The organism is Stenotrophomonas sp. K-6 (genome assembly GCF_056861555.1).
This window is the reverse complement of the sequence record NZ_JBSPUC010000005.1, coordinates 400670-445841: the sequence shown is the minus strand read 5'-3', so window position 1 is coordinate 445841 and position 45172 is coordinate 400670. Positions and strand designations below refer to the sequence as shown.

Annotated in this window: 36 protein-coding genes and 4 tRNA genes (1 of these 40 only partly in view); 17 read left to right on the top strand and 23 right to left on the bottom strand. The window is 66.5% G+C overall.

Annotated elements, in window-relative coordinates; all coding sequences use genetic code 11:
- Nucleotide 1 precedes the first annotated feature (1 nt).
- The 5 genes from tuf to AC13F7_RS16940 all read right to left on the bottom strand — a co-directional run bounded on the left by tuf (nucleotide 2) and on the right by AC13F7_RS16940 (nucleotide 2702).
- Nucleotides 2-1192, bottom strand: coding sequence for an elongation factor Tu (tuf, locus tag AC13F7_RS16960; RefSeq protein ID WP_481474659.1), 1191 nt, complete (start codon nucleotides 1190-1192; stop codon nucleotides 2-4).
- A gap of 41 nt (nucleotides 1193-1233) precedes the next feature.
- Nucleotides 1234-1309: transfer RNA gene (locus AC13F7_RS16955), tRNA-Thr, on the bottom strand.
- Nucleotides 1310-1356: 47 nt separating this feature from the next.
- Nucleotides 1357-1430 (bottom strand) — tRNA-Gly (locus AC13F7_RS16950).
- A gap of 28 nt (nucleotides 1431-1458) precedes the next feature.
- Nucleotides 1459-1544, bottom strand: a tRNA-Tyr gene (locus AC13F7_RS16945).
- 138 nt (nucleotides 1545-1682) lie between these two features.
- Nucleotides 1683-2702 (bottom strand): isoaspartyl peptidase/L-asparaginase family protein, encoded by a 1020-nt coding sequence (locus tag AC13F7_RS16940; protein WP_483002310.1) that lies wholly within the window; start codon nucleotides 2700-2702, stop codon nucleotides 1683-1685.
- Nucleotides 2703-2960: 258 nt separating this feature from the next.
- Here AC13F7_RS16940 and AC13F7_RS16935 point away from each other — a divergent pair, with 258 nt between their 5' ends.
- From AC13F7_RS16935 to AC13F7_RS16910, 6 genes are all read left to right on the top strand, one after another.
- Nucleotides 2961-5708 carry a TonB-dependent receptor plug domain-containing protein gene (locus AC13F7_RS16935; protein WP_483002308.1) on the top strand — a complete coding sequence of 916 codons (2748 nt, stop codon included), beginning with the start codon at nucleotides 2961-2963 and terminating at the stop codon, nucleotides 5706-5708.
- Nucleotides 5709-5861: 153 nt separating this feature from the next.
- Complete coding sequence (locus AC13F7_RS16930; protein WP_483002306.1) at nucleotides 5862-8717, top strand: response regulator; 2856 nt, start codon at nucleotides 5862-5864, stop codon at nucleotides 8715-8717.
- A complete protein-coding gene (locus AC13F7_RS16925; RefSeq protein WP_483002304.1) occupies nucleotides 8714-9952 on the top strand; it encodes an EAL domain-containing response regulator in 1239 nt (412 codons plus the stop codon). The genes AC13F7_RS16930 and AC13F7_RS16925 overlap by 4 nt, the downstream gene beginning before the upstream one ends.
- Before the next feature lie 133 nt (nucleotides 9953-10085).
- Entirely contained in the window at nucleotides 10086-13298 is a 3213-nt protein-coding gene (locus AC13F7_RS16920; protein ID WP_483002302.1) for a hybrid sensor histidine kinase/response regulator, read from the top strand.
- Between the two features lie 27 nt (nucleotides 13299-13325).
- A complete protein-coding gene (locus tag AC13F7_RS16915) occupies nucleotides 13326-13967 on the top strand; it encodes a response regulator (protein ID WP_481470417.1) in 642 nt (213 codons plus the stop codon).
- Nucleotides 13968-14372: 405 nt separating this feature from the next.
- Complete coding sequence (locus tag AC13F7_RS16910; RefSeq protein ID WP_483002300.1) at nucleotides 14373-17786, top strand: autotransporter outer membrane beta-barrel domain-containing protein; 3414 nt, start codon at nucleotides 14373-14375, stop codon at nucleotides 17784-17786.
- A gap of 112 nt (nucleotides 17787-17898) precedes the next feature.
- Here AC13F7_RS16910 and AC13F7_RS16905 read toward each other — a convergent pair whose 3' ends face one another.
- The 9 genes from AC13F7_RS16905 to AC13F7_RS16865 form a co-directional block, all read right to left on the bottom strand.
- On the bottom strand, nucleotides 17899-18192 hold the full coding sequence (locus AC13F7_RS16905; protein WP_483002298.1) for a hypothetical protein: 294 nt from the start codon (nucleotides 18190-18192) through the stop codon (nucleotides 17899-17901).
- A 626-nt stretch (nucleotides 18193-18818) separates the two neighbouring features.
- Nucleotides 18819-19910: a redox-regulated ATPase YchF gene (gene ychF / locus AC13F7_RS16900; RefSeq protein ID WP_462082897.1), complete on the bottom strand. Its 1092-nt coding sequence runs from the start codon at nucleotides 19908-19910 to the stop codon at nucleotides 18819-18821.
- 52 nt (nucleotides 19911-19962) lie between these two features.
- On the bottom strand, nucleotides 19963-20541 hold the full coding sequence (gene pth / locus AC13F7_RS16895) for an aminoacyl-tRNA hydrolase (RefSeq protein ID WP_481470413.1): 579 nt from the start codon (nucleotides 20539-20541) through the stop codon (nucleotides 19963-19965).
- Nucleotides 20542-20621: 80 nt separating this feature from the next.
- On the bottom strand, nucleotides 20622-21236 hold the full coding sequence (locus AC13F7_RS16890) for a 50S ribosomal protein L25/general stress protein Ctc (protein WP_346472026.1): 615 nt from the start codon (nucleotides 21234-21236) through the stop codon (nucleotides 20622-20624).
- Between the two features lie 104 nt (nucleotides 21237-21340).
- Nucleotides 21341-22300, bottom strand: a complete 960-nt coding sequence (locus AC13F7_RS16885; protein WP_026070235.1) for a ribose-phosphate diphosphokinase — start codon at nucleotides 22298-22300, stop codon at nucleotides 21341-21343.
- A gap of 136 nt (nucleotides 22301-22436) precedes the next feature.
- Nucleotides 22437-22513 (bottom strand) — tRNA-Gln (locus AC13F7_RS16880).
- Between the two features lie 9 nt (nucleotides 22514-22522).
- Complete coding sequence (gene ispE, locus AC13F7_RS16875; protein ID WP_483002295.1) at nucleotides 22523-23392, bottom strand: 4-(cytidine 5'-diphospho)-2-C-methyl-D-erythritol kinase; 870 nt, start codon at nucleotides 23390-23392, stop codon at nucleotides 22523-22525.
- The gene (gene lolB, locus AC13F7_RS16870; protein WP_483002293.1) at nucleotides 23389-24048 is read right to left on the bottom strand and encodes a lipoprotein insertase outer membrane protein LolB; all 660 of its coding nucleotides are present in this window, start codon (nucleotides 24046-24048) and stop codon (nucleotides 23389-23391) included. The genes ispE and lolB overlap by 4 nt, the downstream gene beginning before the upstream one ends.
- The gene (locus AC13F7_RS16865; protein ID WP_481470410.1) at nucleotides 24045-25733 is read right to left on the bottom strand and encodes a tetratricopeptide repeat protein; all 1689 of its coding nucleotides are present in this window, start codon (nucleotides 25731-25733) and stop codon (nucleotides 24045-24047) included. Before AC13F7_RS16865 ends, lolB begins: the two co-directional genes overlap by 4 nt.
- A gap of 65 nt (nucleotides 25734-25798) precedes the next feature.
- On the opposite strand from AC13F7_RS16865, the gene hemA reads away from it, so the two are divergent.
- From hemA to ppk2, 4 genes are read left to right on the top strand one after another with little or no spacing between them, the layout of a single operon-like run.
- Nucleotides 25799-27097, top strand: a complete 1299-nt coding sequence (gene hemA / locus AC13F7_RS16860) for a glutamyl-tRNA reductase (RefSeq protein ID WP_483002291.1) — start codon at nucleotides 25799-25801, stop codon at nucleotides 27095-27097.
- Nucleotides 27075-28160 carry a peptide chain release factor 1 gene (gene prfA / locus AC13F7_RS16855; RefSeq protein ID WP_483002289.1) on the top strand — a complete coding sequence of 362 codons (1086 nt, stop codon included), beginning with the start codon at nucleotides 27075-27077 and terminating at the stop codon, nucleotides 28158-28160. Before hemA ends, prfA begins: the two co-directional genes overlap by 23 nt.
- 25 nt (nucleotides 28161-28185) lie before the next feature.
- A complete protein-coding gene (locus tag AC13F7_RS16850) occupies nucleotides 28186-29895 on the top strand; it encodes an O-linked N-acetylglucosamine transferase, SPINDLY family protein (RefSeq protein WP_483002287.1) in 1710 nt (569 codons plus the stop codon).
- Between the two features lie 51 nt (nucleotides 29896-29946).
- Nucleotides 29947-30726 (top strand): polyphosphate kinase 2, encoded by a 780-nt coding sequence (ppk2, locus tag AC13F7_RS16845; RefSeq protein ID WP_483002285.1) that lies wholly within the window; start codon nucleotides 29947-29949, stop codon nucleotides 30724-30726.
- 61 nt (nucleotides 30727-30787) lie between these two features.
- Here ppk2 and AC13F7_RS16840 read toward each other — a convergent pair whose 3' ends face one another.
- Both AC13F7_RS16840 and AC13F7_RS16835 read right to left on the bottom strand, forming a co-directional pair.
- Entirely contained in the window at nucleotides 30788-31351 is a 564-nt protein-coding gene (locus AC13F7_RS16840) for a TlpA family protein disulfide reductase (RefSeq protein WP_483002283.1), read from the bottom strand.
- Nucleotides 31348-32622, bottom strand: a complete 1275-nt coding sequence (locus AC13F7_RS16835; protein WP_123728429.1) for a YihY family inner membrane protein — start codon at nucleotides 32620-32622, stop codon at nucleotides 31348-31350. The genes AC13F7_RS16840 and AC13F7_RS16835 overlap by 4 nt, the downstream gene beginning before the upstream one ends.
- Before the next feature lie 121 nt (nucleotides 32623-32743).
- On the opposite strand from AC13F7_RS16835, the gene wrbA reads away from it, so the two are divergent.
- From wrbA to AC13F7_RS16820, 3 genes are all read left to right on the top strand, one after another.
- Nucleotides 32744-33334 (top strand): NAD(P)H:quinone oxidoreductase, encoded by a 591-nt coding sequence (wrbA, locus tag AC13F7_RS16830; RefSeq protein ID WP_481470403.1) that lies wholly within the window; start codon nucleotides 32744-32746, stop codon nucleotides 33332-33334.
- The gene (locus AC13F7_RS16825; RefSeq protein WP_483002280.1) at nucleotides 33331-33678 is read left to right on the top strand and encodes a DUF2069 domain-containing protein; all 348 of its coding nucleotides are present in this window, start codon (nucleotides 33331-33333) and stop codon (nucleotides 33676-33678) included. Before wrbA ends, AC13F7_RS16825 begins: the two co-directional genes overlap by 4 nt.
- A gap of 103 nt (nucleotides 33679-33781) precedes the next feature.
- Complete coding sequence (locus AC13F7_RS16820; RefSeq protein ID WP_026070231.1) at nucleotides 33782-34267, top strand: asparaginase domain-containing protein; 486 nt, start codon at nucleotides 33782-33784, stop codon at nucleotides 34265-34267.
- A 66-nt stretch (nucleotides 34268-34333) separates the two neighbouring features.
- Here the strand turns inward: AC13F7_RS16820 and AC13F7_RS16815 are convergent, their stop codons facing one another.
- From AC13F7_RS16815 to sufT, 3 genes are all read right to left on the bottom strand, one after another.
- The gene (locus AC13F7_RS16815) at nucleotides 34334-36079 is read right to left on the bottom strand and encodes a S8 family peptidase (protein WP_483002278.1); all 1746 of its coding nucleotides are present in this window, start codon (nucleotides 36077-36079) and stop codon (nucleotides 34334-34336) included.
- Between the two features lie 422 nt (nucleotides 36080-36501).
- On the bottom strand, nucleotides 36502-37599 hold the full coding sequence (locus tag AC13F7_RS16810; protein WP_483002276.1) for a branched-chain amino acid aminotransferase: 1098 nt from the start codon (nucleotides 37597-37599) through the stop codon (nucleotides 36502-36504).
- A 57-nt stretch (nucleotides 37600-37656) separates the two neighbouring features.
- On the bottom strand, nucleotides 37657-38208 hold the full coding sequence (gene sufT, locus AC13F7_RS16805) for a putative Fe-S cluster assembly protein SufT (protein WP_123728426.1): 552 nt from the start codon (nucleotides 38206-38208) through the stop codon (nucleotides 37657-37659).
- 118 nt (nucleotides 38209-38326) lie between these two features.
- On the opposite strand from sufT, the gene AC13F7_RS16800 reads away from it, so the two are divergent.
- Complete coding sequence (locus tag AC13F7_RS16800; RefSeq protein ID WP_483002274.1) at nucleotides 38327-38746, top strand: hypothetical protein; 420 nt, start codon at nucleotides 38327-38329, stop codon at nucleotides 38744-38746.
- A 149-nt stretch (nucleotides 38747-38895) separates the two neighbouring features.
- Here AC13F7_RS16800 and AC13F7_RS16795 read toward each other — a convergent pair whose 3' ends face one another.
- The gene (locus AC13F7_RS16795; protein ID WP_481470398.1) at nucleotides 38896-40350 is read right to left on the bottom strand and encodes an NAD(P)(+) transhydrogenase (Re/Si-specific) subunit beta; all 1455 of its coding nucleotides are present in this window, start codon (nucleotides 40348-40350) and stop codon (nucleotides 38896-38898) included.
- Nucleotides 40347-40655 carry an NAD(P) transhydrogenase subunit alpha part 2 gene (locus AC13F7_RS16790; RefSeq protein ID WP_121044596.1) on the bottom strand — a complete coding sequence of 103 codons (309 nt, stop codon included), beginning with the start codon at nucleotides 40653-40655 and terminating at the stop codon, nucleotides 40347-40349. The genes AC13F7_RS16795 and AC13F7_RS16790 overlap by 4 nt, the downstream gene beginning before the upstream one ends.
- A 130-nt stretch (nucleotides 40656-40785) precedes the next feature.
- On the opposite strand from AC13F7_RS16790, the gene AC13F7_RS16785 reads away from it, so the two are divergent.
- The 3 genes from AC13F7_RS16785 to AC13F7_RS16775 are packed head-to-tail and all read left to right on the top strand — an operon-like array spanning nucleotide 40786 to nucleotide 42121.
- Nucleotides 40786-41361, top strand: a complete 576-nt coding sequence (locus AC13F7_RS16785) for an RNA polymerase sigma factor (RefSeq protein ID WP_483002272.1) — start codon at nucleotides 40786-40788, stop codon at nucleotides 41359-41361.
- Nucleotides 41358-41693: a hypothetical protein gene (locus AC13F7_RS16780; protein ID WP_483002270.1), complete on the top strand. Its 336-nt coding sequence runs from the start codon at nucleotides 41358-41360 to the stop codon at nucleotides 41691-41693. The genes AC13F7_RS16785 and AC13F7_RS16780 overlap by 4 nt, the downstream gene beginning before the upstream one ends.
- Nucleotides 41693-42121, top strand: a complete 429-nt coding sequence (locus AC13F7_RS16775; protein ID WP_483002268.1) for a DUF3106 domain-containing protein — start codon at nucleotides 41693-41695, stop codon at nucleotides 42119-42121. Before AC13F7_RS16780 ends, AC13F7_RS16775 begins: the two co-directional genes overlap by 1 nt.
- 50 nt (nucleotides 42122-42171) lie before the next feature.
- Here AC13F7_RS16775 and AC13F7_RS16770 read toward each other — a convergent pair whose 3' ends face one another.
- Together AC13F7_RS16770 and AC13F7_RS16765 are read right to left on the bottom strand one after the other, a co-directional pair.
- The gene (locus AC13F7_RS16770; protein ID WP_483002266.1) at nucleotides 42172-43254 is read right to left on the bottom strand and encodes an NAD(P) transhydrogenase subunit alpha; all 1083 of its coding nucleotides are present in this window, start codon (nucleotides 43252-43254) and stop codon (nucleotides 42172-42174) included.
- 71 nt (nucleotides 43255-43325) lie between these two features.
- On the bottom strand, nucleotides 43326-45172 hold the 3' portion of the coding sequence (locus AC13F7_RS16765) for a DUF1631 domain-containing protein (protein ID WP_483002264.1). Its footprint extends 475 nt past the window's final position; only the last 1847 of its 2322 coding nucleotides appear in the window; its start codon lies beyond the right edge, outside the window — the gene reads right to left on this strand; it ends in the stop codon at nucleotides 43326-43328.

Genomic DNA, 45172 nt, shown 5'->3' with positions numbered 1-45172 from the left:
ATTACGCGATGATCTTGGAGACCACGCCGGCGCCGACGGTACGGCCGCCTTCGCGGATCGCGAAGCGCAGGCCTTCATCCATGGCGACCGGGTTGATCAGGGTGACAACCATCTTCACGTTGTCGCCCGGCATCACCATTTCCACACCTTCCGGCAGTTCGCAAGCGCCGGTGATGTCGGTGGTACGGAAGTAGAACTGCGGACGGTAGCCCTTGAAGAACGGGGTGTGACGGCCACCTTCGTCCTTGGACAGCACGTACACTTCGGCGTCGAAGGTGGTGTGCGGCTTGATCGAACCCGGCTTGGCCAGGACCTGGCCACGCTCGACGTCGTCACGCTTGGTGCCGCGCAGCAGCAGACCGGCGTTGTCGCCTGCCTGACCCTGGTCGAGCAGCTTGCGGAACATTTCCACGCCGGTGACGGTGGTCTTCTGGACCGGACGGATACCGACGATTTCGATTTCTTCGCCGACCTTGATCACGCCGCGCTCGATACGACCGGTCACGACGGTGCCGCGGCCCGAGATCGAGAACACGTCTTCGACCGGCATCAGGAAGGGCTTGTCGATGTCACGTTCCGGGGTCGGGATCCAGCTGTCGAGAGCCTCGACCAGCTTGATCACGGCCGGCACGCCGATGTCGCTCTGGTCGCCTTCCAGCGCCAGACGGGCCGAGCCCGCGATGATCGGGGTGTCGTCGCCCGGGAAGTCGTACTTGCTCAGCAGCTCGCGGACTTCCATCTCGACCAGTTCCAGCAGCTCGGCGTCATCGACCATGTCTGCCTTGTTCAGGAAGACGACGATGTACGGCACGCCGACCTGACGCGACAGCAGGATGTGCTCGCGGGTCTGCGGCATCGGGCCGTCAGCAGCCGAACAGACCAGGATCGCGCCGTCCATCTGGGCAGCACCGGTGATCATGTTCTTGACGTAGTCAGCATGGCCCGGGCAATCGACGTGGGCGTAATGACGTTCGGTGGATTCGTATTCGACGTGCGCGGTCGAGATCGTGATGCCACGCGCCTTTTCTTCCGGCGCGGCGTCGATCGCGGAGTAGTCCTTGAACTCGCCACCAAAGCGCTCGGCACCGATCTTGGTCAGTGCGGCGGTCAGCGTGGTCTTGCCGTGGTCAACGTGACCGATGGTGCCGACATTGACGTGCGGCTTGGTGCGCTCGAACTTACCCTTGGCCATGGCTGCTTATCTCGAAATCGTCTGAATTGGTAGCACTTAGATGGTGCTCACGAAAGGAATCGAACCTTCGACCTCCTCCTTACCAAGGAGGTGCTCTACCGACTGAGCTACGTGAGCGAGTTTTGTATTATGGCACGAATTTGAATACATTCAAACTCATTCAATGGAGCGGGAGACGGGGATCGAACCCGCACCATCAGCTTGGAAGGCTGAGGTTCTACCATTGAACTACTCCCGCATCGGAAGCTCTTGCCACAACATGAAACTGGTGGAGGGAGGTGGATTCGAACCACCGAAGGCGTAAGCCAGCAGATTTACAGTCTGCCCCCGTTGGCCGCTTGGGTATCCCTCCTTACCACCCTGTCCCGTGGCGCCGAAGCGTTTTCGGTGTGGGGTGGAAGAGCCGTGAATTTTGGGGATAAACGGGGGTTCTGTCAACAACCTTTTTGAATTTTTTCACACGAATCTTCAATTGCCTTGCCGGGACAGGCTATTGGCCTGGCAACGGCAGGGTTTCGCTGGCGAAGATCGCCACGTGTGGCACGCCATCGGCCCCGATCCAGCCGCGATACATGCCCTGCGTGTTGAACGGCGTCGCTGCGCGGCCGTCAGCGGAGAGCACGATCGCCCCGCCATCGCCGCCGAGTGCGGGAATGCGTTCGTTGATCACGGCACGCCCGGCTTCCACCGGCCCCTGCTTGAGGTACTGGATGCGTGCGCAGATATCGTGCGCGGCCGCCGTGCGGATGTAGTACTCACCCCAGCCCGTGCCCGACACGGCGCATCCCGCATCGGCATAGGTGCCCGCACCGATGATCGGTGAATCGCCGACGCGGCCGTAGCGTTTGTTGGTCATGCCACCCGTGGACGTGCCTGCCGCGAGTTTGCCGTCCTTGTCCAGTGCAACCGCGCCGACCGTACCGAAGTGGCGCGCCGTGTCCAGATCCGCGTGCGCCTGCCCACTGGCCTCTTCCTTCAGCGCTTTCTGCAGCTGCTGCCAGCGCTTGTCGGTGCGGAAGTAGGACGGGTCCACCAGGGTGATGCCCTGGCTGCTGGCAAAGGCCTCGGCGCCCTGCCCGACCATCATCACGTGCGGGGAATGCTGCATCACCGCTTCGGCAAGCAGGATCGGATTGCGCACGCGCTGCACGCCGGCCACCGCGCCGGCCTTCAGCGTGGCGCCATCCATCAACGACGCATCCAGTTCATTGCGCCCGTCATGAGTGAACACCGCCCCCTTGCCTGCATTGAAGGTGGGATCGTCCTCGAGCACGGTGATCGCCGCGGTGACTGCCTCCAGTGCCGGCTTGCCGGCGGTCAGCGCGGCATGCCCTTTCAACAACGCCTGCCGCAGGGCGGCACGCGCGGCGTTTTCCTCGGCTGGCGACAGGTTCCTGCGCTCCACCCCGGCACCGCCATGGATCACCAGCACCGGTTCGGCTGCCGCAGCGCTGGCAGCCAAGGGGATCGACAGACACAGCGAGAGCAACAGCGCGCTGGAACGGGACATGGGAAAGGCACTCCGAGGGGCGGCCGCCCATCATGGCGACGGCAGCGCACCATGGGTAGGGCGGGTGGAAGACCGGAAACCGTTGTGGTCGTTGACGAGGCTGAACAAAACGGGCCTGAAAGCGCTTCCACCCTTTGCCAGAGAAATTGGCAGTGGTCAACCCTGTGAAAAAGGCGTTAAATGCGCGCCATCCATTCGCGAAATGTGAATGGGGGACAGGTCTCCCTCGAGGCCGACACTTTCTTCTCGAGAATTCTCATGCGTAAACAGGCGATGGCGTGGTCGATCCAGCTGGCGTTGATGAGTGTGGCCGCAACTGCGGGTGCCCAGACGCCCGCCCCCGGGGTGCAGCAACTGGATACGGTGCAGGTCACTGGCTCGCGCATTCCGCGCGCGCAGGTGGAGGGCCCGGCCCCGGTCACCGTCATCACCGCCGAGCAGATCCAGGCCAGCGGCTTCACCAGCGTGCCGGACGTGCTGCGCTCGATGACCCAGAACGGCGGTGAGACCCAGAGCCAGCAGTCTTCCAGCGGCGCCGATTTCTCTCCCGGTGCACAGCAGGTCGACCTGCGCGGCCTTGGCCCCAACCACACCCTGGTGCTGGTCAACGGCCGCCGCATCGCCGATTTCCCGATGCCTTTCCAGGGACGCAGCAACTTCACCGACGTCTCCAACATCCCGATCGGGATGATCGAGCGCATCGAAGTACTGACCGGCAGCGCCTCGGCGATCTATGGTTCTGACGCGATCGCCGGCGTGGTCAACTTCATCCTGAAGAAGCAGGTGGACGGCACCACGGTCGACATGCGCATGGGCACCACCAGCGAAGGCGGCGGTGAGTCCTTCGACATGAGCATCGCCAGTGGTTTCGATGCGGGCCGCTTCAGCGCGGTCTACAGCCTGGAGCTGCAGTCGCAGACGCCGCTGTGGGCGTATGAGCGGAGCCAGCAGGATTCGACCCTCGACGCGCCGACCGAGAGCACCCGCGCCGCGCGGCGCGCCTACCTGCGCACCGACTACAACGACGACTATCTGGACCCGGGCGAGGCCACCTGTGATGCGCTGGCCGCCCAGAACAACGGCAGCACCCAGTACGCCGAACGAGCGCGCTACGGCTTCTACTGCGGCAGCGACCGCTCGATCGGCTACGGCACGATCCTGAGCAAACGCCGCGGCGCCAACGGCTACGCCTCGCTGCGCTATGCCTTCGACAACGGCGCGGAATGGTTTGCCGACGTGCAGATGGGCTACCACGACCTGGCGCTGATGCGCGATGTGACTCAGTGGGGCCGCATGGCCCCCGACGGCAATGAAGACGGCTACTTCTACAACCAGGCCACCGACCAGGTGGAGTTCTGGCAGCGCCAGTTCTCCCCCGAGGAGATGGGTGGGCTGAACAACGGCATGGTGCGCAGCACGCAGAAGACATTCAGCGTTACCACCGGCTTCAAGGGCGCGCTCGGTGCGGACTGGGAATACGAGGCCTCGCTGAGCCACTCGCAGTACCAGTCCAGCATCCGCTGGCCGCAGATCATCGCCGCCAAGGCCAACGCCCTGTTCCTGGGCGAGCAGCTGGGCGAGTACACCGATGACGATGACAACGTGTTCCCGGTGTTCAACGCCGATCCGGCGCGCCTGTACCGGCCGCTGAGCCGCAGCGGGTACGATTCGATCGCCGCGCGCACCACCTATACCCCGAAGTCGCGCACCGAGACCGCCGCACTGACCCTGACCAACGGCGAGCTGTTCGAGCTGCCGGGCGGCAAGGCCGGCTTTGCCGCGACGGCCGAGTTCGGCAATCAGTCCTATGCACTGAATCCGGACCCGCTGGCCACGCAGTACTACTACTACAGCTGGAAGGACTCGGACGGGCACGGCAGTCGCAACCGCTGGGCGACCGCGGCCGAGCTGCGCCTGCCGCTGCATGACACGTTCAACGTCAGCCTGGCCGGCCGCTTCGACCAGTACCGCTACTCGGGCAACACCATCGGCAAGGCGACCTGGAGCGGCGGCCTGGAGTGGCGCCCGATCGATACGCTGCTGGTGCGCGGCTCCTACGGCACCGCGTTCCGCGCGCCGGACCTGCACTACGTGTATGCCGGCCCGGGCAATGATGAAACCAGCGCCAATGATTACTACACCTGCGCAGTGGACGGCGGCGATGACTGCTCGGATTACGAGGAGAACCTGATCCGCACCCGCGAGGGCAACCGCCGGCTGGACCCGGAGACCAGCACCTCGTGGAGTGCTGGTTTTGTGTGGTCGCCGGCAGCGGGTCTGGACCTGTCGGTGGACTGGTTCGACATCGACATGCGCGACCAGGTGCAGGACATGGACGTGAGCACCATCCTGCGCGACGAAGCGGCCTGCCGCCTGGGCGACGCGGACGCGGCGTCGCCGACCTGCGTGGATGCCATCAGCCGGGTCACCCGCACCAGCGACGGCCGCCTGTATGGCGTGCACGTGAGCCCGATCAACATCGCGCGCGAAACGACCCGCGGCATCGATGTGGGGCTGCGCTACCGCCTGAGCACCGGGATCGGCGACTTCATCCTCAGTGGCAACCACACCTGGGTGAAGACGCATGATTTCCAGCAGTTTGAAGGCGATGTGATCGAGGACCAGTTCGCGATCAACAGCGGTTTCGACATTCCGCGCACCAAGACCAGCGCGAGCGTGACCTGGGAGAACGCGGGGTGGTCGGCCACGCTGTACGGCTCCCGCCTGGGCAAGCTGCCGACCTACGACAGTTACGACCAGAGCTTCGATCCGGACAGCGGCGACAGCCCGTGGATCGGCGCGACCTACCGCTACAACGTCTCGCTGCAGTACCGCTTCGATGATCATTCGCGCCTGTCGCTGTCGGTGGTCAACATCGCCAACAAGCTGCCGCCGAAGGATGCGACGTATACGCCGTATCCGTACTACGACGTGTCCTGGTTCGACACCGTGGGCCGGACGATCAATCTGCAGTACACCCATAAGTTTGGCGGTACGGCACTTTAATCCGCCGCCACCATCGCATCGCTGAGGGGCCCGCCATTGCGCGGGCCCGTTGGTTTTCACCCCGCTGAACAGACGTCATTCGCTCGCGCCTGGGCGCCCGGTTTTAGGGATCGGCTGATGGGCCTGCCCGCCTGCGCTTCCTAGCATGCGCCCATGCACCGTCTTCTGCCCCGACGCTCCTCTTTCGACGCCCCGGTGGTGGCGGCCAACGTATTGCTGCGTTGGCTGTCGCTTTGCGTGCTGTTCTGCCTGATCGGTACTGCGGGGTTCTACCTGCTGGCGCAGCTGAGCGATGACGTCTCGGTGCACCGCCGCGACATGAATGCCGCCGCCTACCGCGCGCAGCTGTACTTCGATCATCGCGAGGCGCTGTTGAACTATCTGGTGGATTCGGTGGTGGCGTCCTCGCCGTCGATGCCAGCATCCGCGCTGCCCCGTCCCGCCAACCGGGACGACAGCGAGGTCCAGCGCCTGCCGCTGGGAACGGGTTGTGATGGCCGCCAGCTCACTCTGCTGCTGTCCTCACGCGCCGAGCGGACGCTGGCCGAGTTCGGCGCACAGCTCATCCACGTCAGCGCCGATCCGGATGCGCCCCGTCAGTGGCTGCACGGCCAGCGCACCCCGGCAACGCCCCCGCCGGTCGAGCTGACGGCCTCCCTTCTTCGCGCACATGCCCGCCGTGCGATGCCTGGCACAAACGTTTACTGGCTGAGTTCAGACCAGCCAGGGGGCACCCTCTACCTGTTTCGGGCCGCCGACGAAGCATCCGATCCCACGAACTGGCTGGTGCTGGCGCTAGCGCCAGACGCTGTGGCAAGCATGGTCAATGGACACGGCATCGGCGATTTCCTCCTGCTCGACGGGCATAGCAAGCCAGTGCTCTCCAGCCGAGCCGACACCGGTCCACCCGCAACCTGGCTGTACGGCCAGCGCGACGATGCATTCGCCTTCGTCTGGGCGCGCGGGCTGCCGCAGGGGCTGGCACTGATCAAGAGCATCGGCCAGGACGGCTGGCGGCTTGTCTACCATGTTCCCTCCAGCCTGCTGCTGCGCGACATGGCAGGACACGCCGCAGTGTCGCTGCTGCTGTGCCTTGCCGCTGTCGGCGCGCTGCGGCTGCTCATCCGACGCATCGACCGCCAGCTGATCCAGCCGGCCCATCAGCAGCACCTGCAGCTGAAGGAGAGCTTCGACTTCGGCAGCACCGTGATCGAAATGGCGCCCGTTGGCATGTGCGTGCTGCGCTGCCACGACGCCCAGGTGATGCTGGAGAACCAGTTGGCCCGCGATTGGCTCGGGAGCGATACCCGCTCCGGCGATTGGACCGGCGCTTGGCGCAACGCAAGCGGTCGCGCCCTCTGTCGTACGCACCGGCGCGGAGTCGACTTCACGACCCGGGATGGACGGCAGTTGCAGGTACTGTTCGCGGCCACCCGTTACCACGGTGATGACGTACTGCTGTGCGTGTTCAACGACATCACGCGGCATCGCCAGATCCAGGCTGCACTGTCCGCCGCCAAACAAGCCGCCGATGAAGCCAGCCAGGCCAAGAGCGCTTTCGTCGCCACCATGAGCCATGAGATCCGCACACCGCTGTACGGGGTCCTCGGCACGCTGGAACTGCTTGGCAACACGCCGTTGGATTCACGCCAGGCGCAGTACCTCAAGACCATCCAGCAGTCATCATCCGTACTGTTGCAGCTGATCAGCGACATCCTGGATGTATCCAAGATCGAATCGGGCCAGCTGACCCTGGCCACCGCGGCGTTCTCGCCACTGGAACTGGCCGAAGACACGCTGCGTGCCTATGCCGCCGCCGCGGCGCGCAAGCAACTGCAGATCGTGGTCTGCACCGATCCGCGGCTGCCGGCCCAGGTGACCGGGGACGCCGACCGGATCCGCCAGGTACTGGGAAACCTGCTCAGCAATGCGATCAAGTTCACCGACAGCGGACGCATCGTATTGCGGGTCAGGCTGCTCGCCTGCGAAGGCGGCACCGCCACCGTGAGCTGGCAGGTCACCGACACCGGGATCGGTATCGCGGCCGCCGATCATCCCCGGCTGTTCGAGCCGTTCCGCCAGGCCGGCGGCCAGGGTCGCAACGATGGCACCGGACTGGGGTTGTCGATCAGCGACCACCTGGTGCGCCTGATGAACGGGGAAATGCGTCTGGTGAGCGAGCCCGGACTGGGAAGCAGCTTCACCGTGATCCTGCCGCTGGGCGTGCAGGAGGGCACCTCGATCAACGCCGCTGCCGTGGATGACGGCCCCGCACTGCTGCCGCACCCCCCGGTGTACGTGCGCTGTGCCATCACCGAACTCACCGATAGCGCCTGTCAATGGCTGCAGCGCTGGGGCGCCACGGCACGACGCTACAGCGACGACGCACCGGGTCCGATCGAACCGGGCGCGATCCTGCTTGACAGTGATCCGCGCGATGCCATTCCGGTCGAGTGGCCGGGCCCGCGCGTGGTCGCAACCGCCGACGGCGGCGACCCGGCCTGCGAGGATCCCATGCACCCGGACCAGCTGACGGTCACTCTGCTCAGCATCCGCGCCATCGCTGATGCCGTGTTCCGCCTGCAACACGGAAACCAGGTAACGGTCGCCACGTCGACACCGATCGTGTCTGCTCCGCTCGGACTGAGGGTGCTGGTTGCCGAAGACAATCCGATCAACCGACTGATCCTCAAGGAGCAGCTGGAGACCCTGGGATGCCACGTGGCGACCGCCTCCGACGGTCATGAGGCACTGGCCTGCTGCCGCGCCCAGCCCTTCGATGTGGTGTTGACCGACATCAACATGCCCGGCCTCGGCGGCCACGCGTTGACACGACACCTGCGCCAGCTGGGCTACGCGATGCCCGTGATCGGCGCAACCGCCAATGCCACCCCTGACGAGCGCGAGCGGTGCCTTGCCGAGGGCATGGATGACTACCTGGTGAAGCCGATCGATATCGCCACCCTCCGCCACGCGCTGGGCGGACTGACCGCAGGAGCCACGGCATGAGCCACAAACGTGTACTGATTCTCGAAGACCAGGCCTTCCAGCGCGGGTTCCTCGCCAACATGTTCAATGCTGCACCCGGCGTCACCGTGGATACCTCGGGCGATGCCGCCGACGCGGTGGAGCTGTGCCACTGGCAGCGCTACGACCTGGTGGTGACGGACCTGATGATGCCGGGCGTGGATGGCATCCAGTTCATCCAGGCGCTGGCCGCACAGGAGCACAGGCCGATGCTGGCGCTGGTCAGCTCGGTGTCGCAGCGGATGATGGCCTCGGCGCGGCTGATGGCCGAGTCGCTGGGCATCACCGTGCTCGGCATCCTGCCCAAGCCGGTCTCGCCGGCCGACGTGCGTGAGCTGCTGAGACAGCTGGACGACGCCCGCAGTGGGGAAGGCCGCGCGCACGGGCCGGCCGAGGTACCGATCAACGCAACCCGCGAACGCCTGCGCCGGGCGATCGATGACGGGGAGATCACCGCGTGGTTCCAGCCGAAGAAATCACTGGATTCCGGCCTGGTGGTGGCCGCCGAGGCGCTGGTGCGCTGGCGCCATCCCGAACACGGCACGCTGCAGGCTGGCCGCTTCCTGCCCCTGATCGAGCAGCACGGGCTCGAATCGGCGGTGCTGCGCCATATCCTCAAGGCCAGCATCCAGGCCCAGGCACGCTGGCGCGAGCAGGGATTCCGCATCCCGGTATCGATCAACCTGCCGCCTCACCTTCTGGAGCGCGGCAACCTGCCGGACGAACTGCTGGATCTGACGCTGCAACAGGGCGGCACACCGGCCGACCTGTGTTTCGAGCTGATGGAAAGCAGTACCACGCACCACGTCAGCGACTACTACGCCGGCGCGTGCCGCCTGCGCATGAAGGGCTTCGGGCTGGCCCAGGATGATTTTGGCCAGGGCTTGAGCACGGTACACAACCTGGTCAGCACGCCGTTCACCGAGGTCAAGATCGACGGTGCCCTGGTCCGTGGCTGCGCACGGGACCCCGCGTTGCACAGCGCGCTGGCGACGGTGATCGCGCTGGGCAGCAGATTGGGACTGAACATCGTCGCTGAAGGCGTGGAGACCGACGCCGAACTGGCCACGCTGCGCAAGCTGGGGTGCAACCAGGTCCAGGGCTTCCTGATTTCACGGGCGATCCCGGCCGAGACGTTCGGCGCGTTGCTGGACCAGGAAAAGGCGGCGCACCGGCATACTGAGCTGGGCCAGCCGGGTGCAATGGCCCCGCGCTGAGGCGGTGTCCGCCCGCATTCACCACGTCGTCAAACCCAGCTCCGCATGCTTGGCGCGGGGTGCATGATCGAACGGGCAGACGGCAGTGCGCTGCGGCCGGCGCCCTGATGCCACCATCTCAGAGGGGACTTCCATGCCCGAGGCTGCACCCATCCGCCGACTCGCCCGCCGCTCGCTGCGCGTGCATGCGCTGCTGATCGGCGTCATCGTTCTGGCCACGGTGCAGGCAGGGCTGGTGCTGTCGACCACGCTGCAGCTGCTGAACGAAGAACAGGGCAAGGTGGACTTCCACTTCCGCCGGCTGAGCGGTGCGCTGCAGGAACAGGAACGTTTCATGCGGCGATGGCGGGCCCATGACCACGAGCGCGCGCCGACACCGGGCGGGCCACCGGGTGCTGTGCGCAGCGAACCGCTGTCCGGCGTGCGCGAGCCAGGCGATGCGACGCTCGCCTTCATCCCGTTCTCCGTCCTGCACGACGGCACGCCCCCACCGACCTCCGCCGCGTCACTCGGCGTGCGGTTCTCCGGTTTCTACGGGGCGTTCTGGGCGGAATCACTGTACCCCTCACCACGCTGCCTGCTGGTCAGTGGCGAGGGAACCACCGGGCTGCTGGTGCCGCTGACGGTCGACGACATCGATCCGGTGCGCCCCTCGTCGGCATCGTCGCAGGCGCTTGTGCACTACATCCACGCGGTAGCCGCCAGTGTGTCCTTGCAACGGGGTGATGTGCGCTGGTTCCAGCGCGACCCGGGCGACGGCAACAATCGCCTCCTGTCGATCGCGCAGGCGCCGCAGGACGTCAGCGCATGGGGCGATGTGGACGCGGCGGCGATGCCAGCGATCGCTTGCCTTCTGGACCTTTCCCGCCTCGATGCCCACCGCCAGATTCTCGGCGAGGCGATCTACGATGAGCTGTCCATCATCGACCCGAACGGCCGACCCGTGCACGGCCCTGCCGTGAACGGCGATGGCCGCGGCGCGGAGCGCGCCTTCACGCCAACGGGCGTGGTCTACCGGATGCGAACCAGTGACGGCTGGCAGGCGGTCTATCAGGTGCGTTGGGCGCGCCTGCTGAGCCATCCGCGCGGCCCCCTGATCGGCAGTGTGGTCGCCGCGCTGTTGCTGGCCCTCGGTGGCGTGCTGGTGCTGCGCAGCTATCGGCGATCGGTACTGGAACCTCTACGCGAGAACCACGAACGTCTGTTGGAAAGCGAAGCGTTCAGCCGCACCGTGCTGGATGCCGCACCGATCGGCTTGTGCCTGCTTCGACGTCGCGACGGACAGATGATTCTCGAAAACGCCCTGGTACGCAGTTGGCTGGGGGAAGACCAGGCTGCACCCGGCTGGCACGGGGGGTGGCGCGACGACGCACTGGCCGACGTGGATGCGCAGCGCCCGGCCGCACAACCGTACACCACGCCCGACGGACGCCACCTCTTGATCACCGCTACGGCCGCTCGCTACCGGGGCGAGCCGGTGATGCTGTGCCTGTTCATCGATCTCACCGCTCAGCATGAGGCCGAACAGGTCCTGCAGCAGGCCCGGGTGGCGGCCGACCAGGCCAATCGCGCCAAAAGCCTGTTCCTGGCCACCATGAGCCATGAGATACGCACGCCGCTGTATGGGGTACTGGGAACGCTGGAGCTGCTCGGTCTGACGCCACTGGACAGCCGCCAGCAGGACTACGTGGGGACCATCCAGCGATCGTCATCGACCCTGATGCAGTTGATCAGCGACATCCTGGATGTCTCCAAGGCGGAGGCCGGCCAGCTGGTGCTGGAGCCGGTGGCGTTCTGCCCTGCCAGCCTGACCGAGGACGTCGTGCGCTCCTATGCGGGATCGGCCACGCGCAAGCGGCTGCAGCTGTATGCCTGCATCGACAGCAATGTCGCCGCCCTGGTCATCGGCGATGCCGCACGGATCCGGCAGGTGCTCAACAACCTGATCAGCAACGCGATCAAGTTCACCGATGTGGGTCGCATCGTGGTGCGTCTGCGTGGACTCAGCGAGCCGGGTGAGCTGCCGCAGCTGGGATGGCAGGTGGCCGATACGGGGATCGGCATCCAGCAGGAACACCAGCTCCGCCTCTTTGAACCGTTCTACCAGGCCAACCCGGCCACCGATGCGATGCGGGGAACCGGCCTGGGACTGGCGATCAGCGCCCATCTGCTGGAGCTGATGGACAGCGAACTGCGGGTGGTCAGCGATAGCGGGCTGGGCAGCAGCTTCAGCTTCGACCTGGCACTGGCCGAGAGCCCCGAGCTGCCGGAAATCCGCCCGACGTTTGCGCAGCATCCTGCGGTTTACGTGCGCTCGTCAGCGCGCGAACTGGCCGAGAACCTGTGTGAACGCCTGCGCCAGCGTGGCGCTGCGGCGCAGGTCTATCACCGTGAATCGGCACAGAATTTCAACCCGGATATCGCCATGCTCGATGCTGTGCTGGACGAGCCCGTTCCGGACTGGCCCGGACCGCACGTCGTGGCCAGGACAGATGGCGGCGACCACCCCGAGCTGATCGACGGACGATGGGACGTGGCGTTGCACAACCTGGATGCGATCGTGGATGCGCTGCTGATGGCTGGCGGTGACGACGCACCGCTGCGCGTACCGGCCGCCGCACCGCAGTTCCGCCGTCTGGGACTGCACGTGCTGGTCGCCGAGGACAATCCCATCAACCAGATGATCCTGCGCGAGCAGCTGGAACAGCTTGGTTGCCACGCCGTGGTCGCAAGCGATGGCGACGAAGCCCTGGGTTACTGGACGCAGCGCCGGTTCGACGCCGTGCTGACCGATGTGAACATGCCGCATATCGACGGGTACACCCTCACCCGCCAGCTGCGTGCCAAGGGCGTGCGTGTCCCCATCATCGGTGCGACCGCCAACGCGGCGCCCGAGGAGCGTGAGCGCTGCCGCAGCGCGGGCATGGACAGCTGCCTGGTGAAGCCAATTTCACTCCAGGCGCTGTACCGCCAGTTGAGTGGCGTGGCTGAGCCGGGCCCCTCGATCACCCCCGAGGCTTCACCGGGCCGCGATGCAGCGGTCGATATCATCCTCGTCCCCGACCATCTGCGCGCACTGTTCCTGACCACCATGCGCAGCGACCTGGGTCATCTGTCCAACGCAGTACATGATCGTGATCCCGTCGCGGCCGGACAGATGCTGCATCGCATCCGGGGCGCCTTGGTGATGGTGTCGGCACAGCCGTTGGTCGACGCTGCCGAGGCGATCGAAGATAGACTCGCCGCAGGTGCCGCGGTGGACGCGTGCGGTGCGTTCCTGGCGCGCCTGGAACACGCATTGGTGCGACTGGAAGGCTCGCCGCCGGGAACCCTGGATGTCCCTTGATTGCTACTACCGGTGCCGAGAACACGCATGCAGACCAAGATCGTCATTGCCGATGACCACCCGATCGTTCTGGCGGGTATCCGCGATGTGATCGAACGGGACCCTCGCCTGCAGGTGGTGGGGCAAGCGCAGAACCCCACCGCGCTGGTCGAGCTGATGCAGACACTCGGTCCGGACATCGTGATTTCTGATTACAACATGCCAGGCGATGACACGCTGGGCGATGGCATCAGGTTGATCTCGTATCTCGACCGCAACTTTCCAGCCACGCGCATCCTGATCCTGACCATGGTCTCCAATCCGTCGATCATCGCCGAGATGTACCGGGCCGGCGCTAGTGGCGTGGTGCGCAAGAGCGGCGATCTGAAGGAACTCAACGTTGCCCTCGCCTCATTGTTGGCGCAGCGCATCTACCGCTCGCCGGACCTGCCGCGCGAGGACGCTCTGCCCGCGACGGGCGATGCATCGTCCGCGTCATTGCTGTCGCCGCGCGAGTTCGAAGTCATCCGGTTGTTTGCCAATGGCCAGAGTGTGGGCGACATCGCCAAGCGACTGAATCGCAGCAGCAAAACCGTCAGCACCCAGAAGGTCAGCGCGATGCGCAAGCTGGGCGCCAAGACCGACCAGGAGCTGATCACCTTCTGCCTGGCCTCGGACCTGTTCAACTGAGCCGCGCAGGCCGGTAACGGCCGGGAGCACCGCCCGCGCGGACATGCGGCAACTGACTGGCGGCCCAATCCCAGTGCCTGCCTGAAGCAGTTTAAGGATCGCCTGATGTAAGCGGCGGTACCCACTGCCTAGCCTGTGCATACCGGTGGCGCAACGGTCTTGCCTGATCACGGCACCGCCCTGCGGCTTCGCCGGTACGGCTTCAAGGACGCCCCTGAGACACGCACTGGCGTGTCGTGGCGATGGCATTGCCATCTTGCCCTCCCTCCCCCGCGCCTTGTCGCCATGCAGCGTTGCCGGCCATCTCCGGTGATGCCCCGAAGGTGATCGCCAACGTGGCGATCGTCATGGCTGCAGACGCACCGGGTACACGCCGGGCGGCTGCCTTGCAACGAGATAGGCAGGATGAACAGAATCTACCGATTGGTACGGGATCCCGTGAGTGGACGCTGCGTGGTTGCGTCCGAATTTGCCCAGCGGCGCGGCACGCACTCAGGCGTGACCGCCACGCGTGGCGGTGGCCTGCCGACACGGCTGGCGCTGTGCGTCGCGCTGCTGGCGGCGCTGCCCGCCGCTGCGGTGGAGTACACCACCCCGATCACGGTCAATGCCGGCGACGCGTTCGATCTGGCCGCTGGTGACAGCGTAGTCCACGCCGGCAGCAGCTATGCGGTCTTGGTGCAGGGCCAAGGTGCCGCGCTGACCAGTACCGACCTGGACATGCGCGTGACCGCCAATGGCAGCGGCATCGGCGCCATGTCCGGCGGCAATGCAGTGATCAACGGCGGGCACCTGCAGTTGGGCGATGGCAGCGCCAGCGTTGGCTATGCGCTCAACGCCAGCGGTGTTGGCAGCGTGATCCGGGCCGACAATCTGGTCATCGATGCCTACCGCAACGGCTCGGGCTACGGCACGGTCAATGCCACCGGCGGCGGGAAAGTCTGGCTGACCGGCGGCCACGTAAGCAGTGCTGGTCATGCGCTTTACGCCACCGGGAGTGGCAGTGAACTGCATGTTGTCGGCACGGGTATCGACAGCGGCGCCAACAGTGCCGTGCAGGCGGCATCCGGCGCGCTGTTGTCGATGGAATCACTGCAACTGACCTTCGCGCCAGGCAACAACGGCTTCAGCGGGCGCCTCTCCTCCAGTGATACTGGCAGCGTGCTGTCGCTGACCAATGTCGATGTCACCAACGGCTCCTTCGATATCAGCAACGGCGGCCTGCTGCGCATGAGCGGGGGCAGCGCCACCACGACAGGGAGCAGTATCCGTCTAATGGGCAACAAGACCAGTCGGCTGTACGCAACAGCCGAAGTGACGGGCGGCCGTTTTGAGACGACCGGTGGTTACGGCGTCAACATCAACGACTGGGGCCGGCTGACCGCCGACGGGGCGCATTTCATTGTGCGTGACGGGCAATCCGGACTGTGGTTGTCCAGCTCGGCGTCGCTGGCAGATCTGACCGATACCGTGATCAGCACGTACGGTACCAATGGCTATGGCCATGGCATCGATGTCTGGGGCGGCACTGCAACGATCAACGGCGGCAGCATCGACACCCATGGCGACGGTGTGTACGGACTCCGCGCATCGGGCAGTAACCCACCAACGCCGTACTCCCGTATCCGCGCCAATGGACTGGATATCACCACCTACGGCAATGGCGGTGGCGGTGTGTTCCTGGGCGGCAGTACCGCAGACGTTCAACTGGATGGCGGCCACATCAACGTGCTGGGCGATGCGTCGTTCGGCATCGTGCAGATGAATACCGCGGTACTCACCGCAGACAACGTCGCGGTCCATGCGCAGGGAGCCAGTTCCGGTGTCTACCGCTCCTACATCACGGTGTTCGGTCCGTACTGGAACCGGGTGGCATTCAACAACAGCCAGCTGCAGAGTGAGGACGGACCGGCATTGTGGCTGCAGGGCAGCAATCAGGATCTGACCCTCACCAACACGGATGTGATCGCGCGCCAGGCCGGTGCGGTGGAAAGCGGCCGCCTGCTGCGTGTCAGCGATACCGTGTTCACCGATGGCAGCTCGGTGGCCACCTCCGACGTCGTGTTCACCGCCGACAACAGCCGCCTGACCGGCGATGTGGTCGTGGACAGCGCCACCGCCAACGTACAGATGGCCCTGGGCAACAGCAGCGTGCTGACCGGCGCACTGCGCAGCGACAGCGGCTTCCACGTGGCCTCGCTGTCACTGGATGACAGCAGCCGCTGGAACCTGCGCGGCGATTCCAGCGTGGGCACGCTGCAGCATGCCGGTACCATCGCGTTCGTTGCGCCCACGCAGGACGACTTCAAGACCCTCACCATCACCGGCGACTACGTCGGCAACGGCGGCACCTGGGTGATGAACCGCCAGCTTGGCGATGACGGCTCCCGTGGCGATGCGCTGGTGATCCAGGGCAACAGCAGCGGCACGGCCAACGTAAGGGTCGAGAACGCAGGCGGTGCAGGTGCACTGACCAGCGATGGCATCCGGCTGATCAGCGTGGCCGGCCAGTCGGAGGCGCAGTTCACCCTGCAGGGCCGCGCGGTTGCCGGTGCGTACGACTACTTCCTGTACAAAGGCGGCGTGGCTGATCCGGATGACGGCAATTGGTACCTGCGCTCAGTGTATGTGCCGCCGGTTGATCCGGTTGATCCGGTTGATCCGGTTGATCCGGTTGATCCGGTCGATCCGGTTGATCCGGTTGATCCGGTCGATCCGGTTGATCCGGTCGATCCGATTGATCCGGTCGATCCGGTTGATCCGGTCGATCCGGTTGATCCGGCGAATCCCCTTGCACCAGAGGATCCCGTGGATCCCGTGGATCCAGCACGCCCTGATCCGGTTGACCCCGCGACGCCACCTGCACTGAGGGTGGAACGTCCGGAGCCCGCCGTCTATCTCGCCAACCAATCCACCGCGCTGCGCATGTTCCAGCACAGTCTGCATGATCGTGCGGGCGATCCCATGCGGGTCCCATCCGACGACTCCCCCGGCGCGCTGGCCTGGGCAAACGTGCGCAGCAGCACCATGGATCGCCACGCTGCGGGGGAGCAGGTGCGCGTGGACAGCCGCGTGGACAGCGTGATGATGGGCATTGGACATGTTCTTGCCGAAACCGCGGGTGGCCAGCTGCAGGTCGGGTTGATGGGTGGACATGGCCGCGCCACCAATGACGCCACCTCGCGGGTGACCGGCTACACCGCGCGCGGCGTAGTGTCCGGTACCAGCCTGGGCCTCTACGGCACTTGGGTGCAGGAGGCCGGCATGCTTCCCGGCGCGTATGTGGACAGCTGGTTGCAGTACGCCCGTTTCCGCAACCGCGTGCAGGGTCAGGGCCTGGCCGAGCAACAGTACCGCTCACGCAACTGGAGTGGCTCTGTGGAAAGCGGCTATACCCTGCCATTGCACAGCAATGGGCAGCGGGGTGTATATCTGGAACCGCAGCTGCAGGTGATCCACAACCACTACAACGCCGATGAGGTCGTCGAGGCCACTGGCACGGTCGTGGAGAGCCGCCGCGTGGGTGGCACCAGCACCCGGCTCGGCGCGCGCCTGTATACCCGCGCGCTGACCCAGAAGCAGGGTCAAGTGCATCCCTTCGTCGCGGTGAACTGGTGGTCGGGTGGCAATGCGTCGGCGATCGCGGTGGATGGCGAAGCGATCCGTCGTGATCTGCCTGACGACCTGTACGAGGCCAAGGCCGGCGTGCAGGTCAACCTGTCCGGAGGGTGGCGTGGTTGGGGCCAGATCAGCCACCAGACCGGCAGCCAGGGCTATCGCGATACCAGCGCACAGCTGGGTGTTTCCTTGAACTGGTAACGGCTTGTCCGCTTCCGGTCATGTGACCGGAAGCGGGCAGCGCAGCGTTTTTGGGCCGCTGGGAAGTTCTGTCCCGACAATGCGCCCCGGCCGCGCTTCCAGACGCAGGATGCTACGCGGCATCCGGCATGGCGCGCGATGGAAGCAGCAGTCGGTTCGTCAACCAATAGGCCGTCACCAACCCGGCCAGCACCAACACGCAGGCGACGGTGAACGGGAGCTTTCCGCTCACGCTCAATGTCCAGTACAGCACCTGCAAGGCGCTGTCCGCCCGCTCAACCGCGGGATAAGGATCCGGACTGAGCAACAGGACGATGATGTCCAGCCCCAACACCCAGGTGCTGTAAAGCAACGGCACAGCGGCGGTGGCCAGCCCCAGGCGGATGCACCAGGCAAGCAGGCGCATGCGCGCCGGGACAGCCGGGATGGCAGGTCGGGGCCACAGTATCGGGTGTGCGCAGCGGGTGTGGAAGGCGACGTGGCGCTTGTGCAATGCAGTCGACGTGTTCTGGTGAGGCGGTTTTCCCGTGGCACAAGGTCATGGGGACAGAGGGGTGAAGTGAACACCCACTTTTTCCACACGCCATGTGGAACGACACATGCAGATCATGTGGATAAGCGGCGGCGAGCCTTTTGACAGAAGGCTTTGCAGCGCATGGTGAATTTTTATCCAGATCCCCATCGCGGTTTTCCACACACGCCGTGGAAAGCGATGGGGGTTTGCTGTGGACAACCCCGGGTAAGCGATGCGCTGCAACGGTTTTCAGTGGTGGTCAGAAATTGTCCACATCGCTTGCGGGCGGGTCAGAGGGGTTGTCGCCCAGCGGCCGGCATTACCGCGTGCCGGTTTTCCACACGGTGCGTGGAGAGGCGTGGGGGTTTGTTGTGGACAAGTGAGGCGGAGGCATACCAGGCAAGCATTTCAATGACTGATCATTTTTTATCCAGCCTGTTCATGGCGTGGAATGTGCTCCCCCGAACGCAAACGCCCCGCTCAAGGCGGGGCGTCGCGGGCATCAACGTGGGAGGGAATCAGACGTTGAAGCGGAAGTGCAGGATGTCGCCTTCCTGGACGCGATATTCCTTGCCTTCCAGGCGAAGACGTCCCGCTTCCTTGGCACCGGCTTCGCCCTTGTACTTGATGAAGTCGTCATACGCGATGGTTTCGGCGCGGATGAAGCCCTTCTCAAAGTCGGTGTGGATGACGGCCGCGGCCTGGGGGGCGGTGGCACCCTTGCGAACGGTCCATGCACGGACTTCCTTCACGCCGGCAGTGAAGTAGGTCTGCAGACCGAGCAGGCTGTAGGCCGCATTGATCACGCGGTTCAGACCCGGCTCGGTCAGGCCGAGATCGGCCAGGAAGGTATCGCGGTCTTCGTCGTCGAGCTGGGACAGCTCTTCTTCGATCGCGGCCGATACCGGCACCACCTGCGCGCCTTCCTCGGCGGCACGGGCGCGCACGGCATCCAGGTGCGGGTTGTTCTCGAAGCCGTCTTCCAGCACGTTGGCGATGTACATCACCGGCTTGAGGGTCAGCAGGAACAGGTCACGGACCAGCGCCTTCTCTTCCTCGTCCAGGCCGGCCGTACGACCGGCCTTGCCGTCGGCCAGTGCGGCCTGCAGCTTGGCCAGCACCGGCTTGCGGGCCGCCGCTTCCTTGTCGCCCCCCTTGGCAGCGCGCTCGGCGCGGTTCAGCGCCTTCTCGACGCTGTCCAGATCGGCCAGGGCCAGTTCGGTATCGATGGTGTCGATATCCGACAGCGGGTCGACCTTGTTGTTGACGTGGATGACGTCGGCATTCTCGAAGCAGCGCACCACGTGGGTGATCGCATCCACTTCGCGGATGTGGGCCAGGAACTTGTTGCCCAGGCCTTCACCACTGGCCGCGCCGGCGACGAGGCCGGCGATGTCGACGAACTCCACCGCGGTCGGGATGACCTTCTGCGGGTTGATGATGGCAGCCAGCTCGTTCAGGCGCGGATCCGGCACCGGCACGATGCCGACGTTCGGTTCGATCGTGCAGAACGGGAAGTTGGCCGCCGCGATGCCCGCCTTGGTCAGCGCATTGAACAGGGTCGATTTGCCGACGTTGGGCAGACCGACGATGCCGCATTTGATACCCATCTTTGACAACCTCTGGGGTGGTAGGTACCGACTGTTGGTCGGTACACCGTGGTTATTTCGGGGTGTGGAGGCGCTTCATCGCCTCACTGTAATCGCCGGATACCGCCAGCGGCAGCACGTCGATCGCATCTTCGATGGCATGACCGATCAGCACATCATCGTCTTTGCCGGCACGCCCCAGCACCCACGGGACCACGCGGTCCTTGTGGCCGGGATGGCCGATGCCGATGCGCAGGCGGTGGAATCTGCCGTGGCCCAGCAGACGGATGGTGTCGCGCAGGCCATTCTGGCCGCCGTGGCCGCCATCGAATTTGAGCCGCGCCACGCCGGGCGGCAGATCCAGTTCGTCGTGCGCCAGCAGGGTTTCTTCCGGCTCGATCTTCCAGAAACGCTGTGCCGCGGTGACCGATTTGCCACTGAGGTTCATGAAGGTGGCAGGCTTGAGCAGCCATACCGGCTGGCCGGCGATGTCGACCTTGGCGGTCTCGCCGAACAACTTGCTGTCCACGCTCCAGCGCGCGCCGGCCTGCTCGACCAGGGCGTCAATGAAACGAAACCCGGCATTGTGCCGGGTCTGGGCGTGCTCGGGTCCGGGATTGCCCAGACCAACGATCAATCGCAATCCTGTCATTACTCTTCTTCGTCGGTACCAGCCCTGTGCCGGTACATACAGAAACGGCGCCTGCCCCGAAGGACAGGCGCCGCAATCACTTACTCTGCAGCCGGCGCTTCGTCGGCAGCTTCTTCCTTGCCGAGCTTGGCGGTGACGATCGCATCGTCATGGTCCTTGCCCTGGGCCAGGGCCGGGATCTCGACGCCCTTCGGCAGCTTGATGTCCGACAGGTAGATCACATCGCCAGCCTTCAGGTCGGCCAGGTCGACGTCGATCGATTCCGGCAGGTCCTTCGGCAGGCAGGTGACGGTCACTTCCTTCAGTTCGTGGGTGACCACGACGTCGGCAGCCTTGCCGGCAGCGGAGGTGTCTTCATTGATGAAGTGCAGCGGGACGTTGGCGGTCAGCGCTTCGTTCTCGTTCACGCGCAGGAAATCCAGATGGATGATCAGCTGCTTGAACGGGTGGCGCTGCATGTCACGCAGCAGCACCTTGGTGACCTGGCCATCCAGGTTCAGGTCCAGGATGGACGAGTAGAACCACTCGTTCTGCTGCGCCAGCCAGATCTGGTTGTGGTCCAGGTTGATGTTGATCGGAGCGACGTCGCCGCCGTAGACGACGGCCGGGATCACGCCGGCGTGACGCAGGCGGCGGCTCGCACCCTTGCCCTGCACGTCACGAGCGGTGACCTTGATTTCATGGTTCTTGGACATTGTTTTACTACCAGTTGATGCCTCGCCCTGCGGCGAAGCGGTGAGGAGACATCCGCGACCAGATGCCCCCGGAACCCGTCCGCCGTTACCGGCGGTCGGAAAAATCAATCCACGTACAGCGAGCTGACCGACTCGCCGAAGGCGATGCGGCGCATCGTCTCGGCCAGCATTTCCGCCACGCTGAGCTGGCGGATCTTGCTGCACACCCGCGCCTCTTCACGCAGCGGGATGGTGTCGGTCACCACCAGCTCATCGAGCTGGGAGTTGTTGATGTTGTCCACCGCCGGGCCCGAGAGCACGGCGTGGGTGCAGTACGCGGCGACCTTGAGGGCGCCGCGCGCCTTCAGGGCTGCAGCGGCCGCACACAGGGTGCCGGCGGTATCGACGATGTCATCGACCATCACGCAGGTCTTGCCTTCGACGTCACCGATGATGTTCATCACGGTGGAGACGTTGGCGCGCGGGCGGCGCTTGTCGATGATCGCCAGATCGGCATCATCCAGGCGCTTGGCGACGGCGCGCGCGCGCACCACACCGCCCACGTCCGGGGACACCACGATCAGGTTTTCCGTGCCGTAGGCGCGCCAGATATCGGCGAGCAGCAGCGGCGAGGCATACACATTGTCCACCGGCATGTCGAAGAAGCCCTGGATCTGATCGGCATGCAGATCCACCGTCAGTACCCGGTCAGCCCCGACAGCGCTGAACATCTTTGCGGCCACCTTGGCGGTGATCGGCACGCGCGAGGAGCGCATGCGGCGATCCTGGCGCGAGTAGCCGAAATACGGCACCACGGCGGTGACACTGTTGACCGAGGCGCGCTTGAGCGCATCGATCAGGACCAGCAGTTCCATCAGGTTCTCTGCGCTGGGTGCGCACGTCGGCTGGATGACGAAGACGTCCTGCTTACGGACGTTTTCCTCGATCTCGACCTGCACTTCACCATCGGAGAAGCGCGACACCAATGCCTTGCCAGGCCGCACCCCCAGTTCCTTGCAGATGCTCTGCGCAAGGCGCTTGTTGGCGTTGCCGGAAAATACCAGCAGGTTGGGGTGTTCTTGCATCATGACGGTCTCGGGCGGGAGCGATTGGCGGAGAACTGGGCCGCCGGCACCCGAGGGTGTCTGCGGTGACAACACCGCGGCGTATGCACCGCGCCCGCGCAGACATGCGCATGGAGTCGCGGCAGATATCCGCTAGTGGCAGGGGCGGGAGGATTCGAACCTCCGAATGCCAGGATCAAAACCTGGTGCCTTGGGCCTCTTGGCGACGCCCCTGCATCAAAATCAGTAACGCTCGAGTACATCAAGCAGTGGCGAGCGCTCCACGCCCGCAGCCACCCATGCCCGCAGTTCCTTCGGCAATCGCGCCAGGCCCTGCTCTGCAGCAGCGCGCGTGGCGAACTCGACGAAACAACCGCTTCCCGACCCGGTGAGTCGTGCCCGGCCGATACTGCTCAACGCTGCGAGCGCTGCCTCTACGGCAGGTTCGCGACGGCGCAGGACCGGCTCGAACGCATTCCCGAGCAAAGACCCGGAAGCGAAGTCCGCTATTTTCGCCACTGGGGCATCCCGCGTCAAATCCGGTGATGCGAAAAGTGCGGGCGTGGGCACGTGAACGCCCGGGTGGGCCAGTACGAACCACGCCGGTGGCAGGGCGATCGGGGTGAGCAGTTCACCCACGCCCTCGGCCCAGGCGTTGTGCCCGCGCACGAAGACCGGCACGTCCGCACCCAGCTGCAGGCCCAGCGCGGCCAGCGCATCCACGTCCAGGCCGGCGCGCCACATGCGGTTCAGCGCGACCAGGACGGTGGCGGCATCAGACGAGCCGCCCCCGAAGCCGCCACCCGCCGGAACGACCTTTTCGACGCCGATATCGACACCTTGAGTGACGTTAGCCGCATTTTTCAGCAGGCGCGCAGCACGGATCGCCAGATCATCGGCCTCGGCAACGCCGGCCACGGAGATGCCTTCACGCCGGATCCGGCCATCGTCGCGGATGCGCAGATGGATCCGATCGCCCCAGTCGAGCAGGCGGAATACGGTCTGGAGCTGATGGTAGCCATCCGGGCGGCGGCCGGTGATGTGCAGGAACAGGTTCAGCTTGGCAGGGGCCGGCCAGGTGGACCCGCCGTCGAACGCATCCAGCGTACTCATGGGCCGGCCAGCACCCAGCTGTCGACCACCAGGCGGACCTTCGCGTCGCCATTGACCGCTTCAATCCGGCGCGGGAGCACCGGGCGACCGGCGTCGGCCGGGTACCACTCCAAGTACTGGATCTCCCAGCCCATCTGCTGGACGCGACGCGGGCGCCCCTCGCCGTCGCGCTCGATCAACTCGGCCGGAGCCGCATCGGCGACCAGACCGCGCACCCAGTCCGGCAGCTGGTTGACGGGGATGTCCCAGCCGGTGGCCTCCAGCAGGACCTGCTGGGCATCCTCGCCTTCGCGCGTGCCGCCTTCCAGGCCTTCCAGACGGCCGCCCTCGTGATGGCTGTCGCCGGTCAGCTTCCAGCTTTGCCGGGTGACCGGCGCGCTGAGCTCGACCACATACCCGGCCGCCTGCTGCTGCCAGTCGATGCGGCCGCTGCCGCCATTGCGACCTTTGCTGATCGCCACCCGGCCCTGGAAGGACCAGGCCGGCTGCGCGCGTACGGCCGCGACACGTTCGGTCTCGGCCTGTTGCGCAGCGGCCGATACCGCGGTAACCACGGTCGGGGCGGACGGCGCTTTTCGCTCATCCAGCGACACACAGGCCGAGAGCGACAACGCCACGGCGACCGCCGCGGCGGCCTTCAGGGACAACAGATTCATACGCCGTATTTCTCGATCACACGCTGCAGAGCGCGGTTGTCCGGGTCGAGCTTGCGGGCCTCTTCAAAGAAGTGGCGCGCCTCGTCCTTCTTGTTCAACACCCACAGCACCTCGCCCACATGCGCGGCGATCTCCGCATCCTTGGCCAAGGTCCACGCGCGGCGCAGCTGCACCAGTGCTTCTTCGTTGCGGCCCAGGCGATACAGCACCCAGCCGTAGCTGTCGACGATGGCCGCGTTGTCCGGCTCGGCCACGCGCGCGCGGTCGATCAGCTCCAAGGCCTCCTGATAACGCTGCGTGCGGTCGGCCAGGGTATAGCCGAGCGCATTGAGCGCGGCGATGTTTTCCGGATCGGTGACCAGCACCTTGCGCAGGTCGGCCTCGGCGCGCGGGATGTCATCGCGACGCTCCCAGGCCAGCGCGCGGGCATACAGCAGCGCGTTTTCGTCCGGATACGCGGCCAGGCCACGGGCCAGCGCGTCCAGTTCGCCGGCATCGTCATTGCCGCGCTGGCGCAGCTCGGCCTCGAGCAGATAGGCATCGCGGCGGGCATCGTCATCGACGGTGGCATCGGACTGGATCGCGTGGACTTCAGCCAGCGCCTTGTCGGTGCGGCCCAGCTCGTTCTGCGCATTGGCCGCGCGCAGGCGCGACTCGTCGCGTTCCGGGCCACCGGGCACGCTGTGGTACCAGTTGACCGCCTCCTCGTAGCGCTTGAGGTACTCGGCGATCTTGCCCAGCAGCAGGCGCTGGGCCGGATCGGGCTTGGTCGCCTTCCGGGAGAGTTCGGTATACAGGGCCAGCAGGCCGGGATCGTCTTTCTGCTTGGCCAGCAGCGAGGCCCGCATGCCATAGGTCTGCACATCCTGCGGGCCGACCGCCAGCACGCGCTCGGCCGCGGCGGGCTGGCCCATCAGATCGTAGGAGATGGCCACCGCGTTGCGCAGCTCGGGGTCCTGCGTGGTCTTGGGCTCCACGCCCTTCAACAGGGCCAGCGCCTCGTCGGTCTTGCCGGCCTGGTTGAGCTGGCTGGCATGCAGCAGGGCCACCCGCGGCTCGTCCGGGAAGCGCTTGACCACCTCATCGACCATGCGCCGGGCCAGCTCGGGCTGTTCCATGCGCATCGCCAGGCGGCCGAACTCCTGCCAGACCTCCAGCCGGTCGGGAATGGCATTGGCATCCACCAGCTCGCCCAGCACCTGGGCCGGAACCTTGGGATCGCTGCCGCCGCTGATCAGCGCGCCGATCGCGAACTTCCACGCGGTCGGATCAGGATCCTTGAGCAGCGCCTGAAGCTCGGTGCGGGCAGCCTTCACCTTGTTCTGGCGCATGTCCAGTGCGGCGGTGCTGCTGCGCATGGCCAGTGAGCGCGGCGCACGCTGCTCCCACAGGGCCAGCGCGCGGGCAGCGCGCTTGTCATCGTTGGCCAGCATGGCGATCCGGGAGGCGCGCTCGGCCAGGCCGGCATCGCCTTCACTGGCCTCGGCCGCCTCCAGGTACCAGCGCGCGGCGTCGCCCAGTTTGCCGGCCTGCAGGGCGAATTCGCCCGCCATGACCGGGGCCAGGGGGACCGCCTCGGCCGCGCTGTCCTTGCCCTTCGCCGGGGCTGCCGGGGGGGCGGCCAGGGCGTTGGCGGTGAACAAAGACAGCAGCAGAACACTGGAGATGCGAATCAATGCGGGCATCGGGGGCATCTGAGCCTTAAAATGACGACTTGAATGGCCAGCAGCTTATCGCAAGCAACTGAACAATGACCCTGTGGGTGCTCGGACTGAATCACCAGACCGCGCCAGTGGAACTGCGCGAACGCGCCTCCTTTGGCGGCGACGCCCTGCCCCAGGCATTGGCGTCGCTGCGCGATACCCCACAGGTGGCCGAGGCGGTCCTGCTCTCCACCTGCAACCGCACCGAGCTGTACGCGGTGGCCGAATCCGGTGATGCACTGGCGCAGTGGCTGGAGTCGCACGCCGGCACCTTGCATGGGTACCTGTACCAGCACGCCGACGCCGATGCGGTCCGCCACCTGTTCCGGGTCGCCACCGGGCTGGACTCGATGGTGCTGGGCGAGCCGCAGATCCTGGGCCAGGTGAAAGATGCCTGGGCCCTGGCGCGCGATCACGGCCTGCTCGGCCAGCGCCTGGACCGGTTGTTCCAGCAGACCTTCTCGGTGGCCAAGCGTGCCCGCACCGATACCCGCGTGGGCGCCAACCCGGTGTCGGTGGCCTCCACCGCGGTGCGCCTGGCGCAGAACTCGTTCGCGCGACTGGAAGATTCCACCGTGCTGCTGGTCGGCGCCGGCGAAACCATCGAGCTGGCCGCGCGCCACCTCAGCGAGGGGCGCGTGCGCCGGCTGCTGATCGCCAACCGCACCTTGGCCCATGCGCAGGAGCTGGCCAGCCGTCATGGCGGTGTCGCCCTGCCGCTGAGTGAGCTGGACCGCCATCTCGGCGAGGCCGACGTGGTGTTCGCGGCCACCGCCGCGCGTGAGCCGGTGATCACCCGCGCGCACGTGGCCGCCGCACTGAAAACCCGCAAGCACAAGCCGATGCTGCTGTTCGATCTGGCCGTGCCCCGCGATATCGAGGCCAGCGTAGGCGAACTGGCCGACGCCTTCCTGTACACCGTGGATGATCTGGAGCGCGCGGTCGAAGACAACCGCCGCAGCCGTCGGGAAGCGGCGGCCGAGGCCGAAGCGATCATCGAGCTGCAGGTTGCCCGCTTTGTGGAGACCCTGCAGGCCAGCGTGCACCAGGCCCCGCTGCGGCAACTGCGCGCCTATGGCGAAGCGACCCGCGTGGAGATGCTGGAGAAGGCCCGCCAGCAGCTGGCCCACGGCAAATCACCCGAGGAAGTGCTCGAGCTGCTCGCGCACGGCCTGACCAACCGCCTGCTGCACCCGCCCACGGCCGCCCTGCGCGCGGCCGCGCTCAGCGGCGATACTGAACTCACCCGCGCCGCCGAGCGCCTGTTCCCGGCCAAGCCGGGTTACCAGCACCCTGCCGTGCGTACCGATGTAGCGAGGAACGATGACGCCGACCCTGCGCCGTAAGCTGGAAGCGCTGGCCGAGCGCCGCGAAGAACTGGAACGCCTGTTGTCCGACCCCGCCGTGGTGGGTGACAACGACCGGTTCCGCGCGCTGTCGCGCGAGTTCTCGCAGCTGGAGCCGGTCGCCAAGGCGCTGGCCGACGAAGCCCGTGCCAAGGCCGACCTCGCCGCCGCCGAAGCGATGCGCGAAGACCCGGACCTGCGCGAGCTGGCCGACGAGGAAATCGCCGCCGCGCAGCAGCGCCTGCAGCAGCTCGACGAGGAACTGGCTCTGTTGCTGGTGCCGCGCGATCCGCGCGATGACGGCAACCTGTTCCTGGAAGTGCGCGCCGGCACCGGCGGTGACGAGGCGGCGATCTTCGCTGGCGATCTGTTCCGCATGTATGCCCGCTACGCCGAGCGCCAGGGCTGGAAAGTCGAAATCGAATCGGACAACCCCGGCGAACACGGCGGCTACAAGGAAGTGGTGGCGCGCGTTGTCGGCCGTGGCGCGTTCTCGCGACTGAAGTTCGAATCGGGCACGCACCGCGTGCAGCGCGTGCCGGCGACGGAGTCGCAGGGACGCATCCATACCTCCGCCGCAACGGTGGCGATCATTCCCGAGGCAGATGACGTCGAGGACGTGGTGATCAACCCGGCCGACCTGCGCGTGGATACCTACCGCTCCTCCGGCGCCGGTGGCCAGCACGTCAACAAGACCGAATCGGCGATCCGCATCACCCATTTGCCCACCGGCGTGGTGGTGGAATGCCAGACCGAGCGCAGCCAGCACGCCAACCGCGACAAGGCGATGAAACGCCTCAAGGCGCAGCTGCTGGATACCGAGCGCAGCAAGCAGGCCGCCGCCCAGGCCGAAAGCCGCCGGCTGCAGGTCGGCAGTGGCGACCGCAGCCAGCGCATCCGCACCTACAGCTTCCCGCAGGGCCGGATCACCGACCACCGCGTGGAAGGGCTGACTCTGTACGACCTGCCCAACATCCTGACCGGTGATCTCGATGCGCTGGTGAGCCGCCTAACCCACGAACACCAGGCCGACGAGCTGGCCCGGCTCGCGGAAGGCAGCTGAGCATGATCGCCGCGGGGCGGCCACGATGAGTGCCGATCCGCAGCGTCTGCAGCTGCGTCAGGCCGTACAGCGGCAACCGGCCGATTTCATTGCGTGGGTGATGCTGGCCGACGCGGAGCTGGAAGCCGGCGATGTGCGCGCTGGCGAACAGGCCGCCACCCGTGCGCTGCGGCTGCGCGGCGACCATCCCGAGGCCCTGGCCCGGCTGGGGCGCGCGCGCTGGATGCAGGGCCGCCATGGCGAAGCCGCCACGCTGCTGCGCCAGGCGGCGGACCGTGCCCCACAACATCCCGGTATCACCCTGTGGCTCGGCCACGCACTGGAAGATGCCGGCCAGCCCGAGGCAGCCGCCGATGCGTATCGCCACGCGCACCGTCTGCTGCCGGGCGAACCCTACATCACCGCGCAGCTGCTCAACTGGCAGCGCCGCCTGTGCGACTGGCGCGATCTGGAGCGGCTGTCGGCGCAGGTCCGCCAGGCCGTCGCGCAGGGCCAGGCCGTGGTCGAGCCGTTCGCCTTCCTCAGCGAAGACAGCAGCGCCGCCGAGCAGCTGGCCTGTGCGCGGCAGCGTGCGGCGGCGCTGGCCGAGGGCATCCCGCGGTTGCCCCCGGCGACGGTGCGCGCGCACGGCACGCTCAAGGTCGGTTTCCTTTCCAACGGCTTCGGCGCGCATCCGACCGGCCTGCTGACCGTCGCGCTGTTCGAGCAGCTGCGCGCGCTGGGCATGCTGGAACTGCATCTGTTCGCGCTCAACGCCGATGACGGCAGCAGCATCCGTGCGCGCCTGCAGCAGGCGGCGACCACTCTGCACGACGTCAGCGCCCATCCCCATCAGGTGATCGCACGCCGCATCCGCGAAGCAGGCATCGATGTGCTGTTTGATCTACGCGGCTGGGGCGGCGGTGGCACCCCGCAGGTGCTGGCGATGCGCCCGGCCCCGGTACAGGTCAATTGGCTGGCCTACCCGGGTACCTCCGGCGCGCCGTGGATCGATCATGTGCTGGCCGATGCGTTTGTGATCCCCGAGGCGCTGGCCCCGGCGTTCAGTGAGAACGTGCGGCACCTGCCGCGCGCGTTCCAGCCCTCGGACAACACCCGCGCGCTGGAACCGGTGCCCTCGCGCGAGGACTGCGGCCTTCCTGCGCAGGGCGTGGTGCTGTGCTGCTTCAACAACAGCTACAAGCTCAACCCGCGCAGCGTGCAGCGGCTGTTCGCGGTGCTGCACGGCGTGCCCGGCAGCGTGCTGTGGCTGCTGTCCGGCCCGGGCAATGCCGATGCGCGGCTGCGCAGCGCGGCACGCCAGGCGCAGCTGGATCCGGCGCGGCTGGTGTTCATGCCACGCCTGCCCCATCCGCAGTATCTGGCGCGTTATCAGCATGCCGATCTGTTCCTGGACACGCACCCGTACAACGCCCACACCACCGCCTCCGATGCGCTGTGGGCCGGCTGCCCGGTACTGACCTGCCCCGGCGCGACGTTCGCCTCACGCGTGGCCGGCAGCCTCAACCATCACCTGGGCATGCACGCCTTCAACGTGGCCGATGACGCCGCGTTCGTGGCTGCCGCCATCGGGCTCGGCAACGACCCGGCTGCATTGCAGGCGGCGCGTGCCACGTTGGCACAACGGCGTCAGGACAGCGGCCTGTTCGACATGGCCGGTTTCGCGCGCGACATCACCGAAGTGATCCATACGCTGGCACGCGAACGCGGCTGGCAGGGCCCACACATCGCCTGAGCATCGGCTGCGCTAGGCTCGGGCTTCCCTGTGAATCACCGAGGCACGCCGATGGGCAAGCTCAAGCGCAAGGACTACCAGGCCCTGCTGGAACCCATGCAACTGGAACTGGCGGCGATGGCGCGCTGGGTGCAGCACACCGGGCAGCGCGTGCTGGTGCTGTTCGAAGGCCGCGATACCGCGGGCAAGGGCGGTGCGATCCAGGCGATCGCCGAGCATCTCAATCCGCGCCAGTGCAAGGTGGTCGCGCTGCCCAAGCCGACCGATCGCGAAAGCACGCAGTGGTATTTCCAGCGGTATGTCTCGCACCTGCCGGCGGCGGGCGAGATCGTGCTGATGGACCGCAGCTGGTACAACCGCGCGGGCGTCGAGCATGTGATGGGTTACTGCACCGAGGCGCAGTACCGCAGTTTCCTGGCGCAGACGCCGGTGTTCGAGAAGCTGCTGATCGATGATGGCATCGTGCTGTTCAAGTACTGGCTCAGCGTGGACCAGGCGCAGCAGGAGAAACGCTTCGCCGAGCGCCACCTCGATCCGCTCAAGGGCTGGAAGCTGTCGCCGGTGGACCTGGAATCACGCAGCAAGTACAGCGCCTATACCGAGAGCCGCGAAGCGATGCTGCGCGCGACGCATAGCGAGGATGCCCCGTGGACGCTGGTGGACTTCAACGACCAGAAGCGCGGGCGGCTGGGCCTGATCCGCAACCTGCTCGATCGCCTGCCCGATACCCGCGTGGACGAGCCGGTGCTGGCGCTGCCGCCGTTGAAGGGCAAGCTGCACAAGGAGCACTTCGGGGTGCTGAAGCCGATCGAGGCGTTCGTCGCCCCGTAACGGTGCGCCGCCGCGACATGCGGCAGCGCACAGCAGCCGGGCAGCGCCCGGCACTACGTGATTACCTGGCGGCGATCCGCGCTTCGATGTCATGCGCGGTGACCGGGCCAAGGAATTCCTTGGCGACCTTGCCGTCCGGCGCGATCAGGTAGGTCATCGGCAGGCCGCGCGGGATCGCGAAGTCTTCCGGCGGGTTGTAGGTGTCCACGATCACGATCGGATAGGTGACCGGACGCTTCTCCAGGAAGGCCTTCATCTCGGCCGGTTCGATGTCCTCGAAGGCCAGCCCGACCACCTCGATCTCATTGCGCATCGCGTGCAGCGCCGAGAGCTCGGGCATTTCCTTGCGGCACGGGGCGCACCAGGTCGCCCAGAAATTCACCACCACCCACTTGCCGCGGTGCGCTGCCAGATCGTAGTCGGTGCCGCCCAGCGCCTTGGCTTTCAGCGTCGGCTGTTCGACGGTCTTGCGCTCGGTGGCGGGTACTGCTTCGGCCGGCGGTGCAGCCGGCTCGTTGATGGGGGCCGGGGCGGCGGGCGCGGTGGCCTCGCTTTGTGCGGCGGGCTTGTTGCAGGCGGCCAGCGTCAGCAGGCCCAGGGCCAGCAGCAGGGGCTTGGCGGTCATGGTTTGTCTCCGGGGGTCGAGTAGATGTCGCTGACGCGGCGTTTGAGCAGTTCGCGCAGCGGCAGGCGCAAGGTGTCCAGCGCGGCCACCGAGGCCGTGCCCAGGCTGTCGTCGCGATACGGCAGGTAGGCCTCCTTGATCGGGATCCGCATCTGCGTGGTCTCGTACAGGTCGGCCAGGGTGAGTTTGTCCAGGTCGCGCGCGAGCAGCCATTCACCCTGCTCATCGCGGCGCACCACGCGGATCGCCTCCAGATCGCAGAGCAACGTCTGCAGCAGCGAATCGGTCAGCATCGGCTCCAGCCGCAGGATTTCATCGTCATCCAGGCTGCGGCCATCGGCCCGGGCCTGGTGGAAGCGACCGATCAGGCGCAGCAGGCCGTAGATCTCATACCCCACCGGCAGGCGCAGGTCGGCTGGCTGGTAGCGGAAGGCGGCGATCGAGGAGGCCAGCGAGGCCCCCAGCAGCACCGAGACCCAGCACAGGTAGATCCACAGCAGCAGGATCGGTACGAAGGCGACCGTGCCGTAGAGCTTCTGGTAGGACTGGAAACTGCCCAGGTAAGCACCCATGCCCCACTTCACCAGCTCCAGCATGATCGCAGCCAGGATCGCGCCGGGGACGGCATGGCGCCATTTGACCGTGTGGTGCGGCACTACGCGGTAGACCAGCATGATGCAGACGAACTCGATCAGGATCGGCGCGACCGTCAGTGAGACGTTGGCCAGCCAACGGCCTTCGCTGGTGCCGAACAGCGGCAGCGCGAACACCCGCGCCGAGACCGCCAGCGAGGCCGCGGCGAGCATCGCGCCGAGGGTGAGCACGGTCCAGTACACGAGGAAACGGGTCAGCTTGGGCCGGGTCGAACTGACCCGCCAGATCTGGTTGAAGGTTTCTTCCACGCTGTTGAGCGTGATCAGCAGCGACACCACCAGGGCGATGAAGCCGGCGGCGGTCAATTGCCCGGCGCTGGCCGAGAACTGCCGCAGGTAGCCTTCGGCGGCGCGCGCGGCGTTGGGCACGAAGTTGGAGAACACGTAGTCGCTGAGGGTGTCGCTCCAGCGGTCGAACACCGGGAACGCCGAGAGCACCCCGAACACCACGATGGCCAGCGGCACCAGCGCGAACACCGTGGTGTAGGCCAGCGAGGCGGCCGCCTGGAACAGGCGGTCATCCAGGAAGCGGCGCCACAGGAAGCGGCCGAAGCTGATCGTGCGCGCGCGGTCCCGGACGCGTTCGATCCACAGATTGATCGTATCGAGAGGTTCCATCGGCGCAAGGGTACCCGATGACGGGTGTGGGGCATGCACGGCCGCTCACAGTGCCCGGCCTCGCCCTGAGCGGGCAGCGTTGCCATACTGGCTGCATTGCACGCAATGAGATGAAAGCGAAATGGCGGAGATCCTGGTGCTGTATTACAGCCGTGGCGGTTCGGTGGCACGGCTTGCCCGCCAGATTGCGCGCGGCATCGGCGAGGTACCGGGCATGAGCGCGCGGCTGCGCACGGTGCCCCCGGTGGCGGCGGTGACGCAGACCGCACTGCCCCCGGTGCCCGAGGATGGCGCGCCGTATGTCAGCGTGGCCGATCTGGCCGAATGCATGGGGCTGCTGCTGGGCAGCCCGACCCGGTTCGGCAACATGGCCGCGCCGGTGAAGCACTTCCTGGACGGGCTGGGCGCGGAGTGGGCCAACGGCACCCTGGCCGGCAAGCCGGCCGGCGTGTTCACCTCGACAGCCTCGCTGCACGGTGGGCAGGAGTCGACGCTATTGTCGATGCAGGTCCCGCTGCTGCACCACGGCTGCCTGATCGTCGGCATTCCCTTCACCGAGCCGGCGCTGAGCCACACCACCACCGGCGGCACACCCTACGGCGCCAGCCACGTGGCCGGGGCGGACGACAACCCGGTGCCGAGCGAGGATGAGAGCATCCTGGCCCGCGCGTTGGGGCGGCGGGTGGCCGATATCGCGCGGCGGCTGGCGTGACCACGCGCGCCCAGGAAATCGTCCTGGCGCTGCTGCTGGCGGCGCTGGCGGTGCTGTTCGCGGTGTGGTTCGCGCAGGACAAGCATTGGCTGGCCTCCCAGCTGGTGTTTACCCTGCCGCCGCTGCTGCTGGCACTGGGCGTGCTGGTGCGGCGGGGCAAGGCGATGTTCTGGGCCGGGGTGCTGGCGCTGTTCTGGTTCAGCCACGGGGTGATGAGCGCCTGGAGCCACCCGGAGGTGGCGCTGTGGGGCTGGCTCGAGCTGGGGCTGGCCCTGGCGGTGATCGGGGTCGCCAGCACGCCGGGGCTGCGCCGGCGCTTCGGCCGCAAGACAACAGCTGGCTGACCGTCCGGCGTCGCACGCCTGCATCGGGCCGGCGGCAGCCGTATCATCTACGGGTCGGCGCGGCGGTTCCGTGCCCTTCTGTCTGGTACCCAGGATGCTTGCAATGGAAGAACTACTGATCATCACCACCGGTGGCACGATCGACAAGATCTACTTCGACGACAAGTCGGACTATCAGATCGGTGATCCGCAGATCGGGATGATCCTGCGCGAGCTGGGCGTGACCTTCCGTTTCAATGTGATCCCGATCCTGCGCAAGGATTCGCTGCACATCACCGACGAGGACCGTGAGCTGATCCGGGCCACGATCGCCGCGCAGCCGACGCGGCATGTGCTGGTCACCCATGGCACCGACTCGATGGTGCAGACCGGCCAGGTGTTGAAGTCGATCACCGACAAGACGATCGTCATGACCGGTGCGCTGAGCCCGGCCCGCTTCCGCGGCTCGGATGCGGAGTTCAACATCGGGTGTGCGATCGGTGCGGTGCAGTCGCTGCCGAGCGGCGTGTACATCGCGATGAACGGCCGGATCTGGAATCCGGAACAGGTACGCAAGAACGTAGCCGCCAACCGCTTCGAAGCTGCGTAATCGCTGTTGATCGAACGAACGCCCCGGCATGCCGGGGCGTTCTGCGTTGGTGCGATGGGACAGCGATCAGTACTGCGCAGTCAGAGTCACCCCGGAGAAGGTCGAGTAGGCCTTGACCCGTACGTGCCAGGTGCCGGCCGCCGGCGACGCGATCGTGCAGGTCTCGTTGTTGCCGCTCAGGTAGGGGCGGCAGGTGTAGACAGTGTCGGTCGGGGCACTGCCGGAACGAACGTAGAGGTCGGCATCGCCGCTGCCACCGGCGATGGTGACCTTCAGCTGGCTGCTGCCCGACGGCACGGTCACGGTGTAGGCCAGGGAAGCACCGCTGGCGGCGCCGAGGCCGGTGACCGGGACGTTGTTCTGCAGCACGTTGCCGGTGCCCGGGTTCGGATTGGTCCCGCCCAGGGCGGCCGTCACCGCCGCGTCGGCATCGACGATGCCTGCGCCGCAACCGCCGGAGCAGGCGCCCGGCAACGGACGTGCGGTGCTCTTGAGCAGGCTTTCGATGGCCGCTGGGCTCAGCGCGGTCGGCGCGACGGACTGGACCAGCGCGACCACGCCGGCCACGTGCGGGGCTGCCATCGAGGTGCCGTTGTAGGAGGCATACGATGCGGTGCCCGGGACCGTAGTGCCGCTGTTGAGGGTGGAGAGGATGCCCTGCCCCGGCGCAGAGATGTCGATGCCGGCACCGTAGTTGGAGAAGCTGGCGCGAGCCCCGGCCGAGGTGGTCGCGGCAACGGCGATGACGTTGGCGCAGTTGGCTGGCACCGAAGAGGACACGTTGGTGTTGCTGTTGCCGGCCGCGACGACCACGGTCGTGCCGCGCGAAACGGCGCCGTTGATGGCGGTCTGGTAGGTGGTGGAGCAGCTGCCACCGCCGCCGAGCGACATGTTGATCACTTCGGCGGGGTTGGCATTGGCCGGGACGCCGCTGACGGTTCCGCCGGAAGCCCAGACGATCGCATCGGCGATGTCGGAGGTGTAGCCGCCGCACTTGCCGAGCACGCGCACCGGGACGACCTTGGCGTTGAACGCGGTGCCGGCCACGCCGCTGCTGTTGTTGGTCACCGCCGCGACGGTACCGGCCACGTGGGTGCCGTGCCAGCTGGAATTGGACGCAGGAATGCCGGAACCACACTCGTTGGCGGCGTACCAGTCGCCCTCGTCGTTGGGATTGTTGTCGCGGCCACCGCCGTCGCGCGCCATCGCCGCGTCGCTGATGAAGTCATAGCCGGGCAGGAGGTTGGCGTTGAGATCGGGGTGGTTGGTGATGCCGGTGTCGATCACCGCCACCACCACGCCGGTGCCGGTGGCCTTGTCCCAGGCCGGGCGTACGTTGATCGAGGCGTTGCTCGTGCCGAAGCCCCACTGTTCGGAGAAGCGGGTGTCGTTGGGCACCAGCGTGGCCTGCATCAGCTGATCGACTTCGACGTATTCCACGCCCGGATCTGCCGCCAGACGGCGCATCAGCAGCTCGGCTTCGGCACGGTCCAAAGGCCGGTCGGCCTTGACCACGGTCGGGCCGATCGCCAGCTGGCGCAGCTTCTGCAGCCCCAACGCGCGGCCCTGGGCCGCCGGCACCGCAGCGGCGGCGGCCTTCAGTGAACTGGCCAGCGCGGTCGGCGTTGCGACCTCGCTGCTGCCATCCTTGTACTTCACGATGAAACGCTGGTGGGTCGGCGCCGAAGACAGACCGCTCAGCTGCACATCGCCGGCGAAGGCCGGGGTGGCCAGCAGCAGGCTCGACATGACAGAGGCGCCCAGTACAACCCATGCACGGTGACGCAAACGGTGTTGCGAGACATGAGACATCGGATTTCCCTTTCAGACAGTGAATGCCGTCGTCGCGGCTGAGAATCCAGGTCCGATCCGGGGGCTGCTGGAGCGATGGCAAGGATCGGGCCCGGTGATTGGATCGGTTCCCCTGAGATCAAACCGCCCGTTCCGACGCTAGTGGCTCACCGCACGATCAACAATGTTTCAGCTGCACTTCAGTGACATGAAATGTCGGATTTGAGACTTTCTGTGTCGAGGGTTTGTGAAAGTGAAGGTGTAAGGGATGTTTTGAACGGTCCAATTGCGTCAACGAATGTCCGAAATGGCTGTCAATGTCCTCTCCCACAGGACAACACTTGCGCATCAATGGCTTGCGTCGTTGCCACCGCAGGACAGGCAACAAAAAACCCGCCTGTCACCAAGCGGGTTTGGGGGGTCTCAGCGGGGATCCGCCGGGATCAGGCGTCCAGGCGGACCAGCCAGCCATGACGGTCCGGCACGCGGCCGTACTGGATATCGGTCAGTTCCTTGCGCAGCGACATCGTCACTTCGCCGGCCGGCGCGTTGATGTCACCCACCGAGAAGCCTTCGCCCTTGAGCTGGCCGATCGGGGTGACCACCGCAGCGGTACCGCAGGCGAACGCTTCCACGATATCGCCGGAGGTCACGCCGTCCTTCCACTCCTCGAGAGTGACCTTGCGCTCTTCGACATTCATGCCGCGGTCGCGCGCCAGCTGCAGGATGCTTTCACGGGTGATGCCTTCCAGGATGCTGCCCGACAGCGACGGGGTCACCAGGGTGCCGTCCTTGTAGACCAGGAACACATTCATGCCACCCAGCTCTTCCAGGTACTTGCCTTCCACCGGATCCAGGAACAGCACCTGCGAGCAGCCCTGCGCCTGCGCCTTCTGCTGCGGCAGCAGTGAGGCGGCGTAGTTGCCACCGCACTTGGCCGCGCCGGTACCGCCCTTGCCTGCGCGCGCGTACTCGGTGGACAGCCAGATCGCCACCGGCGCCACGCCCTTGGCGAAGTACGGGCCGGCCGGGCTGGCGATCACGTAGTAGCCGGCCTTGTGCGCGCCGCGCACGCCCAGGAAGGCTTCATCGCCGATCATGAAGGGACGGAAGTACAGGCTGGATTCGTCAGCCGACGGCACCCAGCTGGCGTCCACCGCAATCATCTGCTTGAGCGATTCGACGAAGATCTCCACCGGCAGTTCCGGCAGCGCCAGGCGCTGGGCCGAACGCTGCAGGCGGCGGCCGTTGGCCTCCGGGCGGAAGGTCCAGATCGAGCCGTCGGCGTGGCGGTAGGCCTTGATGCCTTCGAAGATCTCCTGACCGTAATGCAGCACCGCAGCGGCCGGGTCCAGCTGCAGCGGGCCATACGGGCGCACCACGGCATCGTGCCAGCCGGTGTCCTTGTCCCAGCGCACTTCCACCATGTGGTCGGTGAAGTGCAGACCAAAACCGGGGGCGGCCAGGATGCGCTCACGCTCCTCGCTGCTGCGCGGCTGGGCGGAACGGGTGGTGTTGAAGCTCACGGAAGACTGGGACACCGGATATTTCCTGTTCTGGTTACGGGGAACGCCGTGACGCCGGCTGGCGATGGGCGGTTACAGCATGCCGGTTTCGAGCCGGGCGGCCTCGGACATCATGTGACGGCCCCACGGCGGGTCGAACACCAGTTCGACGTCGGCCTGCGCCACCGTCGGGATCATTTCCAGCTTGCTGCGCACGTCATCGACGAGAATCTCGCCCATGCCGCAGCCGGGGGCGGTCAGGGTCATCTTGATCTCGACCTCGCGCTGGCCGTCGTCCAGGTGCTTGAGGTCCACTTCATAGACCAGGCCCAGATCGACGATGTTGAACGGGATTTCCGGATCGAAACAGGTGCGCAGCTGCTGCCACACCAGTTTTTCGACCTCCTCATCGGAGGCATCGGCGGGCAGTTCCAGCGCCGGGGGCGCTTCCTTGCCGATGGCATCGCCATCCTTGCCGGCGATACGGAACAGATTGCCTTCGACAAAGACGGTATAGCTGCCACCCAGGGCCTGGGTGATGTAGCCATAGCTGCCAGCGGGCAGCGTGACCGTTTCGCCCTGCGGGACCATGACGGCCTCGCAGTCGCGTTCGAAGTGGACAGGTTCACTGCTACGGGAATACATGTGGATCGATATGGGGGTCGCGGCCAATTCCCGCAAGGCGACCATTTTAGCCCAGTGGCCGCCCACGCGCCGGTCACCCCGCAAGCCGGTATCCTGTGGGGACTTACAGGAAGATTGCATGTCGCCCACGTCCGTGCCTGTCCGGAGCCGCCACTGGCTCTGGCCCCCGATGTTGCTGCTTGGTGTTGTCACGGCCACGTTGGCCTGGTTGTTCATCGCCCTGCTCACCGGCCGCCAGGCCGGCTGGATGGCGGTTCTGGCCGCAGTGGACATCGCGTTCATGCTGCGCCTGGGCACCCTGCGCGCGGGCAGGACCCGGGTGGTGCTGACCCTGCTGGCGACCCTGCTGGTTGCGCTGGCGGCCAACTGGGGCATCGCCTCGGCCTACCTTGGCGGCTCGATGGGCCTCAATCCGTGGGAATCAGCGTTGCGCATGGGGCCCTATCTGGCCGCCACCCTGATCGGCCTGGCCAACGGCGCGGCTCAATGGCTGTGGTTGGGCGTGGGGCTGGTCGTGGGTTGGTGGGTGGCCAAGTAACCGCCCTCCATGCGCGCTGCCGACGCATGGCGTTCCATGCATCGGTAGTGCCGGTGTCGCCGCAGATCCGGTTTCGCCGCAGGTCGGATGCCGCCGTAATTTCGGTACTGCTGTAGGTCACGACCGTTGGTCGTGACCCTCGCCCCGCTTCAATGCCCGCCGTCGAGCGCCTTCAGCTCGCTGACCAGCGCGCTCGCCGCACCCGCACCATCGCCGTACAGCATGCGGGCGTTGTCGGCATAGAACAGCGCATTCTCGATGCCCGCAAAGCCGGTGCCCTTGCCCCGCTTGATCACCACCACGTTGCGGGCGTTGACCACGTCCAGGATCGGCATGCCATAGATCGGGCTGGCCGGGTCGGTGCGCGCCACCGGATTGACCACGTCGTTGGCGCCGATCACCAGCACCACGTCGGTGTTGGGGAATTCCGGGTTGATGTCGTCCATGTCGGCGATGAGGTCGTAGGGCACGCCCGCTTCGGCCAGCAGCACGTTCATGTGCCCCGGCATGCGCCCGGCCACCGGGTGGATAGCGAACTTCACCTTGATGCCGCGATCGATCAGGCGCTGCGCCAGCTCCCACACCTTGTGCTGCGCCTGGGCCACGGCCATGCCGTAACCGGGCACGATCACCACGCGCTCGGCGAAGGCCAGCATCGCAGCGACGTCACTGGCCTCGATCGGCTTCTGCGCGCCGCTGATCTCCTGCGCCACACCGCCGCCACCGAAGTTGGAAAACAGCACGCCGCTGATCGGGCGGTTCATCGCCTTGGCCATCAGGCGTGTAAGCAGGATGCCCGCCGCGCCAACCATCATGCCGGCGATGATCAGGGCCTCGTTGCCGAGCACATATCCCTCGAAGGCCACCGCCAGGCCGGTGAATGCGTTGTACAGCGAGATCACCACCGGCATGTCGGCGCCACCGATCGGCAGCGTCATCAGTACGCCCAGCGCGAGTGCGACCACAAAGAAGCTGATGATCGCCACCGGACTGAGGGTGACCGCTGCCCAGACGCCCAGCACCACCATCGCCAGCGCGACCAGCAGGTTGAACAGCTGCTGCCCCGGGAAGGTGACGCGGCGGTCGAGCCGACCATCGAGCTTGGCCCAGGCGATGATCGAGCCGGACAGCGACACCGCGCCGATCGCCGAGCCGATGACGGCCAGCGCCAGCACGGTGGCCGACGGCTGACGCGCGGCGAGGTCGGCCAGCGCCTGCTCGCTCCAGTGGGTGGTATCGCGGTTGGTCAGGAACGAGAAGCGCAGCAGCTCGACCGCACCGATCGCCGCCGCCGACCCGCCGCCCATGCCGTTGTAGAGCGCCACCATCTGCGGCATGTCGGTGATCGCCACGCGCTTGGCCGACCACCACGCCACCCCGGTGCCGATCGCCACCGCCGCCAGGATCAGCGGGATGTTGTGCAGCTCGGGCAGGAAGAATGTCGCCACCGTGGCGATCAGCATGCCCAGGCCGGCCCAGCGGATACCGCTGCGCGCGGTCATCGGCGAGGCCATGCGCTGCAGGCCGAGCAGGAACAGGGTGGCGGCGACCAGATAGCTCACCTGGACCAGCCACTGCAGCAGTTGCGCGGTGGTCACGTTCAAGGCGTCTTCTCCCCGGCGTCGCGCTTGGCGCTGGGCTTGAACATGTCGAGCATGCGTTCGGTCACCACGTAGCCGCCGGCCGCGTTGCCCGCGCCGAGCACCACCGCGATGAAGCCGATGATCTTTTCAAGTGGGGTCTGCGCGTGCCCCAGCACCACCATCGCGCCGATCAGCACGATGCCGTGGATGAAGTTGGAGCCGGACATCAAAGGGGTATGCAGGATCACCGGCACCCGCGAAATGATCACGTGGCCGGCAATGGCGGCCAGCATGAAGATATACAACGCCACGAACCCGTCGCTCATTGCAGTCACTCTCCCAGGCGGTCATCCCGTCCCCTGCATCATAACCATGCGCTGAACCAATCGGGCAGGCCGGTCAACCGTGACCGCCCTGGGGCGTTCTCACGGTATTCCCCTGCCGGACCGCTACCCTGTGCTGGTGAGCTCTCCCCTACCGTCGACGGATGCCGACCTGCCCGCCCCTGCCGAGGTGGCGCTGCCGGTGTCGCTGGATGCGTTCCTGGCCGGCATCGGCCCGCGCGCGTTCCGCTTCGCCGAGGCCGGCCTGCGCCAGCGCGACGACGCGCTGGATGCGGTGCAGGACAGCATGTTGAAAATGCTCGGCTACCGCGACAAACCCGCCGCCGAGTGGGCACCGCTTTTCTGGAGCATCCTGCGCCGCCGCGTGGTGGATCTGCAGCGCCGCCGTGGCTTCCGCCTGAAGTTCTGGCGCAGCAGCGACGAGCACGGTGGCGACCATGACATCGACTGGGCCGACAGTGCGCCCGGCCCGGCCCAGGCACACGAACAGCGCGACCAGTACACACAACTGGTGCAGGCGCTGCGCGAGCTGCCCGCGCGCCAGCGCGAAGCGTTTACCCTGCGCGTGCTGCAGGACCTGGACGGCGCCACCACAGCCAAGGCCATGGGCTGCAGCGAAGGCGCGGTCAAAACCCATCTTTCGCGCGCCCGCCAGGCGCTGCAGCAGTCTCTGGAGATCGCCCTGTGAACCGCCCCCTGCCCCCTTCGATGCATGACGATGCCGCGCTGCGGCAGCTGCACGCGCAGGCGCTGGATACGCTCTCGTCGGCCACGTTGGCGCGGTTGCGCAGCGCGCGTCATGGCGCCGCACCCGCCAAGCGGCATCTGCCGTCCTGGTGGATGGCCACGGCCTGTTCGGCGGTGGTCGCGCTCGCGTTGGGCTACAGTTTCCTCCTCGGCGAATCGACCGCCCCGCCGGCACCGGTCGTGGCGAGCGCGGCCGATGACGGCAGCGACGTTCTCGACGAAAATCCCGATCTGTATGTGTGGCTGGGCAGCACCGACCTGGCAATGGAGTGATGATGAAACTGCGACTGTCCCTCGGGCTGGTATTGCTGACGCTGAGTGCGGCCGGCTGGGCCCAGACCGCCCCGCTGCCGGATTGGGACACACTCAGCCCGCAGCAGCGTGAGGCGTTGATCGCGCCGGTGCGTGACCGCTGGAACGACGCCCCGGCGCCCCAGCGCGAACGCATGCTGCAGCACGGCCAGCGCTGGCTGACCATGACCCCGGAGCAACGCGCGCAGGCGCAGCGGGGCCGCCACCGTTTCGAGAACATGACGCCGGAGCAACGCGAACAGGCGCGCGCACTGTTTGGTCAGATGCGTAGCATGAGCCCTGAGCAACGGCAGGCGCTGCGCGACCGCTGGGCACGGATGACCCCGGATGAACGCAAGGCCTGGCTCAAGGCCAACCCTGCGCCGCCACCGACGCCGCCGAAGCGCTGAGCCGTTAACGGGAACGGAGGGGATGATTAACTACCTCCGTCCCTGTTATTTCAGGCGGCGACCCAGCGGGTTTTCGCGAGCAGTTCGTCGTCCCAGTCGAAGGTGACCGCGCCGTCCTTCAGGAACAGCGCGACGAAGTTGTAGACGTTGCGGGCGTACATCTCGCTGGCGTGGACCGCGCCCTGGCTGGCCAGGTTGAGCGGGCCGTCGATGAGCACGCCGTCCAGATCCACCACCTCGCCCGGCTGGGTGGCTTCGCAGTTGCCGCCGGTTTCCGCAGCGAGATCGACGATCACGCTGCCAGGTTTCATGCCACGCGCCATCGCGGTGCTGACGATCTTCGGCGCAGGCCGCCCGGGAACGGCGGCCGTGCAGATCACCACGTCCACCGTGCGCAGATGCTCGCCAAGGCGACGCTGCTGTTCGGCACGTTCCTCATCGGTCAGCGGGCGCGCATAGCCGCCTTCGCCCACTGCGCTGACGCCCAGGTCCAGGAATTTGCCGCCCAGCGATTCGATCTGCTCGCGGGTTTCCGGGCGCACATCGAAGCCTTCCACCTGCGCGCCCAGCCGGCGCGCGGTGGCGATCGCCTGCAGCCCGGCCACACCCGCACCCACCACCAGCACCTTGGAAGGACGGATCGTGCCAGCGGCGGTGGTGAGCATCGGGAAGAAGCGCGGCGCGCGCTGGGCCGCGATCAGCGTGGCCTTGTAACCGGCCATGCCGGCCTGCGAACTGAGCACATCCATCGATTGCGCACGTGTGGTGCGCGGCAGACGCTCCAGCGGGAAGGCCTGCAGGCCACGCGACTGGATCAGGCCGGCACGCTCGGCGTCGGCCTGCGGGTGCAGCATGCCGATCAGGCTGGCACCGGATGTCAGCCGGGCCAGACGGTCATTGGACGGGGGCTGCACGCACAGCACGATGTCGGCCTGGGCCAGGCGGGCGTCATCGGCAGGCTGTGCCCCCACGTCCTGGTAGGCCGCATCGGGGAAGCCCGCAGCCAACCCGGCACCGGGCTCGAATGACACGCCCGCACCCAGCGCGATCAGCTTGCGCGCCGTTTCCGGCGTCATCGCCACGCGCCGTTCTCCCGGCGCATGTTCCTTTACCACCAACACCTCGACAGCCATGCCTGTCCCCGACGATCAGCGGATTGTGGGCTGATCGTAACCCGATCGTCAGGCCAAGGTGGTCTCCGGGGTCAATGCACGGTGGCGTTCTTGGTATCCAGGCGATCGATCACGCCCTGCATGGCACTGTCGAACGCGCCGTCGTCGATATGCGCGCGCAGACGCCCCAGGCGAACCATCACCGCCAGCTCTTCCGGCGAGGCCACGCAGAAGCGCACCCCCCGCCGGTTGACGAACAGCAGGCGCTGGGAAATCGGACTGACCCAGGACAGCTTGCCCGCCTGCACCTTGCCGTCCTTGTCGACGAAATCCAGCCAGCTGCCGATCTCCAGGCCGCGGAAGCGGTCGGCATCGGCATTGTCGAAATCGCTGACATCCACCTTGCTGCCCAGCTCCACCGCCGCCGATTCCTGCGCCGGCGGCGAAGGCAACGCGACCTGCGGCAGTTCGGGCAGCGCCCGTTCCAGCTCGGGGCGCGATTCGGCGATGCCCTGCAGGGTATCGTGCAGCGCATCGATGGCACTGGTGGCCGCGTCGGCATGCACACCGACGCTGGCAAAGACCTTGCGCAGCGCAGGGTGCCAAGCCTGCAGCCACGGCTTGCCGACGATATGGCGGCGCGCCTCGGCCACTTCATCCAGGATGCCATCGGCCAGGCTCAACGCCTCACCGACCGACGCGCCGTCTTCGCCTTCGCGCAGTACGGTCAGGGTCAGATGGTGCTGCCACGGCTGGCGCAGGAATTCACCGATGGCCTGCGGCAAGGTGGTATCGCCGATGCGGCGGTCCAGTTCGGTGCTGGCGCGCTGGCGCGCCATTTCGAGCTTTTCCTGGCCGCGCTGGGTTTCGGCGGCACGGCGCTCGGCGATCTCGATACGGCGGCGGTGCTGGGTCAGGAACTCGCGGAATTCTTCTTCCAGGGTGAGGAAGATCGCCAGGTTTTCGTTGAACTCGGCCACCAGGCGCTCGATGATCTCCTCGACCTTGCCCATCAGCACGCGCTCGGCCTGGCTCTCGCCGGTATTGCCTTCGCAGGCCTCGGCCAGCGAGTTGAGCAGCTTGCGCGCCGGGTGGGTCTTCTGCACGAACATGCGGCGGTCGAGCATCGCGACCTTGACGAAGGGCACCACCAGCCGGCCGATCAGCTCGCGCGAACGGCCCTCCAGGTCGCGCTCATCGAGCATCACATCGAACAGCATGCCGACCAGATCGATCGCGTCTTCGTCCTGCGGGTCCAGCCGCGCCTGCGCGGGATCCACCCCGAGCCGGGTCGCGCCGGACAGCACTTCACTCTTCAACCGCTGCGCCAGCGATTCACCGTCCTCGCCGATCGCCGCGCGCAGGGTGGCGCTCGGCGTGGCCTGCAGCAGCGACAGCACGGACATCATCTCGCGCTGGCTCAGCGGGCGCTGCTGGCCCACCGCGACGCTGGCCGCCGAGGTGGCGTCCTCGCGCACATGACGGGTCTGCTGCAGCAGTTCGTGCAGCGCATCGAGCAGCATGCCCTGATTGCCACCGAGGCTCTCGCCCCCATCGCCGGACTGCTCCTGATGACCGGCCTGGGCACCCTGGAGGCGGCCGCGGCTTTCGGCCCAGCGGTCGGCGAAGCGGCGGGCCCAGGCCGGTGCCTGGCCCTCCTCACTGCTGCTCCCTGCGGTGTCCGGATCGAATCCATCGAACGCGGCATCATGGTCCGGTCGCGGCGGGGGCGAGGGCGCGCGCGGCGGGGGCCGGCGCGCGGCCATCTGCGGCATCACACCCGCAGCGGCCAGTTGTTCATCCAGATGGTCGTAGCGCTTGCCGATCGGCTGCTGGAGGTCGCGCTCACACAGCTTGATCAGCACCAGCCGCACTTCCGGGGCCAATTCACAATCGGCGAAGGCTTCGTGGATGGCCACGCCGATATGCTCGGGGCTGA

What these genes read in the sequence shown, in the direction of transcription:
- tuf (WP_481474659.1), bottom strand. Translation starts at nt 1,192, where the DNA reads ATGGCCAAGGGTAAGTTCGAGCGCACCAAGCCGCACGTCAATGTCGGC.
- AC13F7_RS16940 (WP_483002310.1), bottom strand. Translation starts at nt 2,702, where the DNA reads ATGTCCCGTTCCAGCGCGCTGTTGCTCTCGCTGTGTCTGTCGATCCCC.
- AC13F7_RS16935 (WP_483002308.1), top strand. Translation starts at nt 2,961, where the DNA reads ATGCGTAAACAGGCGATGGCGTGGTCGATCCAGCTGGCGTTGATGAGT.
- AC13F7_RS16930 (WP_483002306.1), top strand. Translation starts at nt 5,862, where the DNA reads ATGCACCGTCTTCTGCCCCGACGCTCCTCTTTCGACGCCCCGGTGGTG.
- AC13F7_RS16925 (WP_483002304.1), top strand. Translation starts at nt 8,714, where the DNA reads ATGAGCCACAAACGTGTACTGATTCTCGAAGACCAGGCCTTCCAGCGC.
- AC13F7_RS16920 (WP_483002302.1), top strand. Translation starts at nt 10,086, where the DNA reads ATGCCCGAGGCTGCACCCATCCGCCGACTCGCCCGCCGCTCGCTGCGC.
- AC13F7_RS16915 (WP_481470417.1), top strand. Translation starts at nt 13,326, where the DNA reads ATGCAGACCAAGATCGTCATTGCCGATGACCACCCGATCGTTCTGGCG.
- AC13F7_RS16910 (WP_483002300.1), top strand. Translation starts at nt 14,373, where the DNA reads ATGAACAGAATCTACCGATTGGTACGGGATCCCGTGAGTGGACGCTGC.
- AC13F7_RS16905 (WP_483002298.1), bottom strand. Translation starts at nt 18,192, where the DNA reads ATGCGCCTGCTTGCCTGGTGCATCCGCCTGGGGCTGGCCACCGCCGCT.
- ychF (WP_462082897.1), bottom strand. Translation starts at nt 19,910, where the DNA reads ATGGGTATCAAATGCGGCATCGTCGGTCTGCCCAACGTCGGCAAATCG.
- pth (WP_481470413.1), bottom strand. Translation starts at nt 20,541, where the DNA reads ATGACAGGATTGCGATTGATCGTTGGTCTGGGCAATCCCGGACCCGAG.
- AC13F7_RS16890 (WP_346472026.1), bottom strand. Translation starts at nt 21,236, where the DNA reads ATGTCCAAGAACCATGAAATCAAGGTCACCGCTCGTGACGTGCAGGGC.
- AC13F7_RS16885 (WP_026070235.1), bottom strand. Translation starts at nt 22,300, where the DNA reads ATGCAAGAACACCCCAACCTGCTGGTATTTTCCGGCAACGCCAACAAG.
- ispE (WP_483002295.1), bottom strand. Translation starts at nt 23,392, where the DNA reads ATGAGTACGCTGGATGCGTTCGACGGCGGGTCCACCTGGCCGGCCCCT.
- lolB (WP_483002293.1), bottom strand. Translation starts at nt 24,048, where the DNA reads ATGAATCTGTTGTCCCTGAAGGCCGCCGCGGCGGTCGCCGTGGCGTTG.
- AC13F7_RS16865 (WP_481470410.1), bottom strand. Translation starts at nt 25,733, where the DNA reads ATGCCCGCATTGATTCGCATCTCCAGTGTTCTGCTGCTGTCTTTGTTC.
- hemA (WP_483002291.1), top strand. Translation starts at nt 25,799, where the DNA reads ATGACCCTGTGGGTGCTCGGACTGAATCACCAGACCGCGCCAGTGGAA.
- prfA (WP_483002289.1), top strand. Translation starts at nt 27,075, where the DNA reads ATGACGCCGACCCTGCGCCGTAAGCTGGAAGCGCTGGCCGAGCGCCGC.
- AC13F7_RS16850 (WP_483002287.1), top strand. Translation starts at nt 28,186, where the DNA reads ATGAGTGCCGATCCGCAGCGTCTGCAGCTGCGTCAGGCCGTACAGCGG.
- ppk2 (WP_483002285.1), top strand. Translation starts at nt 29,947, where the DNA reads ATGGGCAAGCTCAAGCGCAAGGACTACCAGGCCCTGCTGGAACCCATG.
- AC13F7_RS16840 (WP_483002283.1), bottom strand. Translation starts at nt 31,351, where the DNA reads ATGACCGCCAAGCCCCTGCTGCTGGCCCTGGGCCTGCTGACGCTGGCC.
- AC13F7_RS16835 (WP_123728429.1), bottom strand. Translation starts at nt 32,622, where the DNA reads ATGGAACCTCTCGATACGATCAATCTGTGGATCGAACGCGTCCGGGAC.
- wrbA (WP_481470403.1), top strand. Translation starts at nt 32,744, where the DNA reads ATGGCGGAGATCCTGGTGCTGTATTACAGCCGTGGCGGTTCGGTGGCA.
- AC13F7_RS16820 (WP_026070231.1), top strand. Translation starts at nt 33,782, where the DNA reads ATGGAAGAACTACTGATCATCACCACCGGTGGCACGATCGACAAGATC.
- AC13F7_RS16815 (WP_483002278.1), bottom strand. Translation starts at nt 36,079, where the DNA reads ATGTCTCATGTCTCGCAACACCGTTTGCGTCACCGTGCATGGGTTGTA.
- sufT (WP_123728426.1), bottom strand. Translation starts at nt 38,208, where the DNA reads ATGTATTCCCGTAGCAGTGAACCTGTCCACTTCGAACGCGACTGCGAG.
- AC13F7_RS16800 (WP_483002274.1), top strand. Translation starts at nt 38,327, where the DNA reads ATGTCGCCCACGTCCGTGCCTGTCCGGAGCCGCCACTGGCTCTGGCCC.
- AC13F7_RS16790 (WP_121044596.1), bottom strand. Translation starts at nt 40,655, where the DNA reads ATGAGCGACGGGTTCGTGGCGTTGTATATCTTCATGCTGGCCGCCATT.
- AC13F7_RS16775 (WP_483002268.1), top strand. Translation starts at nt 41,693, where the DNA reads ATGATGAAACTGCGACTGTCCCTCGGGCTGGTATTGCTGACGCTGAGT.
- AC13F7_RS16770 (WP_483002266.1), bottom strand. Translation starts at nt 43,254, where the DNA reads ATGGCTGTCGAGGTGTTGGTGGTAAAGGAACATGCGCCGGGAGAACGG.